Source organism: Amycolatopsis thailandensis, assembly GCF_002234405.1.
Taxonomy (GTDB): domain Bacteria; phylum Actinomycetota; class Actinomycetes; order Mycobacteriales; family Pseudonocardiaceae; genus Amycolatopsis; species Amycolatopsis thailandensis.
In genome coordinates this window covers 1-54,223 of record NZ_NMQT01000007.1, presented here as the reverse complement: position 1 = coordinate 54,223, position 54,223 = coordinate 1, and the positions used below count along the sequence as shown (strand labels likewise).

Sequence of the window (54,223 nt, the reverse complement as noted above, 5' to 3'; positions counted from 1 at the left end):
CAGTCCGATGACGTACAGCGGGATGACCGCGACGAAACCGGCGATGATCCGCGTCGTCACCAGGTACGGCAGGCTCGGCACGCCCATGACCTCGAGCGCGTCGATCTCCTCGGAGATCCGCATCGCGCCCAGCTGGGCGGTGAACCCGGCGCCGACCGTCGCCGAAAGCGCGAGCCCGGCGACCAGCGGGGCGATCTCGCGGGTGTTGAAGAACGCGGTCAGGAAGCCGGTGAAGGCCGAAGTGCCGATCGAGTTCAGCGCCGAGTAGCCCTGGAGGCCGACGAGGACACCGGTGAACAGTGTCAGGCCGACCATCACGCCGACCGTGCCGCCGATGACGGCGAGCGAGCCGGAACCGAAGCTCACTTCGGCGAGCAGGCGCAGGACCTCTTTGGTGTAGCGGCGCAACGTCCGCGGCGTCCACAGCAACGCGCGGCCGTAGAACGACATCTGGTCACCGAGGTTGTCCAGAGTCTGCAAAGGACGGTTGGCGACCCGCTTGGCGCCCTGGAGAAAAGTCATCCGTCAGTCCAGCTTTCCGGGCACGATCTGCAGGTAGATCAGCGTGATCACGAAGTTCACCACGAACAGCATGAGGAACGTGATGACGACCGACTGGTTCACCGCGTCGCCGACGCCCTTCGGGCCGCCGGACGGGTTCAGTCCCCGGTAGGAGGCGACGACCGCGGCGATGAAGCCGAAGATCAGCGCCTTCAGCTCGCCGACCCAGAGGTCGGGAAGCTGGGCCAGTGCGGAGAAGCTCGCCAGGTACGCGCCCGGCGTCCCGCCCTGGAGGACGACGTTGAAGAAGTAGCCGCCGAGCACGCCGATGACGCTGACCATGCCGTTCAGCAGGAGCGCCACCAGCATCATCGCGAGCACGCGCGGCACGATCAGCCGCTGCACCGCGGAAACGCCGAGGACCTCCATGGCGTCGATCTCTTCACGGATGGTCCGCGCGCCGATGTCGGCGCAGACGGCGCTACCGCCGGCGCCCGCGACCAGCAGCGCCGTGACCAGCGGACTGGCCTGCTGGACGGTGGCGAGCACCGACCCGGCGCCCGTGTAGGACTGGGCGCCGAGCTGGCGGGCGAGCGAACCGAACTGGAGCGAGATGACCGCGCCGAACGGGATCGCGACGAGCGCCGTCGGCAGGATCGTGACGCTCGCGATGAACCAGGCCTGCTGGATGAACTCCCGCAGCTGGAACGGGCGCTGGAAAATGCCACGAACGATGTCGAGGCCAAGGGCGAACAGGTTCCCGGTCTCGCGCAGCATGCCGATCCCGGGGATCTTCGCCGATGAAGCGGGAGAGCTCACGCGCCACCTGACCCCGGATCATGTGGCCGCAAACGGTGGTTGCCCGGTCTCCCCGGATGCGGGATGGAGGCGACCTGGTCGTCGGGCAGCTGCCCCTGGTGGTGGTTCGGCATCGGGCCGTCGTTCTGCGGCGCGGAACGGTGGCCGGCGGCGGCGAGCCGCTGCGGGCGGACGCCGTAGCGCTGCTGCTCCTCCGGGGAGAGCGACTCGATGATGCTCTGCTGCGCCTCGTGCGGGAGACCGGACAGGATCTGCATGACGCGGTCCTTGCGGCGGACCGCGCCCATCCGGGTCGGCACGCCGGGCGTCGGCTGCATCTGCGGCGGCACCCCGCTGACGTCCTCGACACCGCCCGAGTGGTGACCGGCCTCGAACATCGCGCGCTCCGCGGCGAGCTGGGCCGAGTCCTTCTCCTCGCTCATGCCGATCGGGCCGTCCATCTTGCCGTTGAGGAACTGCTTGACGACCGGCTCCTCGCTGGTCAGCAGCACCTCGCGCGGGCCGAACATGACCAGTTCCTTGCGGAAGAGCATGCCCAGGTTGTCCGGGACGGTGCGGGCGAGGTTGATGTTGTGCGTGACGATCAGGAACGTCGCGTCGATCTGCGCGTTGACGTCCAGGAAGAGCTGGGAGATGTAGGTGGTGCGGACCGGGTCGAGGCCGGAGTCCGGCTCGTCGACCAGGATGATCTGCGGGTCCAGCACCAGAGCGCGGGCGAGGCCGGCGCGCTTGCGCATACCGCCGGAGATCTCGCCGGGCAGCTTCTTGTCGGCGCCGTTGAGACCGGTCATCTCGAGCTTCTCGAGCACGATCCGGCGGACCTCGGTCTCCGACTTCTTCGTGTGCTCCCGCAGGGGGAAGGCCACGTTGTCGTAGAGGTTCATCGAGCCGAACAGCGCGCCGTCCTGGAAGAGGACGCCGAAGAGCTTGCGCACCTCGTAGAGCTGGTGCTCGGAGCACGTCACGATGTCGACGCCGTTGATCATGCACCGGCCCTTGTCCGGCTTGAGCAGCCCGATCATCGACTTCAAGAAGACGGACTTACCGGTTCCGGACGGTCCGAGCATCGCCGAGACCTCGCCCGGAGGCAGGGTCAGCGTGACGTCCCGCCAGATGGCCTGCTTACCGAAGGACTTGGAAAGACCTTCGATGACCACCTCGGCACCCATCGCACCTCCAGGAGCTGTTCCGCGTCGTCGCGCACTGCCGTCCCGTGCCACTGGCCCGGGAGGACGCATGCGTTCGCGCAGCGATACCCGCGTCAACCAGGTGCAACGAGCTGAGTGCGAACAGGTTACTCACCAGTTTTCTTTTCTGGCCAGACCCGCGGGTAACTTTTCGCGCAGCCCGCCGCCTGCCCGTGCACCGCTAGCGGCACCGTAGTGCACGTCACCCTCGGCCGCAGATCCACAACGAGCCCCCTCCCCGCTTCCCGCGGCACCGCGTCGCGTTTAGCCCGCTAAACGCAGGTCAGCCCCCTCGCGCCGCCGGATCGCGTTTAGGGGGCTAAACGCGATCCGGTGCCCTGAGCCGAGCCCAGGTGCTTAGCGTGGCTACGCGTCGCGATTAGGGGGCTAAACGCAGGTCGGGGCGCTGGGCTGGAGACAGCGAAGGGGCGGGCATCCAGAGTGGATGCCCGCCCCTTCGACGGTGCTGCGGTAGGCGCTGACGCGCCTCAGATCACTTGATGGCGATCTTGGCGCCCGCGGCCTCGAGCTTCTCCTTGGCGGCCTCGGCGGCCTCCTTGTCGACCTTCTCCAGGAGGGCCTTGGGAGCGGCCTCGACCAGCTCCTTGGCCTCCTTCAGGCCCAGACCCGAGACGACCTCACGGACGACCTTGATGACCTGGATCTTCTTGTCACCGGCGGACTCGAGAACGACGTCGAACTCGTCCTGCTCCTCGGCGGCCGCGGCGGGGGTGGCACCCGGGGCGGCGGCGACGACGGCAGCCGGGGCGGCCGCGGTCACGTCGAAGGTGGTCTCGAACTCCTTGACGAACTCGGACAGCTCAAGAAGGGTGAGCTCCTTGAAGGCGTCGATCAGCTCGGTGGTGCTCAGCTTCGCCATGGTGGCTTTCCTCTCTGAAACGAACTAAAAGTTCGGGGTGGGGGGTGTTCAGCTCTCGGCGGGTGCTTCGGCTGCTTCGGTACCGGCGTTGCGCTGCTTCTCCTCCAGCGCGGCAGCCAGGCGAGCGACCTGGGACGCCGGCGCCTGGAACAGCGCGGCGGCCTGGGACAGCTTCGCCTTGAACGCGCCCGCCGCCTTGGCGAGCAGGACCTCACGGCTGTCGAGATCGGCGATCTGGTTGATCTCGTCCACGGACAGCGTCTTGCCGTCCATGAAGCCGCCCTTGATCACAAGCGCGTTGTTGTCCTTCGCGAAGTCGCGAAGCGCCTTCGCGGCGTCAACAGCTTCACCTTCGACGAAGGCGATCGCGGTCGGGCCGACGAACAGGTCTTCAAGGCCCTCGATGCCCGCGTCCGTGGCGGCACGCTTGACGAGGGTGTTCTTCGCGACCCGGTACTTGGCACTGGTGCCGAGAGCGCGGCGCAGCTGGGACAGCTGGGACACGGAGAGGCCGGTGTACTGGGTAACGACTGTGGCCGAGCTGCTGCGGAAGCTCTCCGCGATCTCGGCGACGGCCGCCTCCTTGTCGGGCTTCGCCATGGTCGCCTCCTCTCTTGGCTAGTGGTCCACTGGCCTTGAGGGCCCTGAAACGACGAAACGCCCCAGCGCAGACAGGCGCGGGGCGTCAGGGCACACGACGACGTGCGTCGTGGGCGAGCCTCGTTCCTCCTGCGCGGGTCGCCCGCCCTAGCGGGGCCTTCGTTCTCCGGGCCAGATGACCAGGAGAAGACCAGCGGTCTTCGGTAGAACCTTGACAAGAATACGCGACCCTCTCCCGCCCCTGGCACTGGGTCCCACCAGATCGCGTTTAGCGGGCTAAACGCGACCGGCGGAGTGCGCCGGAGGTCTCGCGAGGCATCATGGTGACGTGGCGGAGCAGCGTGATGACGGAAAGCCGGGCAACGAGCCCGGCACGGACATCGAGCCCAAGGCGGGAGGTCAGCCCGCGCCTCGGCTGGACGAGGAGCAACTGCGTCAGTTCCAGCAGTTTCAGCAGTTCCAGGACTATCTGAAGTTCACCGAGGCGCAGAACCAGGGCCTCGTTCCGGCCCAGCCCGCGCAGCCCGTGACCCAGCACTACGGAGGCCAGCCGCCGGCGCCTCCTGGTCCGCCGCCCGGCGAACTCGTGCCCGCCCCCCGGCCCCGCATGCCACGCTGGCTGCGACGTCTCGGCGGGAAGCTTCTCGCTTGGGTGATCGTGATCGTGCTGATCTGTGTCGGGGCGACGATCGCCTACCGGCAGATCTTCCCCAGTGACGCCGGGCAGACCACTGCGGAATTCGTGCAGGGCGGCGGCGGCAAGCACCACACGAATCGTGTGCTCGCGAGCAACCCATGGGAGGCCGTGCGAGCCATCTACGACACGATCGGCAAGCCATATCCGCCGGACGTCCGGACCGAAACAGTCTGCCTGGCGATGACCGAACAGGCGCAGGCGCAGTTCGCCAGAGACCTCGGCTACCCGGACTGCGCGACCGCCGTCCCGGCACTGAACGCCAAGGTCACCGACATCACGCCGTACATCTACGCGGTGCGCCCGATGTCGAGCGTGGTCCCGCGCCAGAACCTGACGATCCACTCGTGCTGGTACAGCATCCGAGGCGGCCCCCTGCTGGGCAGCTTCACCTTGCAGGAAGTCGAGATGGGTCAGTGGCTGATCACCGGCCACGCGAACTCCCCGGAGCCCTGCCCCGCCCCTCCCACCGGGAACTGATCCCCGCTCTGACCTGGTCTTCCTGCCACCAGATCGCGATTAGCGGGCTAAACGCAAGTGCCCGCCGGATCGCGTTTAGCCCGCTAAAGGCGACGCGCGCCCCGCGTCGCGATTAGCCCGCGAAACGCGAGTGCGGGGGCCGGATCGCGATTAGGGGGCTAAACGCGGGTCTGGTCAGAGGTCGTGCGAGGCGAGGAAGCCGGTCAGGGCGGAGCCGAAGGCGGGGTGCATGACGGCGGTCATGTGATCGCCGGGGATCCGGACGAGGCGGGCGCCGGCGATGGCGGCGGCCAGGCGTTCGGGTTCGGCGGCCAGCGGATCGGCGTCCCCGGCCAGGACGAGGGTCGGCACGGCGATCGCGGTCAGGTCCAGTTTCGGGTTCGCCGTCCCGCGCGCGACGGCGGCCAGCGCGATCCGGTCGGCCCGCAGACCATCGGCCAGCACCCTGAAAGGCATCGAGGACGGCGGCAGCGTCGAAGGGTCTGAAGCGAGCATCGCCTCGCTGATCGCCTCCGGCGTGACCACCCGCGTGTCCACGCCCCCGAAGTCGACGATCCCCGAGCCGACCCCGCCGATCGCGAGGCAGCGGATCCGCGGGTCGGCGGCCACCGCGCCGAGCGCGATCATCGCGCCCATCGAGTAGCCCACCATCGAAACCTCGTCGAGACCGAGGCAGTCGAGCAGAGCCGACACATCGCGAACCATCGCGTCGTCGCCGTAACTGGCCTCGTCATGCGGCTTCGCCGACCGTCCGTGCCCACGCGCGTCCAGGCTGATCACGGGCAGCCCCGCGTCCTGGAGGGTGTCGACGACGCCGGGCGCGATCCAGTTGGCGTTCGTGTCCGCGGCGAAACCGTGTTGCAGCAGTACCGGGCGCCCTTCACCTTCCCAAGCGGTGTAGTTCAGCTGAAGCCCGTCGAACGACGCGAAGGTAGGCATGCCCTCCAGCAAACACGAAAAAGGGGCGGCCCCGCCGTAGCGGGACCACCCCCTTGTCAGTGATGTCTAACTCAGACTCACGCGTCCTCGGAGAGGAGGTTGCGGGTCCGGGCCGGGTCGACCGGGACACCCGGGCCCATCGTCGTGGAGATCGTGACCTTCTTCAGGTAGCGACCCTTCGCCGACGACGGCTTGGCGCGCAGGATCTCGTCCAGCGCGGCCGCGTAGTTCTCCACCAGCTTGTCGGTGTCGAACGAGGCCTTGCCGATGACGAAGTGCAGGTTGGCCTGCTTGTCCACGCGGAAGTTGATCTTACCGCCCTTGATGTCCGTCACGGCCTTCGCGACCGCGGGGGTCACGGTGCCGGTCTTCGGGTTCGGCATCAGGCCACGCGGGCCGAGGATGCGGGCGATACGCCCGACCTTGGCCATCTGGTCCGGCGTCGCGATCGCGGCGTCGAACTCGAGCCAGCCACCCTGGATGCGCTCGATCAGTTCGTCCGTACCGACCACGTCCGCGCCGGCGGCCTCGGCCTCGGCGGCCTTGTCACCAACGGCGAAAACGATGACGCGGGCGGTCTTACCGGTGCCGTGCGGCAGGTTCACGGTGCCGCGGACCATCTGGTCGGCCTTGCGAGGGTCGACACCGAGGCGCATGGCGACCTCGACGGTGGCGTCCATCTTCTTGGAGGAGGTCTCCTTGGCCAGCTTCGCGGCCTCGAGCGGGGCGTAGAGCCGCTCGCGGTCCACCAGCTCAAGAGCCTGACGGTAGGCCTTGCTGTGCTTGGGCATTGCTTCTGTCCTTAACTCTTCAACGGATCAGTGTGGTGTTGGAGCCAGCACTGGCTCTCCCACGGTGGAGCGGGGTGGAACTCAGTCGACGACCGTGATGCCCATGGAGCGGGCGGTGCCGGCGATGATCTTCGCGGCCTGGTCGATGTCGTGCGCGTTCAGGTCGGACTCTTTGGTCTTCGCGATGTCGCGGACCTGGTCCCAGGTGACCTTGGCGACCTTGGTCTTGTGCGGCTCGCCGGAGCCCTTCTCCACGCCCGCGGCCTTCAGCAGCAGCTTCGCGGCCGGCGGCGTCTTGAGCTTGAAGTCGAACGAACGGTCTTCGTACACGGAGATCTCGACCGGGACGACGTCCCCGCGCTGCGACTCGGTCGCGGCGTTGTAGGCCTTGCAGAACTCCATGATGTTGACGCCGTGCTGACCCAGCGCGGGGCCGACCGGCGGCGCGGGGTTGGCCGCACCCGCCTTGATCTGCAGCTTGATGATCGCCGCAAGCTTCTTCTTCTTGGGTGGCATTTCGTTTGATCCTTCTTACTGACTTGAGTCCCCCGCACACCTGCCAGTACGCGGGGACTGCCGGCCGTCTGGCGGCCGTCAGATCTTGGAGACCTGGTTGAACGACAGCTCGACCGGGGTCTCCCGGCCGAAGATCGACACCAGGACCTTCAGCTTCTGTCCGTCCACGTTGACCTCGGAGATCGTCGCGGGCAGCGTCGCGAACGGGCCGTCCATGACGGTGACCGACTCGCCGATCTCGAAGTCCACCTCGACCGCGGGGGCGCCCAGCTGGGACTCCGCGGATGCGGCCTCGCCCTTGCCGGGCTTGGCGGGGGCGGCCGTCTCGACCTTGGGCGCGAGGAACTTGAGCACCTCGTCCACGGTCAGCGGCGACGGACGCGACGTGGCGCCGACGAACCCGGTGACACCCGGCGTGTTGCGCACCGCGCTCCACGAGGCGTCGTTCAGGTCCATCCGGACCAGGATGTAGCCGGGCAGCACCTTGCGCTGCACCTGCTTGCGCTGGCCGTTCTTGATCTCGGTGACCTCTTCGGTCGGGACCTCGATCTGGAAGATGTAGTCCTCGACGTCCAGCGTCTGGGTCCGGGTTTCGAGGTTGGTCTTCACCTTGTTCTCGTAACCCGCGTACGAGTGCACGACGTACCACTCACCGGGAGCGGCGTTGAGTTCCGCGCGCAGCTTCGCGACCGGATCGACGTTCTCGTCGGCCTCGGCCTCGACGGGCTCGGCGTCGTCGGCTGCGGTGTCGTCGGTCTCGACGGACGCCTCGTCGGCCTCCGCGACATCTCCGGCTTCGTCGACCTCGTCGCCTGCGGCGGGCACCTCGACGGAGTCCAGGTGCTCGGACTGCTCGTCGCCGAGTGCCGCGTGCACCTGCTCGTCGGAAAGCTCGGTCAGCTCATGACCGGCTGCTGTGCCGTTGTCGGAGGTCACGTTCCGTCCTCTCAGTTGATCGGTTGCCGTGGCGCAGGCCACCGTGCGGTGCGCTCAAGCACCGCGACCGGCTGCCTCAGCTGCCGAAGACGGCACCGACGACCTCTTTGAAGGCCAGGTCGAGGCCGCTCACCAGCGCCACCATGAACACCACGAAGACCAGCACCACCGCGGTGTAGGTGACCATCTGCTTGCGGTTCGGCCAGATGACCTTGCGCAGCTCGGCCCAGACCTCGCGGATGAAGCGCATCAGCCGGGCGAAGATCGACGCCTGCTTCGGCTTGCGGTCGCGCTTCGGGGTCGCCGTGCCCTTGGCGTCCTTGGACTTCTCGGTCTTGTCCCCGGCCTTCGCCTTGCCGGCGGGGCGGGTCTTGTCGTCCGACTTGGCGTCGGCCTTACCGGACGGGCGCGCGGACGCACGGCGCTCACGCCGGGCAGCGGCGGTCACCGGGCGGGACTGCTCGTCGGGCTTCTGCCCGGCGTCGTCCTGCGCCTTCTCACCGCTGGCGTCGCTGTCGCTCACGACCACTCCTCCGCCTTCACCAGTTCGCTTACGCAGGGGTGACAGGACTTGAACCTGCAACCTGCGGTTTTGGAGACCGCTGCTCTGCCAATTGAGCTACACCCCTTTGGAGCTCCGATGGTCTGGAGCTCCCGAGGACGCATTCCATCGTCCCCACCGCCGTGGCGGGGATGACCGTAGTGCGTTCCGAGACCAGAAGTCTACGGCAACCCCCGAACAGCTTCGCAACCGCGCCCCCTCAAAGCGGCGCGGAGCAGCCTTCCGCGGGGAAACTCCCCCACGGCCGACCCCATGATCGTGCCACGATGTGGCCATGAGCGCTCCCGCACCCTCGCCTTCGGCCGCCACCCGCGTCTCGGCCCGGATCGGCGGCATCACACCGTCGGCCACGCTGGCCGTCGACGCGAAGGCCCGGGAGCTCAAGGCGCAGGGCCGTCCGGTGATCGGCTTCGGCGCCGGTCAGCCCGATTTCCCCACCCCGGACAACGTGCTCGAAGCCGCCGAAGCGGCCGTCCGGGACAAGGTGAACCACGGCTACACCGCCGCGGGCGGGCTGCCGGAACTGCGCGAAGCGATCGCGGCGAAGACCGTCCGCGATTCCGGCTTCGAGGTCGACGCCGGCCGTATCCTGGTGACCAACGGCGGCAAACAGGCGGTCTACTCGGCGTTCGCGACGCTGCTCGACCCGGGCGACGAGGTGCTGCTGCCCGCGCCGTACTGGACGACCTACCCGGAGTCGATCGCCCTCGCCGGCGGCGTCGGAGTGCAGGTCACGGCCGACGAGACGACGGGCTACCTGGTCACCGTCGAGCAGCTCGAAGCCGCTAGGACGCCGCGCACGAAGGTGCTGTTGTTCGTCTCGCCGTCGAACCCGACGGGCGCGGTGTACCCGCGCGAGCAGGTCGAGGCCATCGGGCGCTGGGCGCACGAGAACGGCCTCTGGGTCATCACCGACGAGATCTACGAGCACCTGGTCTACGACGGCACCGAAGCGCCTTCGATGCCTGTCCTGGTCCCGGAGCTCGCCGACCGGACGATCGTCCTCAACGGGGTCGCGAAGACGTACTCGATGACCGGCTGGCGGGTGGGCTGGATGCTCGGCCCGCAGGACGTGATCAAGGCGGCGACGGCGTACCAGTCGCACTTGTGCGGCAACGTTTCGAACGTCGCGCAGCGAGCCGCGCTGGCGGCGGTGAGCGGTCCGCTCGACGCCGTCCACGCGATGCGCGACGCCTTCGACACCCGGCGCAAAACGGCGCTCTCCCTGCTTTCCGAGATCCCGGGAGTGGAAACTCCGGTGCCACTCGGCGCCTTCTACGTCTACCCGGCGGTCAAAGCCTTGCTGGGCAAGGAGATTCGCGGGGAGCGACCGGCCGATACGGTGGCGCTGGCCGATCTGATCCTGCGCGAGGCCGAGGTCGCTGTGGTACCCGGCGAGGCGTTCGGGACACCCGGGTATTTCCGGATCTCCTACGCGCTGAACGAAAACGATCTCGCCGAGGGGATCACCAGGATGGGCCGTCTGCTCGCGGAAGCGCGATGACCGCGATGCGCCTGGGGATCGCCCTTCCGCAGTACGGTCCCCTCGCGTCGCTGGACGCCGTCACCGGTTTCGCCACGGCGGCCGAAGAACTCGGGTACGAGTCCTTGTGGGTCGGGGATCGGGTGCTGGCCCCGGTCTCACCGTCGGACTTCTATCCCGGCGGCACCCCGGAACGGCCGTACCCACCGGAATTCGTCACCTTCGGTGATCCGCTGATCCTGCTGACGGCGGCCGCGAGCGTCACGAAGAAGGTCCGGCTCGGCACCAGCACGCTCACCGGAACGGTGTATCCGGCCGTGGTGCTCGCGCGGATGCTCACTTCACTGGATCAGGTGAGCGGGGGCCGTCTGGACGTCGGCTTGGGCACCGGCTGGCTTCGCGACGAGTACACCGCGACGGGCACGCCCTGGAAGGGTCGCGGCGGGCAGCTGGAGGAGCTTCTGGAAATCCTACGAAAGTTCTGGACAGAGGGTCCTTTCGAGCACGAGGGCGAACGCTGGCGGATCCCGGCGTCGAAGGTGGGACTGCGGCCGGCCCAGAGCCCGCATCCGCCGGTGCTGCTGGGCGGGCTGTCGGTGACGGCGCTGGAGCGCGTCGGCCGCCGCGCGGACGGCTGGCTGCCCGCGGGACTGCCCGCGCCGTATCTGGCGAAGCTGTGGGAGACCGTGGTGAAAGCGGCCGAGCAGGCGGGCCGCGACCCCGGCACGCTGCGGCGGGTGCTGCGGATCAACCCGAAACCCGGCTCGGATCTCAAGGACGTCGCGGCGCAGCTGAAGGCCGCCGCCGAGACCGGGATCAGCGAGGCCTTCGTCGACCCGCACTACCTCGCGCGGGACGTCGACCATGCCCTCGATCTGGCCGCTGAGCTGCGCGATCTCGTCCCGAAGGCCTGAAGGCCCCTCCCCGGACGGGGAAGGGCCTCCAGCGGTCAGGATTCGCCGTCGGCGAGCTGGACGAGTGCGTGGGCCTTCGCGGCGTACTTCCAGTTGCCGAGGTCCCGGATGGTCTTGATCTTGAGCTCGGCGAGGAGTTCGTCGTGCTTCTTGGTCAGGCCCTCGAGCGCGGACGGCGGAGCGTCCAGCAGCTCGTTGATGCCTTTGTCCTCCCACGCCTTGTCGACCAGCTTGGTCAAGTTCAGGCTCACGTCTTTCGCCTTTCCTCGGTGCCAGGTACGCGCCTCACCCTGAACGTGATCCACGTCTCAGGCAACCGGTGATCACCCGTTCACGCGTAGTTCACCGACGGTCGGACCGATGACAAGAGTTACCCGGGTCGCGTACAACGAACGGGTGACGCAGCGGAGAACTGGCGGCGGCTGCCTCTTCCTGGTGATCGTGCTGTCCGTCCTGGGGATCGCTTACCACCTTTGGGAGCGAGGGACGTCGGTGACACCGGCCGGGGTGACGACTTCGGAGGGCACGGGCCGGTACGTGGCACTGGGTGACTCCTATACGGCCTCGCCGGGCACCGGACGGGCCATGGGCTCACCAGTGGGCTGCGACCGTTCGGACAACAACTACCCGAGCCTGCTCGCCGCGAAGCTGCGTCCGGCGGAGTTCGTCGATGTCAGCTGTGGTGGCGCGACGACCGAGCATCTCACCGGCGAGCAGAAGACCCGGGACGGCACGAACGCTCCGCAGCTCGACGCGATCAACGGGGACACGACGCTGGTGACCGTCGGGATCGGTGGCAACGACGCGGGCCTCGCCGACCTCGCGGGCCAGTGCGCGACGCAGCAGCAGACCGCTTCGCCCTGCAAGACCCAGCTGACCGCGGGCGGACGCGACCAGCTGGCCGAGCGGATCGCCGCCGCCGCGGACCGGCTCGGCGGGATCCTGGACCAGATCCGCTCGAAGGCGCCTGAAGCGCGCATCGTGGTCGTGGGATACCCGACGGTGCTTCCGGACGACAACGCCGGCTGCTGGCCGGTCCTGCCGGTCGGCGAGGGGGACGTGGCCTACTTCCGCGACTCGCTGAAGCGGCTGAACACCACGCTTCAGGACACGGCCAAGGAGCACAAAGCGGGCTTCGCCGACATGTCGACCGCGAGCAAGGGGCGGGACATGTGCAGCGCCGCGAACCGGCGTTGGGTGGAGGGCCCGGCGCCCTCGGTCCCCGCCGCACCGCTGCATCCGAACGCGCGGGGCGAGGAAGGGATGGCGGAGGTCATCGGGAAGCTGCTGAAGGTCACGTAGGGCGCGAAGCGACGTGTCGGGTCGCGGCTTGGGTTGCGGCGGTATCCCCGGCGAGGGGTGTGTGGAAATAGGGACACTGAACGTCTCCATCTCCACACACCTGTCCATCCAGCCCGCGTGACTGGACCGGCCGGGCGCACTGTGTGGATTTCTGGTCATCTGACGCACCAAAATCCACACAGTCGGCTTCGCGAGCCGACCCGGGTTCTCCAGGCCCCGCTGACCTGCGGAAAGAGAGCAAGGGACCTTCGCTATCACCTATCTCAACGTTGAGAGAGGCGATAGCAAGGGTCCCTTGCTATCGCTTTGGGGTCAGGCGCGGACGACCGCTTGCGCCTTTCCGAGGACCGCCTTGCCCTCGAACTTGGCGGTGATGTCCACCCGCGCGGTGCCGTCGTCGTTGACCACGGCGACCTTCCCGGTGAACTCGATCGTCGCGGCGCCGTCGTTCGGCACGACCACGGGGCGCGTGAAGCGCGCGAAATAGTCGACGAGGCGGCCCGGGTCGCCGAGCCAGTCCGTGACGAGCCTCGACCCCAGCGCCATGGTCAGCATGCCGTGCGCGATGACGTCCGGAAGGCCGACCTCCTTGGCGAAGGCCTCGTTCCAGTGAATGGGGTTGAAGTCCAGCGAAGCACCGGCGTAGCGCACCAGCTGGTCCCTGGTGATCTCGACGGTCAGCGGGGCCAGTTCTTCCCCGGCGGTGAACGTGCTCACGCGCCCTCCCCTCGAACCACGAGCTGCGCGTACGTGGTGGCGATCAGGCCGCCGTCGGCGCCGGAGATCTCGGCGCGCAGGTTGATGAAGTCGTTCCCGGCGCGGGTCATGATGTTGTCGATGTACGTGGTGAGCGACAGGACGTCGCCCGCGTGCACCGGCCGCGTGTAGGTGAACCGCTGGTCGCCGTGGACCATCCGCGAATAGTCGAGACCCAGCTCCGGGTCGGAGACGATCGCGTTGATCGAGGCGAGGTTGATGATCGTGAGGAACGTCGGCGGCGCGATGACGTCGGGGTAGCCGGCCGCCTTCGCCGCTTCGGTGTCGCGGTAGAGCGGGTTCGTGTCGCCGAGCGCGTCGGCGAACTCCCGGATCTTCTCGCGACTCACTTCATAGGTACTGGTCGGCGGGTACGCCCGCCCGGTGAACGACTGGTCCAAGGCCACCCGAGCAGGCTACCGAACCCGGAAAAGACCCGAAGCCGCCCTGGTGACCAGGACGGCTTCGGGTGAGACAGGTAGAACCGCGCTTGGAGAACGCTGAACGCTCAGCGGGTCTCTTTGTGAGTCCGGTGCGTACCGCAGTTCGGGCAGAACTTCTTCATCTCCAGGCGATCCGGGTTGTTGCGCCGGTTCTTCTTGGTGATGTAGTTGCGGTGCTTGCACTCCTCACACGCGAGCGTGATCTTCGGTCGCACGTCAGTGGCAGCCACAGCATTTCCTTCTCTACTAGGCCTGGGATACCCAGGATTACCGCGTAGCGGTGGCCGGACTTGAACCGGCGACACAGCGATTATGAGCCGCTTGCTCTGCCAGCTGAGCTACACCGCCTTACATGAACCTGGCCGCGACACGCTTGCGTGACGCGGCTGAGGTCGCGAGCCCCTTTACGGAATCGAACCGTAGACCTTTTCCTTACCATGGAAACGCTCTGCCGACTGAGCTAAAGGGGCCTTGCCTCTCGCGAGGACTTGGAAAGATTAGCAAGTCCTCGCCGAGGCCTGAAACAGGGGGGTACGTTACCGCAAAACCTCAGGTCAGCAGGGTCAAGACGGTCTCGGAGTGTCGTCCCGGCGAACGCGCTGTGCGGGCCTGGAGCCAAGCCTCCAGGCGGTCCTCCGGCAGCGGCCGCGAGATGAGGTAGCCCTGAGCCACGTCACAGCCCATCGCTTCGAGCTGATCCCGCGCGACGTCTTCCTCGACCCCCTCCGCCACGACCGTGAGGCCGAGCGAGTGGCCCAGTTCGACGATGGACCGCACGACGGCGAGGTCGCCGAGGTCCGTGCCCATCCCGAGGACGAAGCTCTTGTCGATCTTGACCTGGTCGACCGGGAGCTGCCGCAGGTAGGCCAGCGACGAGTAGCCGGTGCCGAAGTCGTCGACGGCGAGCACGATGCCCAGCGAGTGCAGCTCCCGCAGGATCGGCAGCGCCTTCTGCGGGTCGGACATCACACCGGATTCGGTCAGCTCGAAGGTGAGCAGTTCGGGCGGGATGCCGAAGCGGTCGAGTTCGCGCGCGACCTTCGTCGGGAAGTCCTCGTCGGCCAGGTTGCGCACCGACAGGTTCACCGCCGCCGAGATGCGCAAGCCTTCGTCGAGCCACTTCCGGACGCGCTTCAACGACTCTTCGAGCACGAAGGACGTCAGGACGCCGATGAGGCCGGCGGCTTCGATCGCCGGGACGAACTCGTCCGGCCCGAGCCTGCCGAACTCCGGATGCACCCAGCGCACGAGTGCCTCGACCCCCTGGATCTGCCGGTTCGGCAAAGTGATCTTCGGCTGGTAGTGGACGCTCAGCTGGCCTTCTTCCAGCGACTGCCGGAACTGCGTGACCATCTGGAACCGGCGCATGAAGATCTGGCCCATGCTGGCCATGTAGCCGCGGACCTCTTCGCCGCCCTTGGTCGCCCGGACGGCGACGTCGGCGCGTTGCAGGAGCCCGTCGACGTCGACCTGCTCGTCGTCCTCCGCCGACGACGTGGCGTAACCGATCATCGCGTTGGCTTCGACGGAGAGCCGGTCCACCGGGTACGGGGCGACGAGCTCCGCGCGAAGCAGTTCCGCGGCGGCCTGGGCGCGCTCCGGCGCGCAGCCGACGAGAAGCGCCGCGAAGGACGCGCCTTCGAGCCTGGCGAGCGGGACGTCGGGGCCGAGCGCGTCGCGGATCCGCCGTCCGGCGGCGATCACCATCCGGTCGGCCCACACGTACCCGAGGGCGTCGCTGACGGTGGAGAAGACGTCCAGGTCGACCCTCAGCACGACCGCGTCGACCTGTTCCCGCAGCGGTTCCTTGGCGACCTGGCGGAAGCCCGGCCGGTTGAGCAGGCCGGTCAGCGGGTCGTGGTAGGCGTCGTGGCGCAGGGTCGCGAGCAGGCGCCGGTTGTCCAGCGACGTCGCGAGATGGCTGGCCATGGTGCCGAGCAGCTGGATGTCGTACTTGCCGAAACCACGCCAGCGGGACAGCCTGTCGTGCGCTTCGACGACGCCGAGGAGCTGGTTCGCGCTCCGCAGCGGGACGACCAGCGCCTCCTGCGCGCCGCGGTCGAGCAAGGCGGAGCGGACGTCGGGATTGGCTTCGGTGATCCGGAAATGCCGGACGTGCGCGCCGGGCAGACGCAGCAGCGGGTCGTCGGCGGCCGGGTCGACGGGCGGCAGTTCGTCACCCGCGACGACCATCCGCATGGTGTCCTTGGGTTCCAGTCGCAGCCTGAGCACGACACGGCCGGCCGCGAGCTGGTCTTTGACGCGTTCGGCGATGGTCGCCCACTCGCGGACGTCCACACCGCCGACGAGTTCGTCGGCGCGCCCGGCGGGTCGCGCGGCGGCCTGCTGGCCGGATCGCGCGACCATCAGGCTGACGTCGGACAGGGCTTCCATGTCGCGCTGCTCGCGGAGCAGGTCGGAGTACGCCCAGTACAACGCGGTGAGCCCGAGGAACACGGCCAGCACGAGCGGCCAGGCCTTCGGCGTACCGGAAATGACCAAATAACCGGAAAGACCGACCGAGGCGTTGACGAAGCCGACGACGAGGATGCGGCCGGTCAGCCGGATCGCGGTGCTGACCCGCATGCGGCGGCGCAGCACGCGGACGGCGGCGAGCGCGAGCAGCGTGCTGACCAGCGGCGCGGTCAAAGTGCCTGCCAGCGCGGCGATCCAGGTCATGTCGTGGGCGCCGGAGGCCTGTTTCACCAGTCCCGCCACGGCGAACGCGCCGGTGATCTCCAGCAGGAAGGCGCCGGCGTTGTAGAGGACCCGGCCCGCGACCTTGCGCGCCAGCAGGGTTCCGATGCCCGCCGCGAGATGCGCGGCGAGGACGACTTCGAAAGGAGCGACGAAGAATCCGATGACCAGCGGGATCTCGGTGAACGAGATCGTCCACGAGATGCCGCTGCGGACGTCGACGTTGATCCCGAGCTGTTCGGCGAGCAGGAACGCGAGCGCGAGGATCGGCCCGATCCAGAGCAGATCGTCCGAGGCCTCGAAGTCCAGCCACAGGCTGACCGCGGCCGCGGCGGCGATGCCCATGGTGAGTACCGCGAAGGTGTAGACGCGGAACCGTCGCTCGTCGGTACGAGCCTCCGTAACGGCGCCTCCCTTGCCCGCCGCCGTCTGTGCGGCGCTCGCGGGCCTGCCGTTCGTGTCCGGCATCCGACCTTCCTTCCCGGCTGCCCAACCGGTCCTGTCCTACCGCGACCTCGGGGACGAGGGCAATACAGTACCCCGGAGGGCGTACCCAAGTCCCATTCGAGACAGTATGAGATCACCCCAGGGTTAACAATGGGCGCGTCGCGCTGACCTGCGTGGACCAAGGGGTGAAATGGGAGCGATATTCGCGTTCCCGCCGACTACCGGAAGTCACCTGGCGCCACGGTCGAGCCAATCTCGTGAAGTTCCCGTCGGACCCGTCAGTAGGGGCTTGAATAGTCCTATGAATAGCCACGCCATCGCCGCCGGGCACGCCGAGCGGCTCGCCACCGTGGACGCCCTGCTCCCCGAAATGCCTGCACTGGAGCCTGTCGAGGGCTCCGTGTCACTCTCCGCGACAGCGGGCGACTCGGCCGCCGCCGGATTGTCGGTACGAACCGAAGCGGGCCCCGATTCTGTTGACTCTCCGTGGCGGGCGCTCGTCGAACATCGGCTCGAAGCCCGGCTCACCGGACCTCGCCCGGAAGCGGCCCTTGACGCATTACTCACCCGATGGGATGAACATCTGAAGGCGGTCGCCCCACCCGGTGATGTCGAAACGGCGGCGACCGTGGTACGGCCCAGCCGGGATTCTCCCGGCTCGGCCGAATTGCTGCGCCGCGGATTCGCGCCGGTGCTGGTGATCGCGGTCCGCCCGGCCGACCGGCTCGCCGTGACGGGGCCGCCCGCCACTCCCGGAGTGCACATCCGGCCCGCCGAAGCGGATGATCTGGAAACCGCCGTCGGACTCGAGCTGGAATTGCAGCGTTATGACGCGCAGTTCGGTTCTGTCACTTTGCGCGAGGGCGCGGAGGAAGCGATCACCGCGGACCTGTCGAAAGAGCTCAAGCGGGAAAACCCGACGTTGTGGATCGCCGAGCTGTACGGGCGCCCGCTGGGCATGGTGCGGGTGCAGTTCCCCGGCGAGACGTCGTGGATCGGCGGCCGGGTCGCGGCCGAGAAGGTCGGGTACCTGTCGTCGCTGGCGGTGGCCGAACCGGCGCGGTCGAGCGGCGTGGGGTCGGCGCTCGCCGCGCACGCGCACCAGATCTTCGACGAATGCGGGACCGAAGCCGTGCTGCTGCACCACGCGCTGGCCAATCCGCGGTCGACGCCGTTCTGGTACGCGCAGGGCTATCGGCCGCTCTGGACCTACTGGCAGCGGCGACCGGCGGTGTACTGATCCCGATAGGCTCTTTTCCAGGAGAGCAGGGGGTTTCTGTGACCAGTGACGATGACGCGGCCCCGGTGGCGCCGACCGGGGTCGACACCGAAAAGCCGTCCGCGGCGAGGATCTACGACTGGTTTCTCGGCGGGACCCACAACTGGGCCGTGGACCGTGAGTTCGCCCGGCGGCTGGAGCGGCAGTGGCGGTGGGTGAAGCCGGGCGCGCAGCACAACCGCGAGTTCATGAACCGCGTCGTGCGCGCGGCGCTCGAAGCCGGGATCCGGCAGTTCGTCGATCTGGGTTCCGGCGTCCCGACCGCCGGGAACGTGCACGAGATCGTCCGGGAAGAGCTGGAGCCGGGCGATGAGGCGAAGGTCGTGTACGTCGACTACGAGCCGGTGGCGGTCGCGCACGCGGAGCTGATCCTCGAACGGCACGAGGCGACCGACTGGGCCGGGATCGTCCAGGCCGACATGCGGCGGCCGAAAGACGTCCTGCGGCATCCGGAGACGCGGCGGTTGATCGATTTCGAGCAGCCCGTCTGCCTGATGATGATGGCCGTCCTGCATTTCGCCGGTCCGCACGACGATCCGCCCGCGCTGGTCGCGACCTATCGGAACGCGCTGGCGCCGGGCAGCTGGCTGGGGCTTTCGCATATGAGCTTCGGCGGCCAGACCGGTCCGGACGCGGACGGGCTCGGCTGGATGGTCGAGCAGTACCGGAAGACGAGCAACCCGGTGTGGATGCGGGACCGCGAAGAGATCGAGCCGCTCTTCGGGGACTGGCCGCTGATGGAGCCCGGGCTCGTCCATCTGCCCGAGTGGCGGCCGACGCGGGAGCTGCGGCGGGACGAGGAAGGCGCCCGGCCGTTCGCCTGGTGCGGTGTCGCCACCCACCCCTGACATCCGACGTCTAGGCCCGTCGCGTCGCGTTTAGCCCGCTAAACGCGACGCGTTGGGGTGCGGAGGTCCGAGGGGTGGGTGATCGCTGACGGCGAACGCGAGAAGGAAACAAACGGGTCGATCGGAGAGTTGAGCTAGGCAGACTCAACTAACCGAGGAGTGCACAGATGACCGACAACCGCCTCCTGCCCGTCCTCCCGCTCGATGACGACGTCGTGCTGCCGGGCATGATCGTCCCGCTCGACCTCGCCGACACGGAGACGCGCGCCGCGGTGGAGTCCGCCCAGGCCAACACGCCTGCCCAGGCTTCTTTCCCGGGGATCCGGTCCGGCGCCGCCACCAAGGCCGAGGTGCTGATCGTCCCCCGCGTCCACGGCGAGTACGCCGAGCTCGGCACCATCGCCACCGTCGAGCGCATCGGGCGCGTGCCCGGCGGCAAGACCGCGGTGCTGCTGCGCGGCACCCGCCGCGCCGTCGTCGGCCGCATCGCCGACGGTCCCGGCGCCGCCCGCTGGGTCCACGCCGAGGTCGCCACCGAGACCACCGACGACGACTCCGCGAAGCTCGCGTCCGAGTACAAGAGCGTCGTCCTCGCGATCCTCCAGCAGCGCGGCGGCTGGCAGATGATCGACGCCGTCCAGGAGGTCGAGGATCCGTCCGCGCTCGCCGACCTCGCGGGCAACTCGTCGTACCTGAACACCGAGCAGAAGCTCGAACTGCTCTCCGCGCTCGACGTTTCGGCACGGCTCGAAAAGGCCCTCGAATGGAGCCGCGAGCAGCTGGCCGAGCTCGAGGTCACCGACACGATCCGCAAGGACGTCCAGGAGGGCATGGAGAAGCAGCAGAAGGAGTTCCTGCTGCGCCGCCAGCTCGAAGCCATCCGCAAGGAGCTGGGCGAACTCGACGGCACCGCCAACGACGACGACTACCGTGCCCGCGTCGAGGCCGCGGAACTGCCGGACGCGGTCAAGAAGGCCGCACTGTCCGAAGTGGACAAACTGGAGCGGACGTCGGACCAGTCCCCCGAGGGCGGCTGGATCCGCACGTGGCTGGACACCGTCCTCGAACTGCCGTGGAACGAGCGCACCACCGACGTCCACGACATCGCGGCCGCGCGCGACATCCTCGACGCCGATCACGCCGGTCTCGACGACGTGAAGGAACGCATCATCGAGTACCTGGCCGTCCGCAAGCGCCGCGCCGAATCGGGTCTGGGTCCGGTCGGCGGACGCCGTTCGGGCGCGGTGCTCGCGCTCGCCGGCCCTCCCGGGGTCGGCAAGACCTCGCTCGGCGAGTCCGTGGCGAAGGCGATGGGGCGCAAGTTCGTCCGCGTCGCGCTCGGCGGCATCCGCGACGAGGCCGAGATCCGCGGTCACCGCCGCACCTACGTCGGCGCGCTGCCCGGCCGGATCGTCCGCGCCATCAAGGAAGCGGGCTCGATGAACCCAGTCGTGCTGCTCGACGAGATCGACAAGGTCGGCGCCGACTACCGGGGCGATCCGACGGCCGCGCTGCTGGAGGTGCTGGACCCGGAGCAGAACCACACGTTCCGCGACCACTACCTCGAGGTCGAGCTGGACCTGTCCGACGTCGTGTTCCTCGCGACGGCGAACGCGCTCGAAACCATCCCGGGCCCGCTGCTGGACCGGATGGAGCTGGTCACCCTCGACGGCTACACCGAGCACGAGAAGGTCACCATCGCCCGCGACCACCTGCTCCCCCGCGAGCTGGACCGGGCGGGCCTCGGCAAGGACGACGTCACGCTGACCGACGGCGCGTTCAGCCGGATCGCCGCCGAGTACACGCGGGAAGCCGGGGTGCGCAACGCGAACCGGACCATCGCGAAGGTGCTGCGGAAGGTGGCGACCAAGGTCGCGCTCGACGAGGTCGAGCTGCCGCTGACGATCGACGCCGACGGGCTCGAGACCTACCTCGGCCGCCCGCGGCACCTGCCGGAGTCCTCGCTGCCCGCGTCGACCCAGCGCACGTCGACGCCGGGGGTGGCGACCGGTCTCGCGGTGACCGGCGCCGGCGGTGACGTCCTCTACATCGAGGCGTCGCTGGCGGATCCGGAATCCGGCTCGACCGGACTGGCCCTGACCGGTCAGCTGGGCGACGTGATGAAGGAGTCGGTGCAGATCGCGTTGTCGTACCTGCGCTCGCACGGCGCGGAGCTGGAACTCCCGGTCGGCGACCTGAAGGACCGCGGCATCCACGTGCACGTCCCCGCGGGCGCGGTGCCCAAGGACGGGCCGAGCGCCGGCATCACGATGACGACCGCGCTGGCGTCCCTGCTTTCGGGCCGGGTCGTGAAATCGGACGTCGCGATGACCGGTGAGGTGTCGCTGACCGGCCGCGTGCTGCCGATCGGCGGGGTCAAGCAGAAGCTGCTGGCCGCGCACCGGGCCGGGATGAAGACGGTGATCATCCCGCAGCGCAACGAGCCGGACCTCGACGACGTCCCGGCCGAAGTGCTGGCACAGCTGGATGTCCACGCCGTGGCGAACGTCCGCGAAGTGCTGGACCTCGCGCTGGCCCCGGCGACGGCTCCGGTCGCCCAAGCGGCGTAACGGCGCGAGACCGAAGGCCCCGGATCCGTCCAGGATCCGGGGCCTTCGTCGTCGAAACCCGGACGAACCCGGACATTAAACCTCCTTAAACTCACTATCACGATTTGATAACGTGCATTCCGTGCCATCCATCCGGAGGCCGCCACTGAGCCTTGAGAGGGCAAGGTCATGAGTCACGGAATCCTGCCGCCCCGGCGGCCGAGGCGAAGCTGCGTTTCGGCCGGTCAGATCGTTTGCCTGAGCATTCTCACCGTATTGACCACGGCACTGACCTTCGCCGGTACGAGTGCGCCGATCGCGGCGGGGATCGCGATCACTCTGCTCGGTGCCGTCGTCCGCCCCGTGCCCGCCCGGGCACGCCGATGAACACCACCCTCACCACGGAATCGGACTTCATGGCGCGGCTGCGCGAACTCCGCGACCGGAGCGGCCTCAGCATCCGCGCGCTGGCCGCCGCGACCGGTCAGTCCCGAAGCACCTTGGCCGACTCCTTGGCCCGGAACACTTTGCCCGGCAACGAAAACCAGATGCGTGTCCTGTTGCGAGCGCTGCTGCGGGCCGTTCCCGGCGAACCGGGACTCGACGAGTATCTCGCCGATTGGCGTCACCTGATCGGACGTCGTCACCACCGTGATGGCGGCTGCGCTCCGGTCGACCGGATACTCCTCGCCCTGGAAATCGCCGAACAACGAGGTGGAGCCGAAGCACCGGGCCTTCGCAAGGCGAAGGAAATAGTGCTGAGCGAGGCTTCCCTACGAAAGTTCTCCCCTCCCGGTGAATACGCCGCGAATTCACCTGGAAGTCCCGTTCCGCCCGTACTCTCCGATCCGCTCCTTCCCGCACCACCACATCAGCGGAGGCACGAGTGAAGCGACGGAATTTCCTGCGCGCGGCCGTGGTCGGCGCCGGCGTCACGGCGTTCGGAAACAGGCTCTCGGGGGCCGCGCTGGCGGCGCCCGCGCAGAACGGACCCAGCCCGTACGGCGCGCTCCAGGCCGCCGACGCGAACGGGATCCAGCTGCCCGCGGGATTCACCAGCCGCGTCATCGCACGATCCGGCCAGAAGGTCGCGAGCACCGGTTACACCTGGCACAGCGCGCCGGACGGCGGCGCGGTGTTCGCCGACGGCAGCGGCTGGATCTACGTGTCGAACTCGGAGATCACGCCCGGCGGTGGAGCGAGCGCGGTCAAGTTCGACGCGAGCGGGAACATCACCGGTGCCCACCGGGTCCTGGCGAACACCCGCCAGAACTGCGCGGGCGGCAAGACTCCTTGGAACACCTGGCTTTCCTGCGAGGAGATCGATCTCGGCTTCGTCTACGAATGCCAGCCGAACGGGCCCGCCTCGGCCGCCGTCCAGCGGCCCGCGATGGGGAAGTTCAAGCACGAGGCCGCGGCGGCCGACCCGGTGCGCAAGGTCGTCTACCTGACCGAGGACACCACGGACGGCTGTCTCTACCGTTTCGTCCCGGCGACCTGGGGTGACCTTTCCACCGGGACGCTGCAGGTGCTGAAGGCGGGCACGGCGACGTCGGGCAGCTTCACCTGGGCGAACGTGCCCGACCCCGACGGCTCCCCCACCGCCACGCGCAACCAGGTGTCCGGCGCGAAGCGGTTCAACGGCGGCGAAGGGCTGCACTACGCCAACGACACCGCGTGGTTCACCACGAAGGGCGACAATCGCGTCTGGCAGCTCAACCTGGCGAACAGCACCTACGAACTGGCCTACGACGACTCGCTGGTCAGCCCCGGCTCGGCACCGCTGACCGGCGTCGACAACGTCACCGGGACCTCCTCGGGCGACCTGTACGTCGCCGAAGACGGCGGCAACATGGAGATCTGCGTCATCACGCCGAACGACATCGTGGCGCCCTTCCTGCGGATCACCGGCCAGAGCTCGTCGGAGATCTGCGGTCCCGCGTTCACCCCGGCGGGGAACCGGCTGTACTTCTCGTCGCAACGCGGCACCTCCGGTTCGTCGTCCGGCGGGATCACCTATGAGGTGACCGGCCCGTTCCGGTCCTGATACGACCGTGTGGGGCGCCCGCTCCCGGCGCCCCACACGGGGCTCAGGCGTCGGTGCGGTTCTTCTCACGAAGCCGGTTCACGACGAAGAGCACGACCGCGATCGCGACGGCGGCGATCACGAAGTACTGGAAGAACCCGGCGTACTCCTCGACCAGGTGCCAGCTCTCCCCGAGGGCGTACCCGGCCAGGACGAACACCGTGTTCCAGATCAGGCTGCCCAGCGTGGTCAGGGCCAGGAACCGCCAGAACGGCATCCGCTCGATCCCGGCGGGCAGGGAGATGAGGCTGCGGAAGATCGGCACCATCCGGCCGAAGAACACCGCCTTGGTGCCGTGCTTCTGGAACCAGGCCTCGGTTTTGTCGAAGTCGGACGCCTTGACCAGCGGGATCTTCGCCATCCAGCGGCGTGTGCGGTCACGGCCCAGCAGCAGTCCGAGGTAGTAGACGATGATCGCGCCCGCGACCGACCCGAAGGTCGTCCACACGAGCGCTTCCACCAGGGTGAACGTGCCCTGACTGGCGGAGAACCCGGCGAGCGGGAGCACGAGCTCGCTCGGGATCGGCGGGAACAGGTTGTCCAGTCCGACGATGATCGCGGCTCCCGGACCGCCCAGCGCGTCCATCAGTGACACCGCCCAGCCGGCGAGGCCGCTCATCGGTTCGCTGGCGGCTTGGGCGAGGAGGAGGTTCATGGCGGCCTTTCGTGGTCGTCTGCGGATATCAACGAACGTACGAATTGCCCGGGTTCCGCACCCTGGGGTGAAGCGGCAGAGATCACTGCGGAAAACCGCAGTACCGATCTTCGGGTACCCCGCTAACCTGGCGTTATGCCTGTTCCGGCAGCGACGCGCCGCTACCTGCGCAAAGCGCTCCGCGGCACGCTGGGCCTGGCCATCGGCGCCATGACCGCGTTCGCGGAGTTCTTCTACGTGCTCTTCGGCGGCCTCGCGCTCGCGATCCCCGCGCTGCGGGAGCCTGTCTTCGCCGGTGCCCACGTACTGTCCGAAGTGGAGCGCCAACGACTGGAGAAGTACTTCGGCGATCGGAACACCATCCTCTACGACGAGCGCCGCGCGATGGTCTACCTGATCCCGCGCTGCGTCGTCGGACTGCTCAGCGCCGGGATCTTCGTGATGATCCTGCTGGGCACCGGCTCCGGCGTGATCATCACCTATCAGCTGTTCAACGGTCAGTCTCCCGGAGGTGGAGCGCCCGCCGACTGGTACGACCCCATCACCACCGCGCTTTTCGGCGCACTGCTCATCTTTCTTTCTCTGCAAGGACTTCTGGGTGCGGCGACGCTGGACCGCAAGCTGGCACGACGCTTTTTCGGCCCCAGCAAACAGGAAAAGTTGCGCCGCCGGGTCTCCGCACTCGCGACCAGCCGGGCCGAGGTGGTCGAAGCGGTCAACGGCGAGCGCCGCCGGATCGAACGGGACCTGCACGACGGCGTCCAGCAGCGGCTGGTCGCGCTCGGGATGCTGCTCGGCCGGGCGCGGCGCACCGGCGATCCGGACCACGCGTCGGACCTGCTCCGGCAGGCACACGAGGAATCCCAGCGCGCTCTCGAAGACCTGCGCGAGGTTTCGTGGCGGGTGTACCCGATCGCGTTGGACTCGGACGGGCTGCACCCCGCGCTGGAGGCGCTCGCGGAACGTTCCGGCGTGCCGGTCCACCTGCGGGTCGACCTGCCGGAACGGCCACCGGCGGCCATCGAGACCGTCGTCTACTTCGTCGCCTCCGAGGCGGTCACCAATACGATCAAGCACGCCGCGGCGTCGCGGATCGACATCGAGGCCGAGCGGGACGAGGTTGGAGTGCGGGTGCGGATCACCGACGACGGTGTGGGCGGGGCGCTGGCGTCCGGTGGCGGCCTCTCCGGCCTCGCGCGGCGCGTCGCGGCGGCGGACGGCCGGTTCATCGTGAGGAGTCCGCCCGGCGGTCCGACCGTGGTGACGGCGGTGCTGCCGTGCGGCTGATCCTCGCCGAGGACTCGACCCTGCTGCGCGAAGGGCTCGTCCGGCTGCTGATCGAAGAGGGGCACGACGTCGTGGCGTCGGTCGGCGACGGCGGCGCACTCGTCTCGACGACGGCCGCGTACCAGCCGGACGTGGTCGTCACCGACGTCCGCATGCCCCCGACCCATACCGACGAAGGCCTGCGCGCGGCGCTCGAGATCCGGAAACGCTGGCCGGGGATCGGCGTCCTGGTGCTCTCGCAGTACGTCGAGAAGCGCTACGCCGCCGAGCTGATCACCGGCGACGGCGAACGCGTCGGCTATCTGCTCAAGGACCGGGTCGCCCAGGTGGGCGAATTCCTGGACGCGCTCGACAGGGTCGCGGCGGGCGGGGCGGCGTTCGATCCGGAGGTGGTCCGGCGGCTGCTGGCCCGGACGACGCACACCGATCCGCTCGCGAAGCTGACCGCCCGCGAACGCGAGGTGCTGGAGAAAATGGCGCAGGGCCACACGAATTCCGGGATCGCCGAGTCGCTGTTCGTGTCGCTGAGCGCGGTCGAGAAGCACGTGAACGCCATCTTCGACAAGCTCGGACTGGCCAGCGCGGCCGGTTACAGCCGCCGCGTCCTGGCGATCCTGCGCTACCTCGGCTCCTGACCCCGGCTTGACAGGCAAGTGACGACTTGCCTATAACGGGGGCGTGGACGGCGACCTGTTCAAGGCGATCGGCGACGCGACGCGGCGCATCATCCTGGACGAGCTGACCGAAAAGGACGGTCAGACCCTGTTCGAGATCTGCGGCAGGCTGACCATGAAGCACGGCCTGGCGTCTTCGCGGCAGGCCATCTCGCAGCATCTCGCGATGCTCGAACAGGCGGGCCTGGTGCACACCCGGCGACAGGGCCGCTACAAGTTCCACCACATCGACACGAGTCCGCTGCGGTCGATCGTCGAGCGGTGGCCCATCGACCGAGAGGAACCGAACCCGTGATCCGGATCAACATCACCAGCGTCTTCGTCGACGACCAGGCCAAGGCGCTGGCCTTCTACACCGAGAAGCTGGGGTTCACCAAGAAGACCGACGTGCCCACCGGCGACGCCCGCTGGCTCACCGTGGTCTCCCCCGCCAATCCCGACGGTGTCGAACTCCTGCTGGAGCCGGACGGGCATCCCGCGGCGAAGCCGTTCAAGAAGGCCCTGGCCGACGACGGGATCCCGTTCACCCAGTTCGCCGTCGACGACGTGTACGCCGAGGTCGAGCGCCTCAAGGGACTGGGCGTCGAGTTCACCCAGGACGCCGTCGACATGGGCCCCGTGGTCACCGCGGTCTTCGACGACACCTGCGGCAACCTGATCCAGCTCGCCGCGATGAAGTAGCCGAAAAGCGGGGCTCGGTCCACTGTGGACCGAGCCCCGCTTCGGCGTTTCCTTACTGCTGCACCCATTCCACGAGTTCCACGGGCACGCCGTTCGGGTCGGCGACCATGAAGAGGCGTTCTCCCCACGGCTCTTCCCGCAGCGGCAGCGTGATCTCGACACCTTCCTCGCGCAGGCGCTTTTCCTCGGCTTCGAGATTCTCGACCGTGAAGGCCACGATCACGCCGGACGCGCGCACCTGTCGCAGGTTCTCCGGCAGGACCTCGATCCCCGCCTGAAGCAGGACGATGGCCAGCTTCGCGGTCTCGTGCCCAAGGGAGACGAAACCCTCCGCGGCCATCTGCTCGGTGAAACCGAAGTGCTCGGTGAAGAAGCGGCTGGAGGCGGCGACGTCGTCGACGGTCAGCGAAACGGTGGAGGCAAGGACGTTCATGGGCTATCCCCTTCGGTCGGCGGTGAGTTCTGGGACGAGCTGATCGGTCAGTACGACCGGCGGCGCGGGACACCGGTCGAGCGGCGCACCGGCGTCGAGCGGCCGGGGAACGGCTGCTGACGGCGGCGGTCGTTCCGGCGGGCCTGAGCGCGGTTGGTGCCTTCGTTGCCTTGGGGGATTCGAGCGGTCAAGGAGCCTCTTCTCTCGCTGTTCGGTAGTACGGACGTAAGTTTACATCTGACCTACAGTAAGTCAAGGATATTTTTACGACGGTGGTAAACTTCGCTCATGACCAGCACGGATGTGGGCTTACGGGAGCTCAAGAAGCAGGAGACACGGCAGCTGATCTCCGACAAGGCGACTCTCCTCTTCATCGAGAAGGGCTTCGAGGAGACGACGATCGCCGAGATCGCGACGGCGGCGAGGGTCGCGAAGAAGACAGTCACCAACTACTTCGCACGCAAAGAAGACCTGGCGCTGGATCAGCACGAGGAGTTCACGAACGGGCTGGCCAACGCCGTTCGCGATCGGGAGCCGGGCGAGTCGGCGCTGGCCGCGCTCCGGCGCGTCTTCCTGGCCGCGGTCGCCGAGCACTCGCCTGTGATCGGCTTCACCGGGCAGGTTTTCGCGAAAATGGTGCTGGAGAGCCCGACGTTGACCGCGCGGCTGCGTGAACTGCACGAACTGCGGGAAGAAGCGCTCGCCACGCTGCTCGCGGCCGAGACCGGAGCCGACGCGGACGACGTCACCCCGGTCATGGCGGCCGCCGAACTCAACGCGATCGACCGCGTCCTCTTCCGCGAGGTCCTGCGGCGGTCTCACGCCGGCGAGAGCAACGACGAGATAGCCGAAGCGCTGACGAAGGCGACGCAGCGCGCTTTCGAACTGCTGGAGCCCGCCTTCGGCGACTACGCGATCCGCGTGTAACTCCTAGTGTTCTGTCGGTGGCGCCCGCTAGGGTCCGCTGCATGTCTGAGGGGACTTCGTTCGAAGTCATCTGTTGTGAGGGCTGGGATCCGGCCGCCCGTGTTCTGGTCGGCAGGCTCGCACCCGGTACGGCCCGGGAACGCGACGCCGCTGGTGAGCAGTACGCCGTCGCGCTGGTTCGTCCCGGCACCGAGTCGCCGTCGGTGCTGCTCGAAATCGCGTGGCAGCACCATTTCGCGCGCTGCTGGCACGTCGACGAGCAGGGCAGGCGACGCGCTTCGTTCGAGTACCGCTTGCTCGAAGACGGCAGCTTGTTCCTCGTACGCGTCGAGCAGTGGACCTACAAAACCCCGGACCAGGAGGAATTCGACAAACAGACCGCCGGCCGCGTGGAGATGTCCTTCGGCCCCGAAGGCGAAGGCTGGATGCACCAGGCGCCCGACGGCTACGCGGGCGGATCCAGCAGCGGCCGCGCGCACAAGCCGGTGTCCGAGCTGACCACGCCGAAGCCCGCCTTCGGTGAGTGGGAGTCTCTCGCGAACTCGGGGCCGCTGACGCTGCGGACGCCGGAGGCTCCCGAAACCGATCCACCGCTTCCTCTCGAAGCGCGTCCCTGGCGCCCGTCGGTTCCGTTGCGGCCCAACGGCATGGTGGAGATGTTCACCGCGGGCACGCGTTTCGCGTTGCGCAGCGGTCTCGTGGAGGTCGAGCTTCAGGACGCCGGGAGGCTCCGCATGTCCAGCGGCAGGCTCGTCGCCTCGGATCCGGCCTTCCTGGACGCGGACTCCGACCACTTCACGGTCACGGTCCCGCCCGGGGAACACCGGGTCGAGCTCTCCGTGATCCGGTTCGTCGACGAACCCGCCCATGAGCGGGTCGCCGCCGCGAAACTCGTCGTCGCCGACGGACAGGTGGCCACCTGGGAAGTCGCGCTCTGGCCGGGTCAGAACGCGCTTTTCCTGGGCGACGGGGAGTTCTACGGCTACGGCGTGGACAGCGGGACAGGCTGTTTCGCCGACGCCGACGCCCTCCCCGAGGAGGTGGACGACGACCTCATGGAGAAGTTCGCCGAGGTGGATCCCCACGTCGACATCACCCCGGAGGGAGCCGACGGCAACATCATCGCGTTCGCCACCGGCTGGGGAGACGGGAGCTACCCGACCTGGATCGGCCGAGCCGCCGACGGCACCCCGGTCTGCTTCGTGACCGACATGCTGGTGCTCAACGGAGCGCAGGCGCTCACGGCATAGCCGAGGAGAATGACGTCATGGCCTTCACCGAGGACGAGATCGCGTATCTGCGTTCCCAACCCCTGGCTCGCCTCGCGACCCTGTCCGAGGACGGCGAGCAGCCCGACGTCGTCCCGCTGGCGTTCGAGTTCGACGGGACGCATTTCTGGGTCGGTGGCGCGGGCGCGTCGGTCCTCGTGACCCGAAAGTTCCGCAACATCCGAGCGGGGCAACGAAAAGTCGCCTTGGTCATCGACGACCTGGTCTCACTGGACCCGTTCGTCGCGCGCGGTGTCCGGATCTACGGCGAGGCCGCCGACCCCGTCGAACGCACGGGGGTCTTCGGCCCGGGCATCTACGCGCGCGTCACGCCCAAGGTGTCGTGGAGCTGGAACATGGCGGGCGAACCCGCGGGTGAGACTTGGTACCCGTCGAGGCGCGCGGTTCACGGCGACACGTAGAGGAGCATGTCCCGCGCGACCCCGCCGATCTCGTGATGAGCGGGCAGCAGGCCTTCGCGCCGGTAGCCCGCTTTTTCGGCCGCGCGAAAGGAGCCGCGGTTCCACGGCTCGATGGCCAGCTCGATCCGCTCGACAGCGGGGACGGCCGAGCGAAGCCGGTGATCGCCTTGAGCGCATCGGTCGCGACCCCACGTCGCCGGTGTCTTGGAGAGACCGAGTAGCCCAGGATCCCGATGCCTTCGGACAGCTTCCGCAGCCAGAGGCCGATCGTGCCGACCGCGATCCCGTCGACGGTGATCACGAAGGGAAAGCCACGTCCTTCGGTGTGACGACTCCGTTGCCGCAGCACCCAGTCTTCGGCTTCCCGCGGGGTCGGATGCGCGGGCAGGCTGCCGATGAGCGGGATGTAGGGGTCTTCGCCGAGTTCAAGGGCGAGCGAGGCGTCGGTTTCGGTGAATTCGCGCAGGACAACGGATCCGTGGGCCGGCGGCGTGGCGGGCCAGGACAGCGGCTCGGTCATCGGTCCATTCTTGTCGGAGGGCGGCGGTACGGTCTGGCGCATGCGGGAACTGATCGTCACCGAGAACTGCACGATCGACGGTGTGATCGAACTGACGGGAGACTGGTTCAGCCCGGGTGGCGGCGATCCGGACGCCGACATGTCGGATGTCCTGGCCGCGCTGCGCGAACAACGTGAGAACGCCGACGCGTTCCTAACCGGACGGGTCACCTTCGAGGACATGCGCGGCTATTGGCCGAAGCAAACCGAAGACACGACAGGGATTTCGGCTTACCTGAACTCAGTGAGCAAGTACGTGGTCTCCAGCACGCTGACGGAGCCGGAGTGGGAGAACACGAAGGTGCTCTCCGGCGAGCTTCGTTCGGAGATCGAGGGGCTGAAGGCCGCCGAGGGCGAGGACATCGTGACCACCGGCAGCATCTCGCTGGTGCACGCGCTCATCGCCGAGGGGCTCGTCGACGAGTACCGGCTGTTCGTCTACCCGGTCGTGGTCGGGGAAGGTCGCCGGTTGTTCGAGAACGCCGCCGGCGTGCCGAAGCTGCGGCTGGTCGAGGATCGGGCGTTCGCCTCGGGGATCGTGCTGTTGCGCTACCGGGCTCGGTAGGGTCGTCTTACTCCGCGTAGCGGCGCGGGTACGACGGAGGTGGCGTTCATGGTCGACGCGTCGAAGTTCACGGCCGAGGTGTTCCGCCTCGCGGCGGAGCGGCCCGGCGCTTCGCCGCGGCTGACCCGGGCGGCCGGCTGTGTCCGGGACGGCAAGTTCAGCTGGGAAGAGGTCGCCGCCGGGACCTGCGAGCATCCGCTCGCGCAGGCGTTGTTCGCGCCGAAGGCCCAGGAGAAACTGTGGCCGCAGCTGGCCGAGATCGCCGCCGAACTCGAAGCGGCACCAGAGCCGGTGGCCGCGCCCCGGCGCGCCCGTAAAGCGCCCGTGACCGACGACGACTTCAGTGAGCACACCTACCTCGAAGACCTGGCCGAACCGAACCCGCACCCGGCCTGGCCGCAGAGGCGGGATCGCGGCCGGTAAGCGCCCTGACGAAACAAGAGCGGCCCCGTGACCAGGTCACGAGGCCGCTCTGTGTGGCGAGTGAGGGATTCGAACCCCCGAAGGCAGTGCCGTCTGATTTACAGTTCGATCACGGCACTGATTCTGATTGATCCCGATTGCTGCACATTGCTGAACATGCAGCGTGCGGGGTGGTCGCTTTGATAGTGGGCACCGCTTGTCGATCGGCAGAACCAGACGTTATGGCACCGAACGCGGCACCGAAGCGGGCACGTAACAAGCCCTGGTCAGGGCGCGACACCGCGTCCATGAAGCTAACTGCGCTTGTCGCTGCCCTGCTCGTCCTCGCCGGCTGCTCTGCCGAACCATCGGCACCGCCCGCTCCTGCCCCCAGCCAGCCGCCACCAACAGTCGCCCTGCGGCTCGTTGCAACCGGGGCAGAGCAGTTCTCCTACACCGACCCGTCAGCACCCAACGGGGTCAAGACAGAGTCCACACTCACCTATCCCGACACGGTCGCAGCCGTGACCGTGCGCGTGCCGAAAGGCACCACAGTGTCGCTCAACCTTCAGCGACCGCGGCAACCGATCGGGCCTAAGTGCTGGATCTCGAACGAGACCGGAGAGCTGACCTACATAGAGGGGACCGACAGCTGTGTCTACGTCGCCAACTGACTACGACCTTGCAGGGTTGGCAGATGATTTTCGCCGCCAGCGTGACGGACACCTGCGCCTGTTCGCCGATCTCGGGAAGGACTCCGACCGTGCGTACGCGGCAGGGTTTCAGCGATCCCTGCATGCCCTGTACTTGTACACCTTCGGCGACTACGGCGAACCGCTAGAGGTGTTCAAGGCACGCCCCGATGAACACCCCGACAAACAGGGGTGTGCACACCCTGATGAACAGACCCCGTGAACGTGTTTGCACAGGTGTGCGCCAGGGGTGTGCACAGGCGTGCCGCACAGGGTGTGCGAGGCGTTCACGAACACCGTGCGGTTGACCTTGGGCGTTTGACACACGGGGCTGTGACGGTGTCCACCAGGCAGCACAGAGGGTTACTGGTCATGGTGGGCAGAAGCCACGTGGTCACCATGACCAGAGGTCAGGATGCGGCCAGGATGCCTGGTCATGCTGTCCACGTCCCTTCACCTGCTGAAACTGCGTCTCGACGGACTGTTGCCCACCATGACCAGCCGATGACGCCCACACACTCGGCACGTCACTCACCTGCGGAAACGCCAACCTAGGAGAGTGTCGTGTCCGTTGCGGTCACCATGACCGCGCTTGAGGAAATGTCACGATAAGTAGCGAAGGGACCGACATGAAGCCGGCCATTCCGACCAGCACGACTGCCACCCGTAAACCGCCCCAGCCAGGGCGTGCATCGGCTCCTGCCACAGGATCCACAGGACTGTTCAAGGGAGAGCTGAACGACGCTGCGGAAACGTTCGCCGCGGCGTGTGCACGCCCCTCGATCGAGGTGGACCGACTGCGCGGATACGACCGTGCATTGCAGGACTTGGCGGCTGCTCTGCACACCGTGCACGGCGGGCTAACTGTTCGCCGGAACCTGCTTGAGGAGTCCATGCCGGACGAGTCCGCAGGACACGAACAGTTCGCTCAAATCGTGGCCATGGTGCAGCGGATAGCCGGCGAGGCTGAAGCCCTCGTGTCCGACCAGCGACGCCGCAACAACGCAGACTGGGAGCGCATCAACGCCCCGCGCAAGAACGAACGCGGCTACGACTACGGCGCGAACCAGGAGTAGGGGGTGCGGCGGCCTGACTGGATGGCACTGAACGAGCCTCGACACTTCCTTGTCCTGGGCGCCATCGTCGCGGGTCTCCTGCTCCTGATCGGCGGCGTTCGATGGACCATGACGGAGCCAGCGCGCCAACGCCAGGAGCAGGAGCAGTCGCGCCAGATCGAGCATCAGCAGAACGTCGACAGGCTTCGGCAAGCCGACTGCATCGACCATCCAGGGCGTTGCTGACCAGGTAGCCCACGCATCAGCTCACCACTCCTCGGGCTGCGTACATCACCGGTATGGTGGTGAGGCACCTCTATCGCGGAGGGAAGCCCCCGGTTTGGCCACCGGGGGCACGCGAAAGAGGTCACTCCGCGAAGAGGGTGGTCTTGGTGACCGATTTGCCTGCTGACGCGTCCATTGGTGCGCGCATCCGCTACTACCGCGTCCAACGTGGCATGTCCCGCCCTGTCCTAGCAGGACTGGTTGGCGGGAAGTCTGCCGAGTGGGTGAAGGCCATCGAAACCGGCAAGCAGCACTCACCTCGGTTGGCGCTATTGCTTCGGATCGCGCAAGCCCTTGAGCTTCCCGACCTCGCCATGCTCACCGGCAACGGGCATGCGGTCCCGGTGTCCGTGTTCGCTGGGCCCCGGCATTCCACGCTATCCGAGGTTCAAGCCGCGCTCACCGAGTACCGGGTGTCGCTGCGTACAGAACCTGTGTCGGTGTCGCATCTCGCCGAACGCCTGCGCTACGCGTGGGCGGTACGCCACTCCTCCCCGGATCACCGGACACAACTTGGGTCGCTGCTGCCTGGTTTGATCCGCGACGCTCAGGTTGCCGTTCGGGCACTCCGGGGTGAGGAGCGGCGAGAGGCGAGGCGCGTCCTTGCCGGGGTCTACCAGCTGGCCGATTTCTTCGTCGCCTACCAGCCCGCTCCAGAGTTGGTATGGATGGTGGCCGATCGTGCGATCACAGAGGCACAGGAAGCTGACGATCCATACCTGATCGCAGGTGGTGCGTGGGCAATGGTGCAGGCCATGCGCGATGACACCCGTTGGGAAGAGGCGATCAAGCTAGCCACCGACGCACGGGACCAGCTCACGCCTCACCTTGATGGAGCCCCGGATGACTGGCGTGGCATGGTTGGCGCGCTCAACGCTGAGATCGGCTACGTGTACGCACGGCGTGGACGGCACGGTGCAGCGTGGGCGCATTGGGAGAAGGCCGACGCAGTCGCACGGAGGTTGGGCCCGGACTACCGGCACACTCAATCCAGCTTCTCTATGAGCGTGATGGCGGCACACGCAACCACGTTGGGCGTGGAGTTGCGTCGGTCTGGTGAAGCTCTACGTGCTGCGAATGCCCTGGACCCGGTGACGATTCCGTCCCTTGCCAGGCGAAGCCGACACTTGATCGAGGTAGCACGCGCTCACTCCCTCAACGGTGACCGTGTAGCCACGCTGTCGCTGTTGGACCGGTCTCAACGGGTGGCACCGGAGACGATCAGCTACAACGGTTTCGCCAGGGATATGCTGATTGACCTGCGGAAGAACCCTCCAACGGGGAAGCGCACCGAGGTTCACCAGCTGTGCAGTCGCGTCGGGATCGCTGCTTAGCCCGTTCGAGTGAGGGTAGGAATCGTACCCATCACCGTTGTTGATCACTCTTAGTTTCTCCTATGTGACTAACCGGGGATGGAACTTTCAGCAGCGTGATGATGGTGAACCCGTCATCGAGAGCAACAACCTGAGCGCTGACAACGCGGCCCGCTGGTCGTGCGTGCGCGAACTGTCCGGACCAGGCCCACACGGACACCCCGTTGAGGTAGTCACGGGCATCGTCGACACGCCCGATGGCCCCGTTCCTGCTCTCCGTGTCGGGATCAGCGTGGTCATGCTGGACGAGACGCTGACCGGCAACCTGATCACGAACGTGCTTCGGGCGAAGCATGCGGCAGGGCTCAACCGCGAAGACCCGCGGCCATGAAGCACCGCCTGGCCCATCCGTCACCGGTTCCCGCGCCGCGCCACACAGAGGACCGTGCAGACGACTTCGAGTGGCGACGGTTCATGGACACCGCCCACCTGTACCTGTGTGAGCAACTGGCGGCGGACTGGCCGCCGATGCTGAGACCGTGGTGTGAGCAGAAGCGGCGTTGGCCCCTTGGGCACGAACGGCGAAGCATCGGGACACGGCGGCTGACACCCCGCGAACTGGCGAGGATCAGCCGTTGTCCGCCTTGCAGCCGAGAGAGCCGGCGGGCGCACGTGGAGGCGCGGCAGGGAACCACCTCATGACCGTGCCAAGGCCGAACCTCGGAAGCTACGAACACTTCCTGGATGAAGTCGCCGAAGGCAGGGTGTACGTGATGGGCCTTGGTGGCGTTGGCAGTGCAGAAATCCTTGTCGGTCCGGGTGGGATCAACGCGCCCGAGTTCACAGCCTGCCGCTACTTCTACCGCGCACTCGATGCTGAGGACATTCGGGTCTTGGGTGCGAAGGTGTTCCTGATGAGGCCTCGCCACTCCCCTGACGACGCACCTCCGCCAGTCTGACAACTGCATCGAGACTCCCGACGACGGGTGCCCCTTCACCCGTGCGCGGCGTCGGGAAGCCTGGCCAGCTTGCGATCTCCCCTTTGCGCTGGCCAGGCCTTAGGTTCCCCGTCGTCCTACGGCGTCGATGACGGGGTGTCCGCATCGGTTATTGGTCTTGGGGTCGATGCGGACGCTGGGGGCGGTGTCTGACTAACCCGCCCCCGGCACTCAACTTCTGGTCAAGAATCCACTTCGGAACGGCCAGGCCCAGCCCCCGCCTTGCTGTGTCACTCCTACCCCGGAAGCAGCAGGGTGGGGAAGGGTGCCCCTGGTGATCATCGGGATCACCGGGGGCACCCCCTTCGCCTACTTTCGGAACTCCCAAGCCAGGTCATCCACCGCTTGACGGGCTGTCGTGGCGGGATTGTTGCTCTGGACAGTGATGTTCGCGGTCATCCCAGCTGACTTCCGGGCTATCTCGTTCAAACCGTCCAGCTTGGTTGAGATCTGTCGCAGGGCCGACAAGACCTCACCGTTACCCGGAGCAGTTGCGACGGGTCGTTTCACCACTGCGGCAGTCATGGGGGCACTCGGGGCATGCACCGGGCGTGCCGTGAGTTCAGACGGTGAACGACCGAAGATGCCTTCGCCGTTGTTGATGGCCCACAGCAGCGGTTCCCACCTGTCGGTCTGCTCGGCGTTGGTCACGAACTCCTTGTCAGAGGTCAACCCGAGCCCGTTGGAGAACAGAGTCAGGATGCTGTCCGACGTGGGCGTGCCAGGGCCCGCTAGCTTGCCGCCACCAGTGCCATCCACAAGAGACCCAGTCGCGTAGCCAGGCAGCCGCATCTTGCGACCATCACCAGAGGTACCGCCTGATGCCAGCCCGAACGTGGACGCGCCCTTGCCCGTGCCGCTGTTGAATTGCTGGTTGACGTGGATCGTTGCGGTACGGTCCCGAGCAGCGTTGTTCAACGCTCGTTCCGCAGCAGCCACATCGGCACGAGCGTGCGTTTCAGCCCACGTGCCGTCAGCGTTCTGCTTCCACACCCGGACAGCGCCGGTAGCGGGGTCCACGTTGGAGAACGTGGTTGTACGTGCACCCGTCGAGTCGGTCTTCACCCGCCACTGGTTCACAGCGCCAGTAGCAGGATCCGTGTGCGTGTACGTGGTGGTGTCACCACGAACGTTCCTGGTGGTGTTAGCCCAGTCCCTCACTTCACCATCAGCGGGACCGGTGTTCGTGAACAGCTTGTTCGTGATCGTCTTCGCAGACTGGTCCGAGATGAAGGCTTCAATCGCCTGCTTGGCAGCCTCGGTATCGGTCTTGACCTTGACTTCCTTACCGTCAGGAAGTTTGTAGATCGCCTCTCCTGCCTTGTTGATCTGGATCGTCGCTCCAGCGGCAGTGGCTTCCAGCGGCGTGAAGCTGGCAATGGTGTTCCGAATGGACTCGGGCAGGTCACCCTTGTACGCAGCCGCTAGCTTGACGACCTCGGCACGAGCCGCCTTCATCCCGTCAGCGGCCTTACCCTCGGGAGAGAACGCCTTCGACGCGGTCACACCAGCGTTGTAGGCGGCCTGTTCCTGTGCCGCCCATGCCCGCTCCAGATCGAGAAGAGCCTTCTCCTTGTCCTTCGCGGACGCCTTAGAGTCCTTAGAGACTTTGTTGTACGCCTCTTCCGCTTCCTTAGTGGTCAGGAGAGACCCGCGGTACTTCAACGCTGCGTCCTGTGCTGCGAACAGAGCTTCGGTGTGCTTTGTGGTTGCGTCACGCGCCTCGATCTGCGCCGCTGTCAGCGTGGTAAGCGCCATCTCCTCAGCGATGTACGCGTCATGAGCAGCCCTCGCCTGCCGGATCTGCTCACCAACAGCGCCCGTACCGTTCAGCACTGACTCGATATGTGAGCGTTGAGCATCCGTGAACTTCTGGACGGTTCCGTTCGTGCCGTCCAGAGCGGTGCCGTAGAGCTTGACCTTGTCCTTCAACTGGTCATAGTTCTGCCCAGTCTCCAAGGATGCGCCGGCCAATCCAACCAGGGCCCGCTTGTTCTCCTCGTTGACCCCCGCCGACTTGGCGATCGCGGCCAATGTCGACTCAGCAGAGGTCTTCAGCCTGTCGTACTCGACGGTGTTACCACGGATAGCAAGAGTGGCGGAGCCGATCCCAACCCCGAACGTGGCCAGGTTCGAGGCCGCGTTCTTATCCGCCAGGGCCTTCGCATCCACAGCGCGGGAGTTCTCGCCAACCACACCGTTGTCCTTGCGCAGAGCGTCCGTGAGGATCCGTACGCCTTCCTTGTGTGCGGCGGCATACTCAGCAGCCTTCTTCTGTTTCTCCCCAAGGATGTCAAGCCCGATACCCAACGCGGTGACTGCGAGGAACGCGGGGTTCAGCGCACCACCGACGAGTCCGCCGATAGCGGTACCGAACTTGCTTCCATACCTGGCGGCGCCATCCAAATCCTTACCAGCGTCCCGGACACGCTGGCCTAGCCCCTCGAATCCCTTGCCAGCATCGATACCAAACCGACTGAGGATCATGGATGAAGCGGTGAAGGATCCAGCCATCTGGGTTACGTCAGACGGGATGAGCCTTAGCACCGACGCCAGGGCATTCACGGAGGACAAGGCACCAGCACCAGCAGAGGTGAACCCGGATAGAAACCCGATCGCCGGAGACCCCGCCGCGGTGAGCTTCAGAAGCGCATCCTCGGCTGCGTCCAGGCCACCGTGGAACGACTGCAACGGCCCGTGTGCCTGCGACAGGTTCCCGATGAAGTCCCCCGTGAACCCAAGGAAGTTGCGGATCGTGCCGCCGAAGATCTCCATCGAGCGGCCCGCTGCCTGCGAGTCCTGCGCCATGTTCCGCAACATGTCCGACACACCAGCGCCGGTCTGACCAGCGAACGAGCGGAACCCTTCAAGGGCTTTGCCGCCGTTCTGGACCGCTGACACCATCCCTGGCATGGCAGACTCGGCAAAGTCAGTCACCGACCCCGTGAGGTCTTCGACCAGGGGAGCCGTCCCGGTGAACGCAGCCAAGATCTGCGGCCGCATCCGGTTGAACGACGACTGCAAGTCGTCGGCTGCACCAGCGAGCGGACCAGCCATGACCTGCGCCATTGCTTGGGTGTCGCGAACGACGTTCGTCTTCAGGCTGGAGAAGGAGTCAACTACCTGTGTGTTGCCCTTCAACGCCACTGCCGCAATACCCGTGAACAGTGCCGGGACCGCTGCCATCGACGCGGCGATACCTGCTGCACCAATCGCAGCGGAAGCTGGGAGGCCCACCGACAGGGCGGTGAACAGCAGCGCCTTCATCCGACCGGTTGCACGCTCAGCCGAGCCACTTACCGACCGTTCGATGGCACTGGCATCCGCCTCAACCGGGATCCGAACCTTGGTCTCTTCGCCTGCGACGCGGGCGAGGAGTTCCACCTCGGACTTGAACTTCGCAGCGTCCTTCACGTCGACCGGGATGTCAGCCTCTAGGGCCTTCTCGGTCTCAGCGATCACCGCGGCAAGCTCGCTACGGAACTTTTCCCCCTCGGGCGTGAGGGGTACCTTCAGGGCTTGCTTCGCTGTGTCCTTGAGGGACGCCTGAACCTTCGCCCGCCAAGCAGCGTTGACCGGGTTCTCAGCCTCGACCGGCATGCTCGCCGGCTTGCCTTTGCGGACCTTTTCCTTCGCGACCTCGACACCTTCGGGGTCGTCGAGGATGGTCCGGATGGTGATCGGGCCGCCCTTTTCGAGGCGGGCACGGATCCGTTTCTCGTCGGCCTCTGTGTTGTCGTCAAGGCGTACGTCCACGTAAGCGGACGCGATGCGAAACCCCTCAGGCATGGTTCACCGCCGAACTGGTGGACCAGGAGAGACGAGAGCCGTAGCGATCGTTCATCTCAGACAAGGCGAGGGCGATAGTCCACTCGCATTCGCGCACGGATTCCAACGTCACTGTGGTACGCAGGCCGTGTTCGTGAGTGGCGAGTTTCCCGGATCGGATGAGGTCGTGGATGAATCGCCCTGACACTGACCAGCGGTCGGCGATGCGACCGACGCGGGCACAGCCGTTGCAGGTGCCCTGGTTTCGCCGCTTCTCGTAGCGGGTGCGCGACTTAGCCATGTGTGGCACCGCCACGCGGACGCGGGCTCTGCCACACAAGAAGTGACTGCGGAGCGCGGAAGAGTTGCCGGGCGCGGATGGCCTCTAGCAGCCGCTTCAGGTCGGTTGGAGTGGGAACGGGAGGAGCTGACTCAACTCCCGGAATACGCACTAGTGGCGTATTATGGACGCTGTTCAAGGAAGACCCCTTCGGGACGGGGAATGCCAAGCAACACAGTTGGTGTCCTGTGTTTGCTTGGTTTCCCTCCCGGGGCACACCCTTTAGGTGCGTCTCACCATTCGTCGCTTCCCGATCACTCGCTGTGTAAAGCTGTTGGGTCTATCCCCCTCTCGGGAACTTCCCAACTCGGCGAATCGGAACGACTAGCTTTCTGGCATTCAGTTGCGTGGTACTGCTAGTTACATTCTACTGGGCCTCTGGGGGAATCCGTAGTAGTCGATTGACCAGAGGTTTGCTTACTTATCCAGTTTCGTCTGTCTCACCACAGAAGATGGCTTCTTCGCGTGCCACGCGGGCCCGCTCCTCCTCGATCCGCGCAGCAAACCACGCGGCCTCTTCGGCACGCTCAGCGTCAGTCATACGGTCGTACCTCGCCTGCTGCTCAGCGATGTACTCCTCATGCGTCTGCGCCGGTAGCCCCTGCGCCTGACGAATCAGGTTCAGAAGCTCCGTAGGCCCAGGGTCGCTAAGCCTCGGGCGCCGAAAGGCGGGCGTCAGCCGCTCAGCCAGATCATCGATCCAAGTCATGCCGCTGCATCTCCTTCATCGACCATCCGGAGATGCCGGACCACAGCGCCGCGTGCACGGGCGGCCTGCATCCCATCAAGTCCCACTTCCCGGACGGCTACTTCGATTGCCTCCGCGAGAAGGTCAGCCTGCTTGCCACGGATGGTCACCAGCCGCTCATCAAGGTTCAGCCTGGCGATGGACACCAGCACCTTTTCCGACTTGTCCAGCGCCGCGGCGTACAAGCTCACTGTGGCGCGAACCTGCTCGCCGGTAGCACCCGCGTAGCCAAGGCTGGTCAGTTCGCCAAGTCGGTCCCGGAGGAAGCCCTTCCATCCGGTGATCTCGCCGGCTAGCGCCTGCAACGTCTCGATCGGATTTTCAACCGGAACGATCTTCATCTTCGCGAAGGCTGCGAGGGCTTCCGCTTCGGCGATCCTCGTAGCGGCGGCCTGCTTCACCTGAGGTGCGCTGCCTCCGTGCTTGCGGCACACCTCAGCTCCACGTATCGCGTGGTTCTTGCACGGCGCACCTGTCTTGGTAGTTCGTCCACACTTCACCGTTACGCCCTCTGATTCTGAATCAGACCAGCGACACAAAGGTGCTGGTCAGGGATAGTTCGGTGCGGGTTCGGTGCCATCCACTCGGGACGCCCAACCAGACCAGTCGAACGCCTTACATGGGGTCCAAACCCGCACCGCGAGTACATGGGGTCTAAGCCCCCTCTTCCGTGTGCAGTAGTCCTGCGATGAGAGAGCTGATCTCCAGGACTCCGAGGATCTGGCCCGCGATGACACGTCGTGTGGCTTCGTCGGTCTCAGGGCTGAGCAGTTCCTCACGGCGTCGTGAGTACACGTCTAGGGTCACGCTGCCTCCTGGTCCTGGACGGCCCGCCAAAGTTCCTCCAGGACGGGTTCCAGCTCAGTCATGACTGCAATGCGGATGGATGCACGGCTGCTTGGCGGGAACGCCTGAAGCGCGGCACGACACTTGCCGTACCGCGACAACAGGTCGTCCAGCGCATTCGGCGCAGACAGGTCAGCCATGTCAGGCTTCCTGGTCCTCTTCGCTTGTCCGGCGGGCTAACAGCATGTCCGCGATGGAGGGAGGACGAGTAGGGCGATCTTTGTCATTCGAAGCGACGTACGCGAACCGCTGAGCTTCCTCGGGATCCTTCGCACCGTGGATGGCGTCGGTGAATGCCTTCTGCGCGGTCTTCAGGTTGTGCTCTGCCCGTTCGCGAGCGACCTTCATGCAGTTCCGGTCCTGCTGTGCGGCAGTCAGCTCGACCTGGGCCTGGTCGATCTTCGCCTGAAGCTGACGGAAATGGGCCAGTTCGGGCTTGTTCCCAGCCGGCCTGGTCGGCGGAGAGTAGTCACCGACTGGCGTCAGTTCAGCCATCGCCGCTTCGCGGGCGTCCTTCTTGGCGCGCCACCGAGCCTGGAAGTAGTCAGCGGCAGTGGTGATCTCGTCAGACATTGGGTTGTTCCTTTCGCGAGGGGACTTGTTCGGGAACTTCGTCAGGGCTCGTTGTCCTGGACGATCTGGTCGTGAGCTGCGGTATGGAACGCATCGAGGCGCGCATGGAGACTTCCGTCCATCTCGGCTACGGCTTGATTGAGGTAGGCCAGGTGCCAGGGCGCGGTCTGCAAGGACTCGGCTAGGTCCCGCATCCAGCGGATGCCAAGGACAGTCAGGGTTACTTGAGTACCTGCGTTGTCGGGAAGGGTGGCGATGACCCATCCGCCAGGGGGAAAGACTTCCCACGGCCAGTAGTCGTACAAGGCATGGAAGGTGGTCAGCGCTTTGACCCACTCTTCACTGCCTTGCGGCGACTGAATGGCTCCGCTAACGAACTCGTCCATGCCGCTACCGCCCGTTGTCCCTGTGGATCTGGTCATGAAGCTGCTGGTGCAGAGCGTTCAAGCGTTGCTGGTTGATGGCGTCCATCTCCGCTAACGCCTGGTCCAGGTACGCGATGTTGGCCGGGTCGTCAGTTCGCCGACGGAAGGCGATGATCCCTGCGCGTGTGAATCCAACGGCTGGCCCGTCTGGAGTCTGGGCGACGGTCCAGCCGTCATCGCCAAGCACTTCCCATGGCCATACTTCGTATCGCTGGTGGAAGTCCTGCACGGCGGCTGTCCAACCGTCCTCGCTGGTCTCAAGGACACGTCCGTAATCGATCAGGCCCAATCGACTGCCCTCCCCGTGTAGGGATCCCTGCCGCCCTCGGTGATGTTCCGGGAGTACTTTTGCCAGGCGGCAACCTGCCGCTCTGCGTGCCGCTCTGCCCGCTTCTCCATATGCCACCGGGCGATGCCCTCGTGAGAACCGTCTCGGATCTCACGAGGAGGCGTCGGGACTGTCCAGTAGTCCTGCCCAAGGATCTTGTAAACGTCATCCTCAGTGAGTTCTTGCGGCCTGGTCCTGCGTCCGGCTGCCTTCCGGACGACCGCGGCAGCCTTCGGGTCGTTCATGGCATTCCACAGGGTTTGGGCCATGAACGGCTTATTGGGGTTCTCGCACATCAGCAGAACGCCTCGTTCCACCTCGTCATGGGGGTACTTGCCAAGAGCCTTCTTGATGACTCCTCGGACTGCCATGAAGTTGCAGTTGCCGTCTAGAGCGTCGTAATACCGCTTAGCAAGCAGGTGGTCGGGGCGATCGGACGCGCTAGCGGACGAACGCGTTTCAGTCTTCTCTTCAGTGTTCTCAAACAAGTGTTCTTTTATCGACTGGTCTTCCGTAGCTGGGTTCTCAGTCGGCGGAACGACCTGCGGTTTCGCAGGGTTTTCGCTGGTCGTGTCCATGCCCTGGTTTTCCGTAGACGGAACTTCCATGTTCGGAGAAGCCGTGTCCGGGAGGTCAGGCAGTGGGAAGTTCTTCGGGTCGATCGTGACTTCCCAGGTCCAGGACCACATGCCAGTTTTTCCGGCCTTCGATGTTCCGTTCCGGGTCTTGGTTCGGCGTAGGTAGCCCTTGCTGACTAGGCCATCGAGGGCCGTGTTCACGGCGTCGCGCCCCTCAAGCAGGCTTTCGTCCAGTCGTTCCCGGTCGAAGTCGAATACGTCAGGGAACGAGAACAGGTGCAGCAAGATGACCCGCTCCAGAGCCTTGAGCGGCACCGCGAAGTGACCGCGTAGGTACTCGTTCTTGACCTGCGCATAGTCCCGCTTCGGGGAGGGTGGGTGTTTGAACTTGATCAACATCGAGAGGAACCTTCCCGTGGAAAATTGGTCCCTTTTCATGAGTTGGTGCCGCAGAGGGCGCATGGCTAACACCCTCTGCGGCGTCCTCCTGGATCCGTTCCCAGGGCTGGGAAGTCCTGGTCGGCTCGACAGGAAGTGTGAGAGCGCGACGCGTAGAGGCTCGTGGCCTCCAAGTACCTCCGCGCGTCGCGCAGTCTTCAAGGTCACGCTGCCTCCTGGCCGGACGCACAAACCCACCAGCGAAGCTTCGCGCCGTGCCTGCTGCGCCGCGTGGACGCAGCAGGGCGACGGTCGAACAGCTCATCAATCTCGCCACGACGGGCAGCCGCAAGCATTGAGGCAGCGATCAGCAGGCGACTGTATGGACTGGGATCCTCAGCCATGACAGCGCGGTCCACGTGATCAGCGTTGAACGGAACCTTGCTGCGGATCAGCTTCGCTACAGCACGATCCACACGATCACGGTTGCCGCGGTGGACCGCAACGTCGGCAGCGAGGACAGCCTCAATGCCTTCGTCGCGGTCCGCCCGCCCTGCGTTCAGCTCACTCACTTACGGCGGCCCTTCTTGGCGGTTTTGACTGCCTTGCGAAGGGCGCGAATCAGCCGCTCTGCCTCCGCAATGGTCATGTCCTGGCGTCCCTCGTCCAGGTCGTTCACGGTCAGGAACACCTGCGGATCCGACGCTCCCTCTTCGCGGTGAAGTCCGACCTGGAGCCAGTCATCCGTGGCCGCCACCACGATGTGCCAGTCGATGGTCAGGGAGTGGGAGTGATCTTCTCCGGGGATCCCGTGCTTGCCGGGGCACCAGGTATCGCAGTCCGGGTTCTCCCAGATCGGCATCACGGGACGAAGCGGGCGAACCGTCGGGCGCCGGAACGGCAGAACAGCGGCAGTCATCGGGACACCGCCTCTTCGGCCATGTCCCGAACGGCCTGCAACTGATCGGTCGAGAGACCCATCTGTCCGTCGGTGAGGCCATCCAGGAACGCCAGGGTGGCGGAGTAGCCAGTCATGCGGTCGCGATCGCTGAGCATCCGGTTTCCGGCGGCGTACTCGGTGACGGCTTTCTGGTACTCGACGATCAGGAACGTGACCAGCTTGTCCAGGACCCACTTCGGATCTTGCTGACGGGATTTGGCAGGTGCGCTCATCAGTTCGCCTCAAGCTTCCGGGCGAACTCCCACAGGGCAACGTAAGAGGCGTGCGCCACTTCCGGACCAGCGGTGAACAGCACGTCCGAGGAGATGAAGGTGATGCGCCCCTTGTTCAGGGTGCGCCCAGACGGACCCCAGGTCTCCGTCTGTTCGTAGATGCTGAAGTCGTTGTCGGTAACCCGGAAGATCTCATGGTTGTGGAACTTGCTCACGGTTCCGTCCGCGTTGATCTCGGGTTCGCCGCAGAACTCGCCGTCGCACCAGGGGAGGTCGGGGGCCTGAAGTGCCTCCGACAGGCGCTGTGTCACGGCATCCAAGTCCGTATAGTTAGGAACCGTCATCGTGGGATCTCCTGTCAGATCTCCGTTGGCTGTAGCCGTCCCGGGCTCCACCCCGGGGCGGCTCTTTCTTCGTTCAGGCTGCGCGTTCGTTCAGGCCGAGCAGTTCGAGAACATCGGCAGTCGGCGTGACGTACTGGCGACCCTTCCGCAGTACGCGGAACTCCAGGTCTTCCCCGGCACGTAGCAACCCGTAGGCGTGCGCCACGCCGCAGCCGTAAACGGCCCGCGCTGCCTCCACGCTGGGCATCCGGACGCCGTACTGGCGGATCCGCTCCTCAGTCCACACCGCGTCGGCGGCATCAACCTGTGCTGCCATCTGTCAACCTCCGGGCGATCCATCCTGATTTTGTCTTGTCTACAGACATTAACAGATGGTGCGCCATGGATACAAGTTCCAAGCGTTTCAATCCGGTACTGTGTCCTGGTGAGACAAGAGGACTGGGTGGCCCAACTGGTCGACGTGATCGCGTCGCAGGTGCGGCACTACCGCAAGGAACGCAAGATGAGCGCCCAACGCTTGGCGGACGCATGCGAGGAAATAGGACTTACTGTGCCTCGCTCCGTGCTCACAAACCTGGAGAACGGACGCAGACCAGCCCTGAGCGTCGCTGAGCTGCTAGTACTGGCCCGTGCACTGCAAGTGCCACCGAGCCTGCTCCTGTTCCCAGTGGGTCGCGTTGATCGGGTTGAGGTGCTGCCCGATGTGATTGCAGATCCCTGGGTGGCCATGCGTTGGTTTGACGGCCAGGAAGGCGACTCCACCGGAATCGTTGAGCTATTCACCGACCACGAGACAGCTGTACAGGAGGTGTTGGCCCTCAAGGCCGAGGAGTTCCAGTACCTCCAGCGTTCGACCGAGGAGCAAGACGAGGAGAAGCGGGCCGTATGGGAGCAGGCGAGGAAGAGGGCTAGCAAGTCTGTCCCGTTCGCCGAAGGAACTCTTCGGAAGATCAGAGACGACATGCGGGAACGGGATCTACAGCCCCCGCACCTGCCCCCACAGTTGAAGCACTTGCAGGGAGAAGCCAATGGCAGCCCCGAAGAATGATCCAGGGATCTTCAGACGTTGCGGCTGTACCGAGATCGTGCGGGACGCAGCCGGCGAACCGGTACTCACCGCCACTGGAAAGCCGAAGCGGCGCGAACTGGGTACGGCCTGCCCGAAGCTAGCGCGCAACCCGAAACATGGGAACTGGGGCTTCCAGATCGACGTTGCGGCCCCCCGAGGCTCCGGGAAGGAACGTGAACGGGTCCGCAAGGTCGGCTTCGCCACCAAGACGGAAGCGAAGAACGCCCGTGCGCAGATCGAGGCCAAGGGGCCTAGGGCGAAGGATCGTCGCGTGGGGATGACCTCACTGTCGACCAAAGACGCCTTGACCAACTGGATTGGTTCCCGCAGGAAGCTTCGCCGTAACACGTTGATCTCGTACACGGGCCACGTGAACAACTACCTGGTTCCCTACCTCGGGAAGATCAAGTGGCGTGAGCTGAACGCTGATGACGTGAACGAGATGTTCGACCAGATCGAGCAGGAGAACGACCGCATCCGCAAGTCCCTTGAGGTCAATCCACGTGGGAAGCGGCATGACAACCTGACGAAGGCTCAGGAGGCCGCTGGGGTGACACGGGCGGTACGCCGGGTTGCGGGCCCGGCAACGCTGCAACGCATCCGTGCCACAGGCAGGAAGGCGTGGAACGACGCATTCAAGGCGGAACAGGTCAGCGGACCGAATCCCTTCGCGCTCGTTGAACTGCCGTCAGGTGCGGCACCAAAGCCGAAGCTGTGGACAGCGGACCTTGAGGCAAGGTGGCGCAAGACGGGCATAGTGCCGCAGAACAACATGGTTTGGACCCCCGCGCACACCGGGCGCTACCTGGACGTTGTCGCGGATGAAGTCGCCGCGGGCAACGTTGAGGAGGTCGTTTACGAAGCTCTGGACTTTGCGAGCTACACAGGCGTACGGCGTGGCGAACTGTGCGGACTGCGCTGGGATGAGGACGTAGACCTTGACCAGGCGTACATCGACATTCAGGTTCAGTTGGTGATGATCCTCGGTAAGGCCGAAGAGGGACCAGTCAAGAGCGAGTCGGGACGGCGCCGGATCCCCCTTGACGACGGGATGGTCACCCATCTACGACGGCTGCGGAAGGCGCAGACAGAGGCGCGGCTCGCTCTGGGAGCGGCGTGGGTCAACTCTGGGCGCGTATTCGTCAGGGTGGACGGCTCGGCGCTGAACCCTGATTGGCTCTACGACGCCCATACTCGGATGGTGAAGAAAGCCGATCTGCCTCCCGTCACCATCCACGGGATGCGCCGCGGTGCGGGATCCATGGCGATCGCGGCTGGCAAGTCCCTGAAGGGCACGTCAGCTCTCCTGGGCCACGCGAATGAGCGAGTCACTGAGGACCACTACGTGGTGGTGGCCGATGAGATGACCCGCGAGATCGTCTCAGCGAACCGAGCCTTGATCCCCCGGAAGGCGAGGAGCCAGACAGGATGACCGAGATGGCACCGAAATGGCACCGAAGCGGTATAGGAATACCGGTGCCGTCAACTACGACAACCCCCAGAAATGACGAAAACCCCCGGTTGACCAGGGGCTTTCGTCTGTGGCGAGTGAGGGATTCGAACCCCCGAAGGCTGTGCCGTCTGATTTACAGTCAGATCCCTTTGGCCGCTCGGGCAACTCGCCGTGGCCGGGCAAGCCCGGTCGAGACGAAAGAATACCCAATGCCGTGGCGGGCCGGTCAACCGGGTTCCGCAGGGCTAGGGTGGAAGCTCCTGACAAGCGAGTACGAGGTGTGAGAACACGTGGCGGATCCCTCTTTCGACGTGGTGAGCAAGGTCGATCGCCAGGAGGTGGACAACGCCCTGAACCAGGCCAGCAAGGAACTCGGTACGCGGTTCGACTTCCGGGGCACCGGGACCAAGATCGACTGGTCCGGCGAGGAAGCGATCGCGATCGAGTCCGAGACCGAAGAGCGCGCGCTGGCGGCGGTCGAGGTGTTCAAGGAGAAGCTGATCAAGCGCGGCATCTCCCTGAAGGCGTTCGAGGCGGACGAGCCGGCGTTGTCCGGCAAGATCTACAAGGTGGGCGGCAAGATCCTTCAGGGGATCGCGTCGGACAAGGCGAAGCAGATCGCCAAGTTCATCCGCGACGAGGGCCCCAAGGGGGTCCAGGCGCAGATCCAGGGCGACCAGCTGCGGGTGTCCGGCAAGAAGAAGGACCAGCTGCAGGACGTGATCGCCTTGCTGAAGGGCAAGGATTTCGAGATCGCGTTGCAGTTCACGAACTACCGCTGATCCCGGCGAAGAAGGCCACCTTCGGAAGTCTCGAAGGTGGCCTTCGTCATACCTACGACCCGGTGACCGTCCAGCTCCCGTCGCCTTCCACCGAGAGGTAAGCCGGGCCGGACACGGGCACGTCGCCCTTGTAGTCGCCGAGCTGGTTCACGGGGAGATCCGAGTAGTCGCCGCTGTGCACCCACACCGCGGTGCGGCCGCTGTTCTTCGTGGTGACGGCGACCGACGAAACAGCGTCAGGCACCGCGAAGACCGCTTCGCTCTTGCCCGAAAGGGGCTTGCCCGGTTCGAGCACGGGCAGGCCGCTTTCGTCGGTGATGGTCAGCGTCCAGGCGGCGTTGGCCTTGATGGTGAACGTCTTCGCCTGGTAGCCGGGCATGTCGTTGATCCACTGCGTGCCCTTGTACGGGCCGATGTCGTTGACGATCAGCTCGTTCTCGGTGTTGACCGCGACGTGCCCGGAGCACTTCGGACAGTCGAAGGTCACGAAGCCGAGGCGCGTCGGCCAGGCCATCGGGACCGACGCGTTCCCCTTGCCCGAATGCTTCTCCTCCGGCTGCGGACCGGGTCGCGGGGTGGTGGTGGACGTCGGCGGCGGTTCGGGGGTCGCCGAAGGTGAGCGCAGCCCTTCCGGAGCGGCCGCCTGCGGGACGACGCGACCCAGATTCGACGGCGAGCAGGCCACCAGGCCGGCGGTCAGCAGCACGGCGGCCGACGCCGCGCACAAGCGCCTGATCACGGACTCCCCCTAGTTGTTCGGTCATGGGATCTTCGCCGACCGATAGCCCAGCGTTACCGGTCCACCCGGCCGAGCGATTCAGGCCACCCAGGCGTGGGTTTCTGCCGCAACGCCTTCGCTGGAGTCCGAAAAGGACAAATGCCCGTGTTGTAATCCGGCGATCGCGTTCAAGGAAGGTCTCGATGAAGCGCCGTTTCAGCTCAGCACTCGCACTCGCGCTGTCACTCACCGTGATCACGTCCCTGTTCACGTCCGCGCAGGCCGCGGATCGGCAACAGCTCGTGCCCGGCTACGGTTCGTACGCCCGGCTCATCCGCCTGGAACATTCCGCGATCGGCAAGGGCCGCATCATCGCGTCGCTGACCAGCGAAGACGCGAGCGGCAAGTTCACGCCGATCATGGAGAGCACCGACGAGGGCCAGACCTTCCACAAGATCGGCGAGGTCCGCGACCGTGACGGCCGCTACGGCATGTGCTGCGGGACGCTGTACGAGCTGCCTCAGCGTGTCGGCAGGCTCCGCGCGGGCACCCTGCTGTGGGCCGCGAGCTACCGGCAGGACGCCGGTCCGCAGCGCCGGATCGGCATCAAGATCTGGTACAGCCGCGACGCCGGTCGCTCCTGGTCGTTCCTGTCCGAGGCCGCCCGTTCGCACAACCACGACGGCATCTGGGAGCCGGAGTTCGTCGTCGACGCGGGCGGCACGTTGTGGCTGCACTACGCCGACGAGACCGAGGCACCGCAGTTCGCGCAGGTGATGAACCGGGTCGCCTCCACCGACGGGGTGAACTGGGGCACCAAGCAGCGCACGATGGCCATCCCGCCCCATCGGGTGCGGCCGGGGATGCCCATCATCCGCCGCCTCCCCGACGGCCGGTACTACCTGGCGTACGAGATCTGCAACTACGGCAATCGCTACTGCGACCCGTACTTCAAGATCTCCTCCGACGGCGCCAACTGGGGCGACCCCCAGGATCCGGGCACCAGGGTCAACACCGCCAGCGGCAACTACTTCCAGCACGCGCAGACGATCACGCTGTTCCCCGGCGGCCCGAACGGGGTGCGGCTGGTGATGGTCGGGCAGATCTACACCAACGCCGCCGGGGTCCCGCAGGACAAGAACGGCCAGGTCCTGCTCGCGAACGACAACTTCGGCGCCGGGAACTGGTACGAACTGCCCGCACCGGTGCACATCACCGGCATCTACAACAACTTCTGCCCCAACTACAGCTCGACGCTCCTGCCTGTCGACGGTGGCAAGAACGTGTTGCAGATCTCCACCGAGTACAACCTGGGCTGCAAGGCCTATTTCGCGAAGGGCCCGGCGTTCTGAGCCACCCGGTAGTGTGAGTCGTCGAGAGAACGGCTACGGAGTGGGGGCTGCGCATGAAGGGCATCGTGCTGGCCGGGGGAAGTGGGACGCGTCTGCATCCCATCACCCAGGCGATCTCGAAACAGCTGCTGCCGGTCTACGACAAACCGATGATCTACTACCCGATCTCGGTGCTGATGTTCGCCGGGATCCGCGAGATCCTGATCATCTCGACCCCGGTCGACCTGCCGCATTTCCGGCGGCTGCTCGGCGACGGCAGTCAGTTCGGGCTCAGCTTCAGCTACGCCGAACAGGCCGCGCCCAACGGGCTGGCCGAGGCGTTCGTCATCGGCGCGGACTTCGTCGGCGATGACGACGTCGCCCTCGTGCTCGGCGACAACATCTTCTACGGCCAGGGGTTCTCCAGCAGGCTCCAGGCCGCCGCGACCGCGCTCGACGGCTGCGTGCTGTTCGGGTACCCGGTCAAGGATCCCCAGCGCTACGGCGTCGGCGAGATCGACGCCGACGGCAAGCTCGTCTCCATCGAAGAGAAGCCCGAGAAGCCGAAGTCGAACAAGGCCATCACCGGCCTGTACTTCTACGACAACCAGGTCGTGGAGATCGCCCGGAACCTCAAGCCCTCCCCGCGCGGCGAGCTCGAGATCACCGACGTCAACCTCACCTACCTGCGGCAGGACCGCGCGACCCTGGTCGACCTCGGCCGCGGGTTCGCCTGGCTCGACACCGGCACGCACGACTCGCTGCTGGAAGCGGGTCAGTTCGTGCAGGTCCTCGAACACCGGACGGGAGTCCGGATCGCGTGTCTCGAGGAGGTCGCGCTGCGGATGGGCTTCATCGACGCGGACCAGTGCTTCGCGCTCGGCGCGAAGCTGGCGAAGTCCGGCTATGGCGAATATCTGATGAACGTCGCGCGCACCCAGGGCGCTACCGGCTGAAAAGGTGCTCCCGCAGGGTGTCCCCGGTGTAGTCGGTCCGGAAGACACCCCGTTCCTGGAGATGCGGGACGACGTCGTCGACGAAGGCGTCCAAACCGCCCGGCGTCAGGTGCGGGACCAGCACGAAGCCGTCGGCGGCGTCGCTCTGGACGTACTCGTCGATCGACTCCGCGATCCGGCGGGCGGTGCCGACGAACTGCTGGCGCGCGGTGACCTCGATGACCAGTTCGCGGATCGAGAGTTTCTTCTCCTCCGCGATCGCCCGCCACTTCGCGGCCACGGCCAGCGGATCCTTCTCGTGCCGGACGCGGCCCCAGGTCAGCGGTTCGGCGTCGGGGTCCGGGTCGATCTCGGGCAGCGGGCCGTCGGCGTCGTAGGCGGAGAGGTCGCGGCTCCAGACCTGTTCGAGGAACTGGATCGCGGTGGCCGGGCGCACCTGCTGGTAGCGGATCTCCCGTGCGTACTCGTGCGCGTCCTCTTCGGTGTCGCCGAGGACGAAGGTCGCGGCGGGCATGATCAGCAGCTCGCCGGGCTCGCGGCCGTGGGCGGGAAGGCGTCGTTTGACGTCGGCGAAGAACTCCTTGCCGCTTTCCAGTGAACCGTGGCGGCTGAAGATGACGTCGGCGGTCTTGGCGGCGAATTCCCTGCCCTCGTCGGAATCACCGGCCTGGATGACGATCGGTTGTCCCTGCGGTGTCCTCGGGACGGTGAACTCGCCGCGGATGTCGAACTGCGGTCCACTGTGGACGAAATGGCCGATGTCGCGGGCGAAGACGCCGTTCTCCTTGTCCCCCACCAGCGCGCCGGGTGCCCAGCTGTCCCAGAGTTCCCGCACGGTGGCGAGGAACTCTTCGGCGCGGCGGTAGCGGTCCTCGCGTTTCAGGAAGCCGCCTCGGCGGAAGTTCTGCCCGGTCCAGCCGTCCGGTGAGGTGACGACGTTCCACGCGGCGCGACCGCCGGAGAGGTGGTCGATGCTCGCGACCTGCCGCGCGACCTCGTAGGGCTCGTTGAAGGTCGACGACAGCGTGCCCGCGAGGCCGAGCCGGGTGGTGACCGCGGAGAGCGCGGCCAGCACGGTGGTGGTGTTCGGCCTGCCGACGACGTCGGAGTCGAGGATCTTGCCCGCGTGCTCGCGCAGGCGCAGGCCCTCTGCGAGGAACAGGAAGTCGAACTTGCCTCGCTCGGCTGTGCGCGCGAGGTGTTCGAAGGACGAAAAGTCGATTTGGCTACCCGAACGCGGGTCGCTCCACACGGTCGTGTTGTTGACGCCGGGGAAGTGTGCGGCGAGTTTGACCTGTTTGGGCATCTGTCACGCCTCCGCGTACTGGTTGGCGGCGACCCCGAGGCCGAGGTGATCGCGCAGGGTGGTGCCGGTGTAGGTCTGCCGGAACACGCCCGCGGCCTGGAGCGCGGGGACGGTTTCGGTGGTGAAGAGCGCCAGGTCGTCGGGCAGGACGGCGGGGCGGAGATGGAAGCCGTCGAGGCCGCCCGACGCGGCGATGCGGGGCAGTTCGGTGGCGAGGTCGGCGGGGGTGCCGGTGAAACTCAGGCCCGGTGGGAAAGGTGCGCGGGCCTCGAGCGCGCGACGGCGGTCGATGGCCGCCTGCTCGGTCTCGGCGAGCACGATCGACAGGCCGGCCAGGAGCTTGGCGTCCGGGAAACGCTCGCGGGCGCCGCGGATCTCGTCGATCAGGACGACGTCGGCGCCGTGCGCGTAGGGCGAGTCGCCGTAGACCGCGACGACGGGATGGCCCTGCGGCGGCCGCGGCGTGATCGAAGGTCCCTTGACGCTGAAGAAGCGGCCTTCGAAGTCGACGTAGTGCAGTTTTTCGCGGTCGATGAAGCGGCCGGTCGGCTCGTCGCGGATGATCGCGCCGTCCTCCCAGCTGTCCCAGAGGCGGGCGATGACGTCGACGACCTCGGCGTTCTCCGCTTCGGCGTCCACCTCGGACGGCAACGTGCGCCTGCCGAAGTGCGCGACCTCGGCTTCAGTGCGCGAAGGGACCGCGAGGACGCCTGCGCGGCCGCGGCTCGCGAAGTCGAGCGAAGCGACTGCCGTCGAGATGTGGAACGGCTCGGTGTGGGTGGTGGTGACCGTCGGGACGAGGCCGATCCCACTGGTCACGGGGGCTAGCGCGGCGAAGGTCAGCAGGGCGTCGAGCCGGCCTCGGACGACCTCTTCGCCGCCGGGCTGAAGCGCGAGGGTGTCGTCGAGGGTGACGAAGTCGAGCGAAGCCGCTTCGGCGAGCTTCGCGTGGGCTAGGTAGTGGGCGGCGGTGAACAAGGCGGCCGGGCGGACGTCGGACACCCGCCAGGCGGCCGGATGCTGCCCGGCCCCGTCGAGCGCGACCCCGAGGTGCAACTGCTGTGCGGAAGCCATGCCCGGGGAACCCGCGGGTCCGGCCCTCGATTCCCCCTCCCACGAGGTGAGATACCCCTGCATTTAGTCCTCTGGATGCGGTCCTTGCGCGCGCAAGGACCGCATCCA

General features: G+C 66.4%; 65 protein-coding genes and 4 tRNA genes (1 of these 69 cut by a window edge). 29 read left to right on the top strand and 40 right to left on the bottom strand.

Annotated elements, in window-relative coordinates; genetic code table 11:
* The 5 genes from CFP71_RS01600 to rplJ form a co-directional block, all read right to left on the bottom strand.
* On the bottom strand, window positions 1-522 hold the 5' portion of the coding sequence (locus tag CFP71_RS01600; protein ID WP_005152080.1) for an MlaE family ABC transporter permease. It extends 315 nt beyond the left edge of the window; only the first 522 of its 837 coding nucleotides appear in the window; its start codon is at window positions 520-522; its stop codon lies beyond the left edge, outside the window.
* A gap of 3 nt (window positions 523-525) precedes the next feature.
* The gene (locus CFP71_RS01595; protein WP_020633292.1) at window positions 526-1,278 is read right to left on the bottom strand and encodes an MlaE family ABC transporter permease; all 753 of its coding nucleotides are present in this window, start codon (window positions 1,276-1,278) and stop codon (window positions 526-528) included.
* A 38-nt stretch (window positions 1,279-1,316) separates the two neighbouring features.
* Window positions 1,317-2,489, bottom strand: coding sequence for an ABC transporter ATP-binding protein (locus CFP71_RS01590; protein ID WP_005152073.1), 1,173 nt, complete (start codon window positions 2,487-2,489; stop codon window positions 1,317-1,319).
* A 511-nt stretch (window positions 2,490-3,000) separates the two neighbouring features.
* Window positions 3,001-3,387 carry a 50S ribosomal protein L7/L12 gene (gene rplL, locus CFP71_RS01585; protein WP_093932026.1) on the bottom strand — a complete coding sequence of 129 codons (387 nt, stop codon included), beginning with the start codon at window positions 3,385-3,387 and terminating at the stop codon, window positions 3,001-3,003.
* Between the two features lie 48 nt (window positions 3,388-3,435).
* Complete coding sequence (gene rplJ, locus CFP71_RS01580; RefSeq protein WP_005152070.1) at window positions 3,436-3,987, bottom strand: 50S ribosomal protein L10; 552 nt, start codon at window positions 3,985-3,987, stop codon at window positions 3,436-3,438.
* A gap of 328 nt (window positions 3,988-4,315) precedes the next feature.
* On the opposite strand from rplJ, the gene CFP71_RS01575 reads away from it, so the two are divergent.
* The gene (locus CFP71_RS01575) at window positions 4,316-5,161 is read left to right on the top strand and encodes a hypothetical protein (protein ID WP_093932025.1); all 846 of its coding nucleotides are present in this window, start codon (window positions 4,316-4,318) and stop codon (window positions 5,159-5,161) included.
* A gap of 174 nt (window positions 5,162-5,335) precedes the next feature.
* Here CFP71_RS01575 and CFP71_RS01570 read toward each other — a convergent pair whose 3' ends face one another.
* From CFP71_RS01570 to CFP71_RS01545, 6 genes are all read right to left on the bottom strand, one after another.
* On the bottom strand, window positions 5,336-6,100 hold the full coding sequence (locus CFP71_RS01570; protein WP_093932024.1) for an alpha/beta fold hydrolase: 765 nt from the start codon (window positions 6,098-6,100) through the stop codon (window positions 5,336-5,338).
* A 77-nt stretch (window positions 6,101-6,177) separates the two neighbouring features.
* Complete coding sequence (gene rplA, locus CFP71_RS01565; RefSeq protein WP_093932023.1) at window positions 6,178-6,891, bottom strand: 50S ribosomal protein L1; 714 nt, start codon at window positions 6,889-6,891, stop codon at window positions 6,178-6,180.
* Between the two features lie 81 nt (window positions 6,892-6,972).
* Window positions 6,973-7,407 (bottom strand): 50S ribosomal protein L11, encoded by a 435-nt coding sequence (gene rplK / locus CFP71_RS01560; protein WP_020633284.1) that lies wholly within the window; start codon window positions 7,405-7,407, stop codon window positions 6,973-6,975.
* Between the two features lie 78 nt (window positions 7,408-7,485).
* Complete coding sequence (nusG, locus tag CFP71_RS01555; protein WP_093932022.1) at window positions 7,486-8,343, bottom strand: transcription termination/antitermination protein NusG; 858 nt, start codon at window positions 8,341-8,343, stop codon at window positions 7,486-7,488.
* A gap of 76 nt (window positions 8,344-8,419) precedes the next feature.
* Window positions 8,420-8,872 (bottom strand): preprotein translocase subunit SecE, encoded by a 453-nt coding sequence (gene secE, locus CFP71_RS01550; RefSeq protein ID WP_037332751.1) that lies wholly within the window; start codon window positions 8,870-8,872, stop codon window positions 8,420-8,422.
* Window positions 8,873-8,899: 27 nt separating this feature from the next.
* Window positions 8,900-8,972: transfer RNA gene (locus tag CFP71_RS01545), tRNA-Trp, on the bottom strand.
* A gap of 207 nt (window positions 8,973-9,179) precedes the next feature.
* On the opposite strand from CFP71_RS01545, the gene CFP71_RS01540 reads away from it, so the two are divergent.
* Window positions 9,180-10,409, top strand: coding sequence for a pyridoxal phosphate-dependent aminotransferase (locus CFP71_RS01540; protein ID WP_093932021.1), 1,230 nt, complete (start codon window positions 9,180-9,182; stop codon window positions 10,407-10,409).
* The gene (locus CFP71_RS01535; protein WP_093932020.1) at window positions 10,406-11,302 is read left to right on the top strand and encodes a TIGR03619 family F420-dependent LLM class oxidoreductase; all 897 of its coding nucleotides are present in this window, start codon (window positions 10,406-10,408) and stop codon (window positions 11,300-11,302) included. The genes CFP71_RS01540 and CFP71_RS01535 overlap by 4 nt, the downstream gene beginning before the upstream one ends.
* 35 nt (window positions 11,303-11,337) lie before the next feature.
* Here CFP71_RS01535 and CFP71_RS01530 read toward each other — a convergent pair whose 3' ends face one another.
* Entirely contained in the window at window positions 11,338-11,553 is a 216-nt protein-coding gene (locus CFP71_RS01530; RefSeq protein ID WP_093932019.1) for a hypothetical protein, read from the bottom strand.
* A 109-nt stretch (window positions 11,554-11,662) separates the two neighbouring features.
* Here CFP71_RS01530 and CFP71_RS01525 point away from each other — a divergent pair, with 109 nt between their 5' ends.
* Window positions 11,663-12,604 carry an SGNH/GDSL hydrolase family protein gene (locus tag CFP71_RS01525; RefSeq protein ID WP_093932018.1) on the top strand — a complete coding sequence of 314 codons (942 nt, stop codon included), beginning with the start codon at window positions 11,663-11,665 and terminating at the stop codon, window positions 12,602-12,604.
* 312 nt (window positions 12,605-12,916) lie between these two features.
* Here CFP71_RS01525 and CFP71_RS01520 read toward each other — a convergent pair whose 3' ends face one another.
* From CFP71_RS01520 to CFP71_RS01495, 6 genes are all read right to left on the bottom strand, one after another.
* The gene (locus tag CFP71_RS01520) at window positions 12,917-13,321 is read right to left on the bottom strand and encodes a MaoC family dehydratase (protein WP_093932017.1); all 405 of its coding nucleotides are present in this window, start codon (window positions 13,319-13,321) and stop codon (window positions 12,917-12,919) included.
* Complete coding sequence (locus CFP71_RS01515) at window positions 13,318-13,767, bottom strand: MaoC family dehydratase N-terminal domain-containing protein (RefSeq protein WP_093932016.1); 450 nt, start codon at window positions 13,765-13,767, stop codon at window positions 13,318-13,320. Before CFP71_RS01515 ends, CFP71_RS01520 begins: the two co-directional genes overlap by 4 nt.
* A 101-nt stretch (window positions 13,768-13,868) precedes the next feature.
* The gene (gene rpmG / locus CFP71_RS01510) at window positions 13,869-14,033 is read right to left on the bottom strand and encodes a 50S ribosomal protein L33 (RefSeq protein WP_005152047.1); all 165 of its coding nucleotides are present in this window, start codon (window positions 14,031-14,033) and stop codon (window positions 13,869-13,871) included.
* A 45-nt stretch (window positions 14,034-14,078) separates the two neighbouring features.
* Window positions 14,079-14,151 (bottom strand) — tRNA-Met (locus CFP71_RS01505).
* Window positions 14,152-14,200: 49 nt separating this feature from the next.
* A tRNA-Thr gene (locus CFP71_RS01500) sits at window positions 14,201-14,273 on the bottom strand.
* A gap of 79 nt (window positions 14,274-14,352) precedes the next feature.
* On the bottom strand, window positions 14,353-16,968 hold the full coding sequence (locus CFP71_RS01495; protein WP_093932015.1) for a putative bifunctional diguanylate cyclase/phosphodiesterase: 2,616 nt from the start codon (window positions 16,966-16,968) through the stop codon (window positions 14,353-14,355).
* A 280-nt stretch (window positions 16,969-17,248) separates the two neighbouring features.
* Between CFP71_RS01495 and CFP71_RS01490 the strand changes: the two genes are divergently transcribed.
* The 5 genes from CFP71_RS01490 to CFP71_RS01465 all read left to right on the top strand — a co-directional run bounded on the left by CFP71_RS01490 (window position 17,249) and on the right by CFP71_RS01465 (window position 23,670).
* Window positions 17,249-18,187 carry a GNAT family N-acetyltransferase gene (locus CFP71_RS01490; protein ID WP_093932014.1) on the top strand — a complete coding sequence of 313 codons (939 nt, stop codon included), beginning with the start codon at window positions 17,249-17,251 and terminating at the stop codon, window positions 18,185-18,187.
* Window positions 18,188-18,225: 38 nt separating this feature from the next.
* A complete protein-coding gene (locus CFP71_RS01485; protein WP_093932013.1) occupies window positions 18,226-19,074 on the top strand; it encodes an SAM-dependent methyltransferase in 849 nt (282 codons plus the stop codon).
* Between the two features lie 167 nt (window positions 19,075-19,241).
* Entirely contained in the window at window positions 19,242-21,644 is a 2,403-nt protein-coding gene (lon, locus tag CFP71_RS01480; protein WP_093932012.1) for an endopeptidase La, read from the top strand.
* 362 nt (window positions 21,645-22,006) lie between these two features.
* A complete protein-coding gene (locus tag CFP71_RS01470; protein WP_093932010.1) occupies window positions 22,007-22,513 on the top strand; it encodes a helix-turn-helix domain-containing protein in 507 nt (168 codons plus the stop codon).
* Window positions 22,510-23,670, top strand: coding sequence for an alkaline phosphatase PhoX (locus tag CFP71_RS01465; protein ID WP_093932009.1), 1,161 nt, complete (start codon window positions 22,510-22,512; stop codon window positions 23,668-23,670). The genes CFP71_RS01470 and CFP71_RS01465 overlap by 4 nt, the downstream gene beginning before the upstream one ends.
* Window positions 23,671-23,713: 43 nt before the next feature.
* Here CFP71_RS01465 and CFP71_RS01460 read toward each other — a convergent pair whose 3' ends face one another.
* Window positions 23,714-24,364 (bottom strand): DedA family protein, encoded by a 651-nt coding sequence (locus CFP71_RS01460; protein ID WP_093932008.1) that lies wholly within the window; start codon window positions 24,362-24,364, stop codon window positions 23,714-23,716.
* A gap of 135 nt (window positions 24,365-24,499) precedes the next feature.
* On the opposite strand from CFP71_RS01460, the gene CFP71_RS01455 reads away from it, so the two are divergent.
* The 4 genes from CFP71_RS01455 to CFP71_RS01440 are packed head-to-tail and all read left to right on the top strand — an operon-like array spanning window position 24,500 to window position 27,006.
* Window positions 24,500-25,651 carry a sensor histidine kinase gene (locus CFP71_RS01455; protein ID WP_093932007.1) on the top strand — a complete coding sequence of 384 codons (1,152 nt, stop codon included), beginning with the start codon at window positions 24,500-24,502 and terminating at the stop codon, window positions 25,649-25,651.
* Window positions 25,642-26,286 (top strand): response regulator, encoded by a 645-nt coding sequence (locus tag CFP71_RS01450; RefSeq protein ID WP_093932006.1) that lies wholly within the window; start codon window positions 25,642-25,644, stop codon window positions 26,284-26,286. The genes CFP71_RS01455 and CFP71_RS01450 overlap by 10 nt, the downstream gene beginning before the upstream one ends.
* 43 nt (window positions 26,287-26,329) lie before the next feature.
* Window positions 26,330-26,620, top strand: coding sequence for an ArsR/SmtB family transcription factor (locus CFP71_RS01445; protein WP_093932005.1), 291 nt, complete (start codon window positions 26,330-26,332; stop codon window positions 26,618-26,620).
* On the top strand, window positions 26,617-27,006 hold the full coding sequence (locus tag CFP71_RS01440) for a VOC family protein (protein ID WP_093932004.1): 390 nt from the start codon (window positions 26,617-26,619) through the stop codon (window positions 27,004-27,006). The genes CFP71_RS01445 and CFP71_RS01440 overlap by 4 nt, the downstream gene beginning before the upstream one ends.
* Before the next feature lie 52 nt (window positions 27,007-27,058).
* On the opposite strand, the gene CFP71_RS01435 is transcribed toward CFP71_RS01440, so the two are convergent.
* Complete coding sequence (locus tag CFP71_RS01435; RefSeq protein ID WP_093932003.1) at window positions 27,059-27,439, bottom strand: VOC family protein; 381 nt, start codon at window positions 27,437-27,439, stop codon at window positions 27,059-27,061.
* A 47-nt stretch (window positions 27,440-27,486) separates the two neighbouring features.
* On the bottom strand, window positions 27,487-27,630 hold the full coding sequence (locus CFP71_RS44000) for a hypothetical protein (protein ID WP_167405960.1): 144 nt from the start codon (window positions 27,628-27,630) through the stop codon (window positions 27,487-27,489).
* A gap of 97 nt (window positions 27,631-27,727) precedes the next feature.
* Here CFP71_RS44000 and CFP71_RS01430 point away from each other — a divergent pair, with 97 nt between their 5' ends.
* The 3 genes from CFP71_RS01430 to CFP71_RS01420 are packed head-to-tail and all read left to right on the top strand — an operon-like array spanning window position 27,728 to window position 30,056.
* Window positions 27,728-28,366 carry a TetR/AcrR family transcriptional regulator gene (locus CFP71_RS01430; protein ID WP_093932002.1) on the top strand — a complete coding sequence of 213 codons (639 nt, stop codon included), beginning with the start codon at window positions 27,728-27,730 and terminating at the stop codon, window positions 28,364-28,366.
* 41 nt (window positions 28,367-28,407) lie between these two features.
* Complete coding sequence (locus CFP71_RS01425) at window positions 28,408-29,616, top strand: DUF4241 domain-containing protein (protein ID WP_093932001.1); 1,209 nt, start codon at window positions 28,408-28,410, stop codon at window positions 29,614-29,616.
* 17 nt (window positions 29,617-29,633) lie between these two features.
* Window positions 29,634-30,056, top strand: coding sequence for a PPOX class F420-dependent oxidoreductase (locus CFP71_RS01420; protein WP_093932000.1), 423 nt, complete (start codon window positions 29,634-29,636; stop codon window positions 30,054-30,056).
* Here CFP71_RS01420 and CFP71_RS01415 read toward each other — a convergent pair.
* Entirely contained in the window at window positions 29,962-30,576 is a 615-nt protein-coding gene (locus CFP71_RS01415) for a GNAT family N-acetyltransferase (RefSeq protein WP_244199517.1), read from the bottom strand. The two genes, CFP71_RS01420 and CFP71_RS01415, sit on opposite strands and share 95 nt — an antisense overlap.
* Before the next feature lie 40 nt (window positions 30,577-30,616).
* Between CFP71_RS01415 and CFP71_RS01410 the strand changes: the two genes are divergently transcribed.
* The 8 genes from CFP71_RS01410 to CFP71_RS43290 all read left to right on the top strand — a co-directional run bounded on the left by CFP71_RS01410 (window position 30,617) and on the right by CFP71_RS43290 (window position 35,886).
* On the top strand, window positions 30,617-31,180 hold the full coding sequence (locus CFP71_RS01410) for a dihydrofolate reductase family protein (RefSeq protein ID WP_093931999.1): 564 nt from the start codon (window positions 30,617-30,619) through the stop codon (window positions 31,178-31,180).
* A gap of 48 nt (window positions 31,181-31,228) precedes the next feature.
* Window positions 31,229-31,603: a hypothetical protein gene (locus tag CFP71_RS01405; RefSeq protein ID WP_093931998.1), complete on the top strand. Its 375-nt coding sequence runs from the start codon at window positions 31,229-31,231 to the stop codon at window positions 31,601-31,603.
* A 669-nt stretch (window positions 31,604-32,272) separates the two neighbouring features.
* A complete protein-coding gene (locus CFP71_RS43305) occupies window positions 32,273-32,497 on the top strand; it encodes a hypothetical protein (RefSeq protein WP_143267014.1) in 225 nt (74 codons plus the stop codon).
* 406 nt (window positions 32,498-32,903) lie between these two features.
* On the top strand, window positions 32,904-33,350 hold the full coding sequence (locus CFP71_RS43300; RefSeq protein ID WP_143267013.1) for a hypothetical protein: 447 nt from the start codon (window positions 32,904-32,906) through the stop codon (window positions 33,348-33,350).
* 21 nt (window positions 33,351-33,371) lie between these two features.
* Window positions 33,372-33,575, top strand: a complete 204-nt coding sequence (locus CFP71_RS01395) for a hypothetical protein (protein WP_093931996.1) — start codon at window positions 33,372-33,374, stop codon at window positions 33,573-33,575.
* Between the two features lie 146 nt (window positions 33,576-33,721).
* Complete coding sequence (locus CFP71_RS01390) at window positions 33,722-34,948, top strand: helix-turn-helix transcriptional regulator (protein ID WP_341866872.1); 1,227 nt, start codon at window positions 33,722-33,724, stop codon at window positions 34,946-34,948.
* Between the two features lie 37 nt (window positions 34,949-34,985).
* Complete coding sequence (locus tag CFP71_RS43295; protein WP_143267012.1) at window positions 34,986-35,318, top strand: hypothetical protein; 333 nt, start codon at window positions 34,986-34,988, stop codon at window positions 35,316-35,318.
* A gap of 307 nt (window positions 35,319-35,625) precedes the next feature.
* Window positions 35,626-35,886, top strand: coding sequence for a hypothetical protein (locus CFP71_RS43290; protein WP_143267011.1), 261 nt, complete (start codon window positions 35,626-35,628; stop codon window positions 35,884-35,886).
* 348 nt (window positions 35,887-36,234) lie between these two features.
* Here the strand turns inward: CFP71_RS43290 and CFP71_RS01385 are convergent, their stop codons facing one another.
* The 14 genes from CFP71_RS01385 to CFP71_RS01330 form a co-directional block, all read right to left on the bottom strand.
* Complete coding sequence (locus CFP71_RS01385) at window positions 36,235-39,714, bottom strand: hypothetical protein (RefSeq protein ID WP_093931994.1); 3,480 nt, start codon at window positions 39,712-39,714, stop codon at window positions 36,235-36,237.
* Between the two features lie 740 nt (window positions 39,715-40,454).
* A complete protein-coding gene (locus CFP71_RS01380) occupies window positions 40,455-40,742 on the bottom strand; it encodes a hypothetical protein (RefSeq protein WP_093931993.1) in 288 nt (95 codons plus the stop codon).
* Window positions 40,739-41,182, bottom strand: a complete 444-nt coding sequence (locus CFP71_RS01375) for a hypothetical protein (protein ID WP_093931992.1) — start codon at window positions 41,180-41,182, stop codon at window positions 40,739-40,741. The genes CFP71_RS01380 and CFP71_RS01375 overlap by 4 nt, the downstream gene beginning before the upstream one ends.
* 253 nt (window positions 41,183-41,435) lie before the next feature.
* A complete protein-coding gene (locus CFP71_RS43995) occupies window positions 41,436-41,588 on the bottom strand; it encodes a hypothetical protein (RefSeq protein WP_167405959.1) in 153 nt (50 codons plus the stop codon).
* Window positions 41,585-41,767, bottom strand: a complete 183-nt coding sequence (locus CFP71_RS01370) for a hypothetical protein (RefSeq protein ID WP_093931991.1) — start codon at window positions 41,765-41,767, stop codon at window positions 41,585-41,587. Before CFP71_RS01370 ends, CFP71_RS43995 begins: the two co-directional genes overlap by 4 nt.
* 1 nt (window position 41,768) lies before the next feature.
* Window positions 41,769-42,200 carry a hypothetical protein gene (locus CFP71_RS01365; RefSeq protein WP_093931990.1) on the bottom strand — a complete coding sequence of 144 codons (432 nt, stop codon included), beginning with the start codon at window positions 42,198-42,200 and terminating at the stop codon, window positions 41,769-41,771.
* A 41-nt stretch (window positions 42,201-42,241) separates the two neighbouring features.
* On the bottom strand, window positions 42,242-42,586 hold the full coding sequence (locus CFP71_RS01360) for a hypothetical protein (protein ID WP_093931989.1): 345 nt from the start codon (window positions 42,584-42,586) through the stop codon (window positions 42,242-42,244).
* Between the two features lie 4 nt (window positions 42,587-42,590).
* Window positions 42,591-42,914: a hypothetical protein gene (locus tag CFP71_RS01355; RefSeq protein WP_093931988.1), complete on the bottom strand. Its 324-nt coding sequence runs from the start codon at window positions 42,912-42,914 to the stop codon at window positions 42,591-42,593.
* Window positions 42,905-43,930 carry a hypothetical protein gene (locus CFP71_RS01350; RefSeq protein ID WP_143267010.1) on the bottom strand — a complete coding sequence of 342 codons (1,026 nt, stop codon included), beginning with the start codon at window positions 43,928-43,930 and terminating at the stop codon, window positions 42,905-42,907. The genes CFP71_RS01355 and CFP71_RS01350 overlap by 10 nt, the downstream gene beginning before the upstream one ends.
* A 203-nt stretch (window positions 43,931-44,133) precedes the next feature.
* Window positions 44,134-44,481, bottom strand: coding sequence for a hypothetical protein (locus CFP71_RS43285; RefSeq protein ID WP_143267009.1), 348 nt, complete (start codon window positions 44,479-44,481; stop codon window positions 44,134-44,136).
* Window positions 44,478-44,771, bottom strand: a complete 294-nt coding sequence (locus CFP71_RS01345) for a hypothetical protein (protein WP_143267008.1) — start codon at window positions 44,769-44,771, stop codon at window positions 44,478-44,480. Before CFP71_RS01345 ends, CFP71_RS43285 begins: the two co-directional genes overlap by 4 nt.
* 53 nt (window positions 44,772-44,824) lie before the next feature.
* Entirely contained in the window at window positions 44,825-45,082 is a 258-nt protein-coding gene (locus tag CFP71_RS01340) for a hypothetical protein (RefSeq protein ID WP_093931985.1), read from the bottom strand.
* Window positions 45,082-45,426, bottom strand: a complete 345-nt coding sequence (locus tag CFP71_RS01335) for a hypothetical protein (protein ID WP_143267007.1) — start codon at window positions 45,424-45,426, stop codon at window positions 45,082-45,084. Before CFP71_RS01335 ends, CFP71_RS01340 begins: the two co-directional genes overlap by 1 nt.
* Before the next feature lie 73 nt (window positions 45,427-45,499).
* Window positions 45,500-45,742, bottom strand: a complete 243-nt coding sequence (locus tag CFP71_RS01330; RefSeq protein WP_093931983.1) for a hypothetical protein — start codon at window positions 45,740-45,742, stop codon at window positions 45,500-45,502.
* A gap of 108 nt (window positions 45,743-45,850) precedes the next feature.
* Here CFP71_RS01330 and CFP71_RS01325 point away from each other — a divergent pair, with 108 nt between their 5' ends.
* Window positions 45,851-46,474, top strand: a complete 624-nt coding sequence (locus CFP71_RS01325) for a helix-turn-helix domain-containing protein (RefSeq protein WP_143267006.1) — start codon at window positions 45,851-45,853, stop codon at window positions 46,472-46,474.
* Entirely contained in the window at window positions 46,455-47,927 is a 1,473-nt protein-coding gene (locus tag CFP71_RS01320) for a tyrosine-type recombinase/integrase (RefSeq protein WP_093931981.1), read from the top strand. Before CFP71_RS01325 ends, CFP71_RS01320 begins: the two co-directional genes overlap by 20 nt.
* Before the next feature lie 110 nt (window positions 47,928-48,037).
* Here CFP71_RS01320 and CFP71_RS01315 read toward each other — a convergent pair.
* Window positions 48,038-48,119: transfer RNA gene (locus CFP71_RS01315), tRNA-Tyr, on the bottom strand.
* A gap of 119 nt (window positions 48,120-48,238) precedes the next feature.
* Between CFP71_RS01315 and CFP71_RS01310 the strand changes: the two genes are divergently transcribed.
* Entirely contained in the window at window positions 48,239-48,730 is a 492-nt protein-coding gene (locus tag CFP71_RS01310; protein ID WP_005152002.1) for a YajQ family cyclic di-GMP-binding protein, read from the top strand.
* A 52-nt stretch (window positions 48,731-48,782) separates the two neighbouring features.
* Here CFP71_RS01310 and CFP71_RS01305 read toward each other — a convergent pair whose 3' ends face one another.
* Complete coding sequence (locus tag CFP71_RS01305) at window positions 48,783-49,469, bottom strand: hypothetical protein (protein ID WP_093931980.1); 687 nt, start codon at window positions 49,467-49,469, stop codon at window positions 48,783-48,785.
* Between the two features lie 182 nt (window positions 49,470-49,651).
* Here CFP71_RS01305 and CFP71_RS01300 point away from each other — a divergent pair, with 182 nt between their 5' ends.
* Entirely contained in the window at window positions 49,652-50,800 is a 1,149-nt protein-coding gene (locus tag CFP71_RS01300; protein WP_093931979.1) for a sialidase family protein, read from the top strand.
* Window positions 50,801-50,853: 53 nt separating this feature from the next.
* Entirely contained in the window at window positions 50,854-51,735 is an 882-nt protein-coding gene (gene rfbA / locus CFP71_RS01295; RefSeq protein ID WP_093931978.1) for a glucose-1-phosphate thymidylyltransferase RfbA, read from the top strand.
* Here rfbA and CFP71_RS01290 read toward each other — a convergent pair.
* A complete protein-coding gene (locus CFP71_RS01290) occupies window positions 51,725-53,041 on the bottom strand; it encodes an NtaA/DmoA family FMN-dependent monooxygenase (RefSeq protein WP_093931977.1) in 1,317 nt (438 codons plus the stop codon). The genes rfbA and CFP71_RS01290 overlap by 11 nt on opposite strands.
* A gap of 3 nt (window positions 53,042-53,044) precedes the next feature.
* The gene (locus tag CFP71_RS01285; protein ID WP_093931976.1) at window positions 53,045-54,115 is read right to left on the bottom strand and encodes an LLM class flavin-dependent oxidoreductase; all 1,071 of its coding nucleotides are present in this window, start codon (window positions 54,113-54,115) and stop codon (window positions 53,045-53,047) included.
* Between the last annotated feature and the right edge of the window lie 108 nt (window positions 54,116-54,223).

Coding starts and splice junctions, on each gene's coding strand:
- CFP71_RS01595 (WP_020633292.1), bottom strand. CDS start 1,278: ATGCTGCGCGAGACCGGGAACCTGTTCGCCCTTGGCCTCGACATCGTT.
- CFP71_RS01590 (WP_005152073.1), bottom strand. CDS start 2,489: ATGGGTGCCGAGGTGGTCATCGAAGGTCTTTCCAAGTCCTTCGGTAAG.
- rplL (WP_093932026.1), bottom strand. CDS start 3,387: ATGGCGAAGCTGAGCACCACCGAGCTGATCGACGCCTTCAAGGAGCTC.
- rplJ (WP_005152070.1), bottom strand. CDS start 3,987: ATGGCGAAGCCCGACAAGGAGGCGGCCGTCGCCGAGATCGCGGAGAGC.
- CFP71_RS01570 (WP_093932024.1), bottom strand. CDS start 6,100: ATGCCTACCTTCGCGTCGTTCGACGGGCTTCAGCTGAACTACACCGCT.
- rplA (WP_093932023.1), bottom strand. CDS start 6,891: ATGCCCAAGCACAGCAAGGCCTACCGTCAGGCTCTTGAGCTGGTGGAC.
- rplK (WP_020633284.1), bottom strand. CDS start 7,407: ATGCCACCCAAGAAGAAGAAGCTTGCGGCGATCATCAAGCTGCAGATC.
- CFP71_RS01540 (WP_093932021.1), top strand. CDS start 9,180: ATGAGCGCTCCCGCACCCTCGCCTTCGGCCGCCACCCGCGTCTCGGCC.
- CFP71_RS01535 (WP_093932020.1), top strand. CDS start 10,406: ATGACCGCGATGCGCCTGGGGATCGCCCTTCCGCAGTACGGTCCCCTC.
- CFP71_RS01525 (WP_093932018.1), top strand. CDS start 11,663: ATGACAAGAGTTACCCGGGTCGCGTACAACGAACGGGTGACGCAGCGG.
- CFP71_RS01495 (WP_093932015.1), bottom strand. CDS start 16,968: ATGCCGGACACGAACGGCAGGCCCGCGAGCGCCGCACAGACGGCGGCG.
- CFP71_RS01490 (WP_093932014.1), top strand. CDS start 17,249: ATGAATAGCCACGCCATCGCCGCCGGGCACGCCGAGCGGCTCGCCACC.
- lon (WP_093932012.1), top strand. CDS start 19,242: ATGACCGACAACCGCCTCCTGCCCGTCCTCCCGCTCGATGACGACGTC.
- CFP71_RS01470 (WP_093932010.1), top strand. CDS start 22,007: ATGAACACCACCCTCACCACGGAATCGGACTTCATGGCGCGGCTGCGC.
- CFP71_RS01460 (WP_093932008.1), bottom strand. CDS start 24,364: ATGAACCTCCTCCTCGCCCAAGCCGCCAGCGAACCGATGAGCGGCCTC.
- CFP71_RS01455 (WP_093932007.1), top strand. CDS start 24,500: ATGCCTGTTCCGGCAGCGACGCGCCGCTACCTGCGCAAAGCGCTCCGC.
- CFP71_RS01435 (WP_093932003.1), bottom strand. CDS start 27,439: ATGAACGTCCTTGCCTCCACCGTTTCGCTGACCGTCGACGACGTCGCC.
- CFP71_RS01430 (WP_093932002.1), top strand. CDS start 27,728: ATGACCAGCACGGATGTGGGCTTACGGGAGCTCAAGAAGCAGGAGACA.
- CFP71_RS01425 (WP_093932001.1), top strand. CDS start 28,408: ATGTCTGAGGGGACTTCGTTCGAAGTCATCTGTTGTGAGGGCTGGGAT.
- CFP71_RS01420 (WP_093932000.1), top strand. CDS start 29,634: ATGGCCTTCACCGAGGACGAGATCGCGTATCTGCGTTCCCAACCCCTG.
- CFP71_RS01415 (WP_244199517.1), bottom strand. CDS start 30,576: ATGACCGAGCCGCTGTCCTGGCCCGCCACGCCGCCGGCCCACGGATCC.
- CFP71_RS01410 (WP_093931999.1), top strand. CDS start 30,617: ATGCGGGAACTGATCGTCACCGAGAACTGCACGATCGACGGTGTGATC.
- CFP71_RS01405 (WP_093931998.1), top strand. CDS start 31,229: ATGGTCGACGCGTCGAAGTTCACGGCCGAGGTGTTCCGCCTCGCGGCG.
- CFP71_RS43300 (WP_143267013.1), top strand. CDS start 32,904: ATGAAGCCGGCCATTCCGACCAGCACGACTGCCACCCGTAAACCGCCC.
- CFP71_RS01395 (WP_093931996.1), top strand. CDS start 33,372: ATGGCACTGAACGAGCCTCGACACTTCCTTGTCCTGGGCGCCATCGTC.
- CFP71_RS43290 (WP_143267011.1), top strand. CDS start 35,626: ATGACCGTGCCAAGGCCGAACCTCGGAAGCTACGAACACTTCCTGGAT.
- CFP71_RS01385 (WP_093931994.1), bottom strand. CDS start 39,714: ATGCCTGAGGGGTTTCGCATCGCGTCCGCTTACGTGGACGTACGCCTT.
- CFP71_RS01380 (WP_093931993.1), bottom strand. CDS start 40,742: ATGACTTGGATCGATGATCTGGCTGAGCGGCTGACGCCCGCCTTTCGG.
- CFP71_RS01370 (WP_093931991.1), bottom strand. CDS start 41,767: ATGGCTGACCTGTCTGCGCCGAATGCGCTGGACGACCTGTTGTCGCGG.
- CFP71_RS01365 (WP_093931990.1), bottom strand. CDS start 42,200: ATGTCTGACGAGATCACCACTGCCGCTGACTACTTCCAGGCTCGGTGG.
- CFP71_RS01360 (WP_093931989.1), bottom strand. CDS start 42,586: ATGGACGAGTTCGTTAGCGGAGCCATTCAGTCGCCGCAAGGCAGTGAA.
- CFP71_RS01350 (WP_143267010.1), bottom strand. CDS start 43,930: ATGTTGATCAAGTTCAAACACCCACCCTCCCCGAAGCGGGACTATGCG.
- CFP71_RS01345 (WP_143267008.1), bottom strand. CDS start 44,771: ATGCCGATCTGGGAGAACCCGGACTGCGATACCTGGTGCCCCGGCAAG.
- CFP71_RS01340 (WP_093931985.1), bottom strand. CDS start 45,082: ATGAGCGCACCTGCCAAATCCCGTCAGCAAGATCCGAAGTGGGTCCTG.
- CFP71_RS01335 (WP_143267007.1), bottom strand. CDS start 45,426: ATGACGGTTCCTAACTATACGGACTTGGATGCCGTGACACAGCGCCTG.
- CFP71_RS01330 (WP_093931983.1), bottom strand. CDS start 45,742: ATGGCAGCACAGGTTGATGCCGCCGACGCGGTGTGGACTGAGGAGCGG.
- CFP71_RS01320 (WP_093931981.1), top strand. CDS start 46,455: ATGGCAGCCCCGAAGAATGATCCAGGGATCTTCAGACGTTGCGGCTGT.
- CFP71_RS01300 (WP_093931979.1), top strand. CDS start 49,652: ATGAAGCGCCGTTTCAGCTCAGCACTCGCACTCGCGCTGTCACTCACC.
- rfbA (WP_093931978.1), top strand. CDS start 50,854: ATGAAGGGCATCGTGCTGGCCGGGGGAAGTGGGACGCGTCTGCATCCC.
- CFP71_RS01290 (WP_093931977.1), bottom strand. CDS start 53,041: ATGCCCAAACAGGTCAAACTCGCCGCACACTTCCCCGGCGTCAACAAC.
- CFP71_RS01285 (WP_093931976.1), bottom strand. CDS start 54,115: ATGGCTTCCGCACAGCAGTTGCACCTCGGGGTCGCGCTCGACGGGGCC.